At 57.5% G+C, this 47,061-nt stretch carries 62 protein-coding genes and 1 tRNA gene; 55 read left to right on the top strand and 8 right to left on the bottom strand.

Features of this window, described 5'->3' with window-relative positions; translation table 11 throughout:
* The first annotated feature begins 285 nt into the window (after positions 1 to 285).
* On the top strand, positions 286 to 2,190 hold the full coding sequence (locus F7Q90_RS12590) for a protelomerase family protein (protein ID WP_006122363.1): 1,905 nt from the start codon (positions 286 to 288) through the stop codon (positions 2,188 to 2,190).
* 37 nt (positions 2,191 to 2,227) lie between these two features.
* Here F7Q90_RS12590 and F7Q90_RS12585 read toward each other — a convergent pair whose 3' ends face one another.
* Entirely contained in the window at positions 2,228 to 2,608 is a 381-nt protein-coding gene (locus tag F7Q90_RS12585) for a HumD family translesion DNA polymerase (RefSeq protein WP_044243583.1), read from the bottom strand.
* Between the two features lie 879 nt (positions 2,609 to 3,487).
* Here F7Q90_RS12585 and F7Q90_RS27630 point away from each other — a divergent pair.
* On the top strand, positions 3,488 to 3,616 hold the full coding sequence (locus F7Q90_RS27630; protein ID WP_006122365.1) for a hypothetical protein: 129 nt from the start codon (positions 3,488 to 3,490) through the stop codon (positions 3,614 to 3,616).
* A 169-nt stretch (positions 3,617 to 3,785) separates the two neighbouring features.
* On the opposite strand, the gene F7Q90_RS12580 is transcribed toward F7Q90_RS27630, so the two are convergent.
* A complete protein-coding gene (locus tag F7Q90_RS12580; RefSeq protein WP_006122366.1) occupies positions 3,786 to 7,784 on the bottom strand; it encodes a plasmid replication protein, CyRepA1 family in 3,999 nt (1,332 codons plus the stop codon).
* A gap of 278 nt (positions 7,785 to 8,062) precedes the next feature.
* A complete protein-coding gene (locus F7Q90_RS12575) occupies positions 8,063 to 8,707 on the bottom strand; it encodes a helix-turn-helix domain-containing protein (protein ID WP_006122367.1) in 645 nt (214 codons plus the stop codon).
* 129 nt (positions 8,708 to 8,836) lie between these two features.
* Here F7Q90_RS12575 and F7Q90_RS12570 point away from each other — a divergent pair, with 129 nt between their 5' ends.
* The 6 genes from F7Q90_RS12570 to F7Q90_RS12545 all read left to right on the top strand — a co-directional run bounded on the left by F7Q90_RS12570 (position 8,837) and on the right by F7Q90_RS12545 (position 11,824).
* Complete coding sequence (locus F7Q90_RS12570) at positions 8,837 to 9,055, top strand: Cro/CI family transcriptional regulator (RefSeq protein ID WP_006122368.1); 219 nt, start codon at positions 8,837 to 8,839, stop codon at positions 9,053 to 9,055.
* A complete protein-coding gene (locus tag F7Q90_RS12565; protein WP_006122369.1) occupies positions 9,055 to 9,732 on the top strand; it encodes a bacteriophage antitermination protein Q in 678 nt (225 codons plus the stop codon). Before F7Q90_RS12570 ends, F7Q90_RS12565 begins: the two co-directional genes overlap by 1 nt.
* Positions 9,671 to 9,970, top strand: a complete 300-nt coding sequence (locus F7Q90_RS12560) for a hypothetical protein (RefSeq protein WP_044243593.1) — start codon at positions 9,671 to 9,673, stop codon at positions 9,968 to 9,970. Before F7Q90_RS12565 ends, F7Q90_RS12560 begins: the two co-directional genes overlap by 62 nt.
* Positions 9,971 to 10,009: 39 nt before the next feature.
* Positions 10,010 to 10,228: a hypothetical protein gene (locus F7Q90_RS12555; protein WP_141119426.1), complete on the top strand. Its 219-nt coding sequence runs from the start codon at positions 10,010 to 10,012 to the stop codon at positions 10,226 to 10,228.
* A gap of 4 nt (positions 10,229 to 10,232) precedes the next feature.
* Entirely contained in the window at positions 10,233 to 11,174 is a 942-nt protein-coding gene (gene rdgC, locus F7Q90_RS12550; protein ID WP_080577527.1) for a recombination-associated protein RdgC, read from the top strand.
* A gap of 449 nt (positions 11,175 to 11,623) precedes the next feature.
* Positions 11,624 to 11,824, top strand: a complete 201-nt coding sequence (locus F7Q90_RS12545; protein WP_006122372.1) for a hypothetical protein — start codon at positions 11,624 to 11,626, stop codon at positions 11,822 to 11,824.
* Between the two features lie 54 nt (positions 11,825 to 11,878).
* Here F7Q90_RS12545 and F7Q90_RS12540 read toward each other — a convergent pair whose 3' ends face one another.
* Both F7Q90_RS12540 and F7Q90_RS12535 read right to left on the bottom strand, forming a co-directional pair.
* Entirely contained in the window at positions 11,879 to 12,163 is a 285-nt protein-coding gene (locus tag F7Q90_RS12540) for a helix-turn-helix domain-containing protein (RefSeq protein ID WP_006122373.1), read from the bottom strand.
* Positions 12,160 to 12,468, bottom strand: a complete 309-nt coding sequence (locus tag F7Q90_RS12535; RefSeq protein WP_044243597.1) for a type II toxin-antitoxin system RelE/ParE family toxin — start codon at positions 12,466 to 12,468, stop codon at positions 12,160 to 12,162. The genes F7Q90_RS12540 and F7Q90_RS12535 overlap by 4 nt, the downstream gene beginning before the upstream one ends.
* A gap of 170 nt (positions 12,469 to 12,638) precedes the next feature.
* On the opposite strand from F7Q90_RS12535, the gene F7Q90_RS12530 reads away from it, so the two are divergent.
* From F7Q90_RS12530 to F7Q90_RS12305, 47 genes are all read left to right on the top strand, one after another.
* Positions 12,639 to 12,860: a hypothetical protein gene (locus tag F7Q90_RS12530; protein WP_006122375.1), complete on the top strand. Its 222-nt coding sequence runs from the start codon at positions 12,639 to 12,641 to the stop codon at positions 12,858 to 12,860.
* Positions 12,861 to 12,884: 24 nt separating this feature from the next.
* Complete coding sequence (locus F7Q90_RS12525; RefSeq protein ID WP_141119427.1) at positions 12,885 to 13,190, top strand: hypothetical protein; 306 nt, start codon at positions 12,885 to 12,887, stop codon at positions 13,188 to 13,190.
* Between the two features lie 86 nt (positions 13,191 to 13,276).
* The gene (locus tag F7Q90_RS12520) at positions 13,277 to 13,855 is read left to right on the top strand and encodes an LbetaH domain-containing protein (protein WP_044243599.1); all 579 of its coding nucleotides are present in this window, start codon (positions 13,277 to 13,279) and stop codon (positions 13,853 to 13,855) included.
* A gap of 201 nt (positions 13,856 to 14,056) precedes the next feature.
* Positions 14,057 to 14,446: a DUF905 family protein gene (locus tag F7Q90_RS12515; RefSeq protein WP_006122378.1), complete on the top strand. Its 390-nt coding sequence runs from the start codon at positions 14,057 to 14,059 to the stop codon at positions 14,444 to 14,446.
* A 47-nt stretch (positions 14,447 to 14,493) separates the two neighbouring features.
* Positions 14,494 to 14,781 carry a hypothetical protein gene (locus F7Q90_RS12510; RefSeq protein ID WP_006122379.1) on the top strand — a complete coding sequence of 96 codons (288 nt, stop codon included), beginning with the start codon at positions 14,494 to 14,496 and terminating at the stop codon, positions 14,779 to 14,781.
* A 214-nt stretch (positions 14,782 to 14,995) separates the two neighbouring features.
* A complete protein-coding gene (locus F7Q90_RS12505) occupies positions 14,996 to 16,078 on the top strand; it encodes a DNA-methyltransferase (RefSeq protein ID WP_044243601.1) in 1,083 nt (360 codons plus the stop codon).
* 51 nt (positions 16,079 to 16,129) lie between these two features.
* Positions 16,130 to 16,205, top strand: a tRNA-Asn gene (locus tag F7Q90_RS12500).
* A gap of 109 nt (positions 16,206 to 16,314) precedes the next feature.
* Positions 16,315 to 16,539, top strand: coding sequence for a phage holin (locus tag F7Q90_RS12495; protein ID WP_006122382.1), 225 nt, complete (start codon positions 16,315 to 16,317; stop codon positions 16,537 to 16,539).
* 3 nt (positions 16,540 to 16,542) lie between these two features.
* Positions 16,543 to 17,043, top strand: coding sequence for a lysozyme (locus F7Q90_RS12490; protein ID WP_206536943.1), 501 nt, complete (start codon positions 16,543 to 16,545; stop codon positions 17,041 to 17,043).
* Positions 17,040 to 17,585 carry a hypothetical protein gene (locus F7Q90_RS12485; RefSeq protein WP_006122384.1) on the top strand — a complete coding sequence of 182 codons (546 nt, stop codon included), beginning with the start codon at positions 17,040 to 17,042 and terminating at the stop codon, positions 17,583 to 17,585. The genes F7Q90_RS12490 and F7Q90_RS12485 overlap by 4 nt, the downstream gene beginning before the upstream one ends.
* 36 nt (positions 17,586 to 17,621) lie before the next feature.
* Positions 17,622 to 18,179: a hypothetical protein gene (locus F7Q90_RS12480; protein ID WP_006122385.1), complete on the top strand. Its 558-nt coding sequence runs from the start codon at positions 17,622 to 17,624 to the stop codon at positions 18,177 to 18,179.
* A 13-nt stretch (positions 18,180 to 18,192) separates the two neighbouring features.
* Positions 18,193 to 18,615, top strand: a complete 423-nt coding sequence (locus F7Q90_RS26685; RefSeq protein WP_006122386.1) for a hypothetical protein — start codon at positions 18,193 to 18,195, stop codon at positions 18,613 to 18,615.
* 108 nt (positions 18,616 to 18,723) lie between these two features.
* The gene (locus tag F7Q90_RS12470; protein WP_006122387.1) at positions 18,724 to 19,161 is read left to right on the top strand and encodes a hypothetical protein; all 438 of its coding nucleotides are present in this window, start codon (positions 18,724 to 18,726) and stop codon (positions 19,159 to 19,161) included.
* Between the two features lie 57 nt (positions 19,162 to 19,218).
* Positions 19,219 to 19,629 carry a hypothetical protein gene (locus F7Q90_RS12465; RefSeq protein WP_006122388.1) on the top strand — a complete coding sequence of 137 codons (411 nt, stop codon included), beginning with the start codon at positions 19,219 to 19,221 and terminating at the stop codon, positions 19,627 to 19,629.
* 113 nt (positions 19,630 to 19,742) lie between these two features.
* Positions 19,743 to 20,648 (top strand): hypothetical protein, encoded by a 906-nt coding sequence (locus F7Q90_RS12460; protein ID WP_006122389.1) that lies wholly within the window; start codon positions 19,743 to 19,745, stop codon positions 20,646 to 20,648.
* Positions 20,645 to 20,914: a hypothetical protein gene (locus tag F7Q90_RS12455; protein ID WP_006122390.1), complete on the top strand. Its 270-nt coding sequence runs from the start codon at positions 20,645 to 20,647 to the stop codon at positions 20,912 to 20,914. The genes F7Q90_RS12460 and F7Q90_RS12455 overlap by 4 nt, the downstream gene beginning before the upstream one ends.
* An 8-nt stretch (positions 20,915 to 20,922) precedes the next feature.
* Positions 20,923 to 21,174 (top strand): hypothetical protein, encoded by a 252-nt coding sequence (locus F7Q90_RS12450; protein WP_006122392.1) that lies wholly within the window; start codon positions 20,923 to 20,925, stop codon positions 21,172 to 21,174.
* 1 nt (position 21,175) lies between these two features.
* Positions 21,176 to 21,817, top strand: a complete 642-nt coding sequence (locus F7Q90_RS12445; protein WP_006122393.1) for a hypothetical protein — start codon at positions 21,176 to 21,178, stop codon at positions 21,815 to 21,817.
* An 8-nt stretch (positions 21,818 to 21,825) separates the two neighbouring features.
* Complete coding sequence (locus F7Q90_RS12440) at positions 21,826 to 22,122, top strand: hypothetical protein (RefSeq protein WP_006122394.1); 297 nt, start codon at positions 21,826 to 21,828, stop codon at positions 22,120 to 22,122.
* Positions 22,123 to 22,225: 103 nt separating this feature from the next.
* A complete protein-coding gene (locus F7Q90_RS12435) occupies positions 22,226 to 22,432 on the top strand; it encodes a hypothetical protein (RefSeq protein ID WP_006122395.1) in 207 nt (68 codons plus the stop codon).
* Positions 22,433 to 22,462: 30 nt separating this feature from the next.
* Complete coding sequence (locus F7Q90_RS12430; protein WP_006122396.1) at positions 22,463 to 22,792, top strand: hypothetical protein; 330 nt, start codon at positions 22,463 to 22,465, stop codon at positions 22,790 to 22,792.
* 82 nt (positions 22,793 to 22,874) lie between these two features.
* The gene (locus tag F7Q90_RS27210) at positions 22,875 to 23,135 is read left to right on the top strand and encodes a hypothetical protein (protein ID WP_237166178.1); all 261 of its coding nucleotides are present in this window, start codon (positions 22,875 to 22,877) and stop codon (positions 23,133 to 23,135) included.
* A 65-nt stretch (positions 23,136 to 23,200) separates the two neighbouring features.
* A complete protein-coding gene (locus F7Q90_RS27205) occupies positions 23,201 to 23,476 on the top strand; it encodes a hypothetical protein (protein ID WP_006122398.1) in 276 nt (91 codons plus the stop codon).
* A complete protein-coding gene (locus tag F7Q90_RS12420; RefSeq protein ID WP_006122399.1) occupies positions 23,448 to 25,427 on the top strand; it encodes a phage terminase large subunit family protein in 1,980 nt (659 codons plus the stop codon). The genes F7Q90_RS27205 and F7Q90_RS12420 overlap by 29 nt, the downstream gene beginning before the upstream one ends.
* 8 nt (positions 25,428 to 25,435) lie before the next feature.
* A complete protein-coding gene (gpW, locus tag F7Q90_RS12415; RefSeq protein WP_006122401.1) occupies positions 25,436 to 25,693 on the top strand; it encodes a gpW family head-tail joining protein in 258 nt (85 codons plus the stop codon).
* Complete coding sequence (locus F7Q90_RS12410; protein ID WP_006122402.1) at positions 25,693 to 27,333, top strand: phage portal protein; 1,641 nt, start codon at positions 25,693 to 25,695, stop codon at positions 27,331 to 27,333. The genes gpW and F7Q90_RS12410 overlap by 1 nt, the downstream gene beginning before the upstream one ends.
* Positions 27,330 to 28,184 (top strand): S49 family peptidase, encoded by an 855-nt coding sequence (locus F7Q90_RS12405; protein WP_006122403.1) that lies wholly within the window; start codon positions 27,330 to 27,332, stop codon positions 28,182 to 28,184. The genes F7Q90_RS12410 and F7Q90_RS12405 overlap by 4 nt, the downstream gene beginning before the upstream one ends.
* A 1-nt stretch (position 28,185) precedes the next feature.
* On the top strand, positions 28,186 to 28,812 hold the full coding sequence (locus tag F7Q90_RS12400; RefSeq protein ID WP_006122404.1) for a hypothetical protein: 627 nt from the start codon (positions 28,186 to 28,188) through the stop codon (positions 28,810 to 28,812).
* Positions 28,812 to 29,489: a head decoration protein gene (locus F7Q90_RS12395; RefSeq protein ID WP_006122405.1), complete on the top strand. Its 678-nt coding sequence runs from the start codon at positions 28,812 to 28,814 to the stop codon at positions 29,487 to 29,489. Before F7Q90_RS12400 ends, F7Q90_RS12395 begins: the two co-directional genes overlap by 1 nt.
* Before the next feature lie 102 nt (positions 29,490 to 29,591).
* Entirely contained in the window at positions 29,592 to 30,650 is a 1,059-nt protein-coding gene (locus F7Q90_RS12390; RefSeq protein WP_006122406.1) for a major capsid protein, read from the top strand.
* A 3-nt stretch (positions 30,651 to 30,653) separates the two neighbouring features.
* A complete protein-coding gene (locus F7Q90_RS12385) occupies positions 30,654 to 31,019 on the top strand; it encodes a hypothetical protein (protein WP_006122407.1) in 366 nt (121 codons plus the stop codon).
* A gap of 2 nt (positions 31,020 to 31,021) precedes the next feature.
* On the top strand, positions 31,022 to 31,354 hold the full coding sequence (locus F7Q90_RS12380) for a head-tail joining protein (protein ID WP_006122408.1): 333 nt from the start codon (positions 31,022 to 31,024) through the stop codon (positions 31,352 to 31,354).
* A complete protein-coding gene (locus F7Q90_RS12375) occupies positions 31,351 to 31,896 on the top strand; it encodes a hypothetical protein (RefSeq protein ID WP_006122409.1) in 546 nt (181 codons plus the stop codon). Before F7Q90_RS12380 ends, F7Q90_RS12375 begins: the two co-directional genes overlap by 4 nt.
* A gap of 11 nt (positions 31,897 to 31,907) precedes the next feature.
* The gene (locus F7Q90_RS27875) at positions 31,908 to 32,180 is read left to right on the top strand and encodes a DUF2635 domain-containing protein (protein ID WP_006122410.1); all 273 of its coding nucleotides are present in this window, start codon (positions 31,908 to 31,910) and stop codon (positions 32,178 to 32,180) included.
* Positions 32,180 to 33,673, top strand: a complete 1,494-nt coding sequence (locus F7Q90_RS12365) for a phage tail sheath subtilisin-like domain-containing protein (protein ID WP_006122411.1) — start codon at positions 32,180 to 32,182, stop codon at positions 33,671 to 33,673. Before F7Q90_RS27875 ends, F7Q90_RS12365 begins: the two co-directional genes overlap by 1 nt.
* 11 nt (positions 33,674 to 33,684) lie before the next feature.
* A complete protein-coding gene (locus tag F7Q90_RS12360) occupies positions 33,685 to 34,053 on the top strand; it encodes a phage tail tube protein (protein WP_006122412.1) in 369 nt (122 codons plus the stop codon).
* A gap of 3 nt (positions 34,054 to 34,056) precedes the next feature.
* Positions 34,057 to 34,599, top strand: a complete 543-nt coding sequence (locus F7Q90_RS12355; protein WP_006122413.1) for a phage tail assembly protein — start codon at positions 34,057 to 34,059, stop codon at positions 34,597 to 34,599.
* Between the two features lie 120 nt (positions 34,600 to 34,719).
* Entirely contained in the window at positions 34,720 to 36,564 is a 1,845-nt protein-coding gene (locus tag F7Q90_RS12350) for a hypothetical protein (RefSeq protein WP_006122414.1), read from the top strand.
* Between the two features lie 63 nt (positions 36,565 to 36,627).
* Entirely contained in the window at positions 36,628 to 38,034 is a 1,407-nt protein-coding gene (locus tag F7Q90_RS12345; protein WP_006122415.1) for a DNA circularization protein, read from the top strand.
* A complete protein-coding gene (locus F7Q90_RS12340; RefSeq protein WP_006122417.1) occupies positions 38,031 to 39,101 on the top strand; it encodes a phage baseplate assembly protein in 1,071 nt (356 codons plus the stop codon). The genes F7Q90_RS12345 and F7Q90_RS12340 overlap by 4 nt, the downstream gene beginning before the upstream one ends.
* Complete coding sequence (locus F7Q90_RS12335) at positions 39,101 to 39,682, top strand: phage baseplate assembly protein V (RefSeq protein WP_006122418.1); 582 nt, start codon at positions 39,101 to 39,103, stop codon at positions 39,680 to 39,682. Before F7Q90_RS12340 ends, F7Q90_RS12335 begins: the two co-directional genes overlap by 1 nt.
* The gene (locus F7Q90_RS12330; protein WP_006122419.1) at positions 39,679 to 40,113 is read left to right on the top strand and encodes a phage GP46 family protein; all 435 of its coding nucleotides are present in this window, start codon (positions 39,679 to 39,681) and stop codon (positions 40,111 to 40,113) included. The genes F7Q90_RS12335 and F7Q90_RS12330 overlap by 4 nt, the downstream gene beginning before the upstream one ends.
* 3 nt (positions 40,114 to 40,116) lie before the next feature.
* Positions 40,117 to 41,268, top strand: coding sequence for a baseplate J/gp47 family protein (locus tag F7Q90_RS12325; protein ID WP_006122420.1), 1,152 nt, complete (start codon positions 40,117 to 40,119; stop codon positions 41,266 to 41,268).
* Between the two features lie 41 nt (positions 41,269 to 41,309).
* Positions 41,310 to 41,873: a YmfQ family protein gene (locus F7Q90_RS12320; protein ID WP_006122421.1), complete on the top strand. Its 564-nt coding sequence runs from the start codon at positions 41,310 to 41,312 to the stop codon at positions 41,871 to 41,873.
* A 10-nt stretch (positions 41,874 to 41,883) separates the two neighbouring features.
* On the top strand, positions 41,884 to 42,114 hold the full coding sequence (locus F7Q90_RS12315) for a hypothetical protein (protein WP_006122422.1): 231 nt from the start codon (positions 41,884 to 41,886) through the stop codon (positions 42,112 to 42,114).
* A 43-nt stretch (positions 42,115 to 42,157) separates the two neighbouring features.
* Positions 42,158 to 43,084: a phage tail protein gene (locus F7Q90_RS12310; RefSeq protein ID WP_006122423.1), complete on the top strand. Its 927-nt coding sequence runs from the start codon at positions 42,158 to 42,160 to the stop codon at positions 43,082 to 43,084.
* Complete coding sequence (locus F7Q90_RS12305; protein ID WP_006122424.1) at positions 43,084 to 43,686, top strand: tail fiber assembly protein; 603 nt, start codon at positions 43,084 to 43,086, stop codon at positions 43,684 to 43,686. The genes F7Q90_RS12310 and F7Q90_RS12305 overlap by 1 nt, the downstream gene beginning before the upstream one ends.
* A 19-nt stretch (positions 43,687 to 43,705) precedes the next feature.
* Here F7Q90_RS12305 and F7Q90_RS12300 read toward each other — a convergent pair whose 3' ends face one another.
* The 3 genes from F7Q90_RS12300 to F7Q90_RS12290 form a co-directional block, all read right to left on the bottom strand.
* The gene (locus F7Q90_RS12300; protein ID WP_044243610.1) at positions 43,706 to 43,978 is read right to left on the bottom strand and encodes a helix-turn-helix domain-containing protein; all 273 of its coding nucleotides are present in this window, start codon (positions 43,976 to 43,978) and stop codon (positions 43,706 to 43,708) included.
* 429 nt (positions 43,979 to 44,407) lie between these two features.
* Positions 44,408 to 45,436, bottom strand: a complete 1,029-nt coding sequence (locus F7Q90_RS12295) for a ParB/RepB/Spo0J family plasmid partition protein (protein ID WP_006122425.1) — start codon at positions 45,434 to 45,436, stop codon at positions 44,408 to 44,410.
* Entirely contained in the window at positions 45,436 to 46,611 is a 1,176-nt protein-coding gene (locus tag F7Q90_RS12290; RefSeq protein ID WP_006122426.1) for an AAA family ATPase, read from the bottom strand. The genes F7Q90_RS12295 and F7Q90_RS12290 overlap by 1 nt, the downstream gene beginning before the upstream one ends.
* Between the last annotated feature and the right edge of the window lie 450 nt (positions 46,612 to 47,061).

Genomic DNA, 47,061 nt, shown 5'->3' with positions numbered 1-47,061 from the left:
CAGGAATTTAACAGAACACAATAACGGAATCAATCTAATTCTGTTCCATGCTTACGTTTCGAATATTGAAACACAATATGCCATTATACTCGCGTATAATGGCATATTGTGTTTCAATATTCGAAACGTAAGCATGGAACAGAATTAGATTGATTCCGTTATTGTGTTCTGTTAAATTCCTGTTTTGTGTTTCAATAATGATTAGCACGATTATTAAACAGTAATTGATATGTTCTGAAATTGTGTTACGATAATTTAAACGACGTTTCATTCATGGAGGGCCACATGGCTAAGGTTATGGTGGGCGAGCTGATTAACCAGCTCGTCGGCGAAATCGACGAAATCGACGCTTCGGAAATGCCGCAAGGTGAGAAGACAAAGCGCTACAAGGCAGCGGCGTCCCGCTATAAAAACGCGCTGTTTACTGATAAGCGCAAATACCGTGGAAAAGGGCTGGCAAAGCGCATCACGGCTAACACCTATAACGCCTATATGACGCGAGCGCGTAAGCGTTTCGATGAACGGCTACATCATCATTTTGAGAAGAACGTCGCCCGCCTGGCTGACCGGTACCCACTATACGGCGACGAGCTGCGCGAATGGCTGGCACTTCCCGCGGCAGAAATCCGCCAGCGCCATAAGGCGCTAATGGCGCGTCTGAAATCAATCATGCCGCTGGCAGAAGAACTGAGCGGCGTGAAATACGGCACGAAAGCCGGTGACCGCAAGCTTCGCTCGATGGGGAAAAAATACCCTGAATGGAACATCGCACTGGTGATGGCGGCTAGCGAGGACTGGCGCGCAGCGCGCGACAATCTGCACAAAATGTTCCAGCAGGGCATGCAGCTGCTGGAAGAAATGGGCGGCCTTCGCATCAACCACGACGTGCTTTACAGCCTGCAACTGAGCGCCGCCGAGCGCAGTTCTATCCAGCAAAAATGGGGCGAAGTGCTGAGCGAGAAAAAGCGCAACACGGTCCTGATTGACTACCCGGTTTATATGCAGCGCATTACCGAAATCATTGATGCGCCGGTCGACGAAGGGATGAGCCGACGCGTGCATATGGCGCCACTGGCTTTTGCGCTGGCGGCGGTCTCCGGACGGCGTATGATCGAGATTATGTTTCGGGGTGAATTTGAGGTCGTCGGGCCGAATGAGGTGGCGTTCGTAGGCCAGGCGAAAAAGCGCACCGACGACGGCGCGCCGCGTACCATTTACACCCTGTGCGATGCCGAGCTATTCATTAACCGGCTGGAAGCGCTGCGCAGCTGCGCGGCGGCGGCGGATTTTGAACAGGTGATCAAAGGCTACGGTGAGAACGATTCCCGCTCTGAGAACGGGCGCATCAACGCCATTCTGGCCAAAGCGTTTAACCCGTGGGTGAAGCAGTTTTTTAACGACGACCGCCGCGTATACAAAGACAGCCGCGCCATTTATGCGCGTATCGCCTACGAGACGTGGTTCAGGCATGACGCACGCTGGGCCGATAAAGATGAAGACGTCTTCTTTTCGGAAATTTTGGGCCACGATGACGAAAACACCCAGCTGCACTATAAGCAGTTCAAGCTGCATAACTTCTCCCGGACGTGGACGCCGGAAGGCGGAAACGAAAACTCTCGCCTGCAGGCGCTACAGGATCTCGATGACCAGATGCCCGGATTCGCGCGCGGTGACGCGGCGGTGCGAATGCATGAAGAACTGAAAAAAATCATTGAGGAAAAGCCGGACGAGTTGATCACGGTTAACACACTGCGCAAGCTGAAATTTAACCCGACGCTGGTGGGCCGCTATCTGGAGTTCGTCGCACCTGCGCTGCAGCAGGTTGTTGGTGAAAATGGGCAGTACCGGCTGGTGACCGAAACCGAACCGCTGGTGCTGGATAATGCGCAGTACGCCGACGAGCTGGACGACGACGAAGACGACGGCGAGGCTGATGATGCATCGCTGGAAGATGACGAAATTGACAGCGATGAAGCCCCCGAAACCGAGCAAACCGCTGCCGAAGAAAAAAGGCCGGCACGCGAGGATAAAGCCCCGCCAGCCCGACCGCGTTTCGATGCGCCAAAGCATAACGCCGAGGGCGAATGGGTGATCCGCTATGAGTTTGACGGCCAGCGCTATGCGTGGACCGGTGCGGCGGAAAACCTGCGGGAAGCGATGCAGAAAGCATGGGAAACGCACCACGCCTGATCTAGACAAGCAATCGGGACCACGGTCCCGATTTTTTTTACACCCCTTCCAGCTTCACGCGCGCATCGTTAACGATGTGCGTGATTACCCCGAACAAAATCCCCTCGTCACTATCGCCAACCTCTTCTGCAGTGAGTGAAATTTTGCGGTCGGGATTGTTCAGTTCTTCCAGGTGAAGGCGCGGCACCGTGCGGTAACGTACCAGCTTAAACTGACCGCCGATGTTCGCGGCAATTATGCTGCCGTCCAGCGGTTTGTTCGCACTATTGCATACCAGCAAAGCCCCCTTTTTAATTCCGGCCAGCGCTGATTCCGTTTCGGTTTTAAATAAATAAACCGAAGCCGCATTGGTATTACAGAGCATGTCTAAAGACGGGCGGTCTTCTACAAAATCTTGAGCGGGTGATGGGAATCCCATAATTTTATCCTCGGTTTATTACTGTATTTTTATACAGTATAAATCACGATAAAAATAAAGGAAGGCCCGAAGTTGGGATCGGCGTTCAGGCAATTGAAAAGACGCGGGAAAAAATATCACTGCGTGATAATTGCGAAATTATGCGGCGGAGAATGCTTCGTTAGGATGGAAGAAAAAAATTATATGCCAGTAAGAGAGAACTGACTGTTTTACTCATTATAGTGAATCATACAGGCACAAAAAAACCGCCTGGGGAGGCGGCTTAGATGTGCGTGAATGTGGGGGCATTACACGCAACGGTCGGATGCTACGAGACCGGAAGTTGTCAGGGACTATTGTCGGCTACATTGACGGGACCGTCAAGTATGGCTGCTTATTTTATAGGCATTACGTGCTATTCCCGCGCCTTGATTAAGGATTAAAAATGTTTCTATGTTGCCGAACGGCATCGTATACTGCGGCGCATGACGCTGTTGTACTGGTCCGTATGCAGGGGTCTGAGATCTGGTGTTTTAAAAATCGGTGGGAATCGAATTTTGCTACTGGCGTAGCGTGATTCAGGTAACGATCATCGCAGGCATGTTTTAGCGCCCTAACGTAACGTTTCTGCGCTTAGACAAGCCGCGACTGCCTTGTGAAACAAATGATAGCCGCGCGCATCACAGTTTCTTAGTCAGCCGTTTGCGACGCCGACTAAACATCAAATTTGTAAAGACCGTGTTCTGTGGGGGCGATGGGGATCGCTGAAGGTGGGCACTGTTAAGTCAGAGCACATTTATCAACCCTGCTGCGAGACCGGAAGTTGTCATTTCTTGTCGTAAGTGAGTTCCCTGCCTGCTGCAAACGAGCTTCGCAGTCTTAAGAAATTAAGGCTGAAAAATGGATAAAAAAACCTTCGTGTTTCTAGTCCTGTTGGCGGTACTGAAATCTTTTGGAAGCGATACGCCTGCAATTAACGTTCATGCGGATCACTTCTTCTCGGTGACAGTAGTTAAAGACAGCAAGTAAACCCAACAATCGCCGGGCTAGTCCCGGCTTTTGTGATCTTATACCCCGCAAAATTTCCCAGCTGCAGCGCGCGCCGGTTCGCGTGCTTTGACGTGATCCAGATGTTTCGTTATCTCTAAACACTAACAAACGATCTGGATCAGCCATTCACGCCGGTTTTGCCCCTCTGTCAGCTCGCCGTGAGGCGCTTAAGCGCCGCGTGTTCGGCTGGCGTCAGGCTGCCAATGCGTTCAGCCAGATACATGCCCGCAAGCGTTGAGCGCGTCAGGCTGGCTGGCATGGATGCCAGTTCTGCCATTTCCGCCATGCTCAGCTCGCTGCATACCCAGGCGAACGGTACCGGCGTGTTGGCCAGCGCACGTTCTACCGCGCCCGCCGCGCCCCGTTCTGGCAAGTGCTCACTGGCGGTGATTGGGTCACAATCGTGTGATCCAGATCTTTCGTTATCTCTAAACACTAACAAACGATCTGGATCATCATCTTCGGGCATTTCTTCGGCTTCGGTCTTGAGGCTGTAGAACGATTTACCGGCCTTAACGCGGGCCGTGTGCAGGCTTTCCATGAAGTCGAAGGAATCCGCCTCCACGAGCATCACACGCGCCCCACGCGCGCCTAAGCGATCGTTCTCAACATTCCACCCAAGAGCGCCGCAAATGTCCTTAAAAACGACGTCAGGGCGTTTGTTGGCACCATTGCGCCCCAGATAGCCACCAAACCGCAGCGTCGTGTTAAACGAGCGTACGCTTACCATTTCCACCACTGCCTGCAGAGCGTCCTTCTGTGCGTCTCTGGTGGCGTACCCTTCGCCCGTTTCGATGTTGATGCCGCACTTTTCAAAGTACAGTCGCAGCGCGTTGCGATGGTATAGCGCGTTGATACGGTTCGGCACTTCCACCAGACGTTGCCAACGCACTTTCGGACTGATAACCAGCGGCTGCAGGCGCTGGAATTTTTCGTCGGCTTCGGCGCGCGTGTGCGCCAGCACGTTGACGTACTGGACGCGCCCGGCGCGGCGGAAACTGTAGCTGAAGTTTTTCAGCTTCTGGTGCAGGTCAATCGCCGCTGCAGAAGCTTCGTCCATGCGCATCAGCTCCAGCAGGCTGAGTTTCTTGCGCCCGCCATCGAGAAGAAATTCCAGGGACATTGGCGTCACCGGCAGCATCAGCTCGTTTTCGATTTCATAGCGTGCAAGCTGTGCCTGCTGTACCACGTCGAGATATTCCACCTCGAGCAGCGCGTCGCGTTCTTCCTCTGTTGGCGTTTCCGCTTCCATGTGGATCAGGACCGTTTGCTCCCACACGCGGTCGCGGGCTTCGCAGCGCATCGCCTTCCCGGCTTCGCTGGCGCTTTCGTCGCTGGCTAGGCGCTCAACCAGATAGCCGTCGGCCTCCAGAATCAGCAGCAGGTTGTTGCGGAAGTCATTACGCGAGGCAGCTTCCTGCGCAGCCAGGTGGATCTGCATGTCGGCGAAATCAGAGTCATCAAGGCCGAACGATACGCGCCCAGTGCTTTTGTCGAACTGAACGTCCGACACGTTACCCAGCACGTTATCGGTGTAAATAGTGGCGTCGGCATACGCGCCCCGGCGTTCGTCAACGCTGGTTTCCTTTCGGCCCGGCTGTTGCTCAATGCCCAGCATGAAGGTGTGCGCCTTGCGGTCGCGTCGCAGCATCTGGATCGCATCGGACGGCACAATCTGACCGCAGAACAGGCCAAAGTGGCGGGTGAAGTGCTTAACCTCAATTGAAACGCCGGACGAAATCGCCGGGCTGTAAATCAGGCCGTCATAGTGAACCGCCTGATTATTTGGTTTATCGGTGAACGCTTCCACGTCCGGCAGCTGCTTAGTGTCCTGGCTGACGTAAAGGAATTTTTTGTCCGGGAACGTTTCGCGCAGGTGCTCATAAATTCCGCTGCCGAACGCCTTAGAGTCGGTGGCCACCAGAACCTTTTCATCAGCTTTCACGGCGCGCGTGATTTCCAGAAACAGGCGGTCGCGGTCCGTGTGAACTACGCGGCGCTTGTGCGGTGCGCTACCGTCGTCCGGCACAAACAGGTCGTCCGTAGAGAGGTCGATAACGTGAATGTGCGACCAGCCAGGAATGCCGAGCGCCTGTCGGCGCTTCATGACCAGCTCAAGGAAAGTGATCAGCGAATCGTTGGCGTCGGCGTCTGCCATCAGGGCGGTACCGTCTGTACGCGCGAACGCGTCCACCAAGTGGTTGAACACGGCAACCTGTCGTTCCATCGCTTTGCCGACCAGAATGGCGCGCAGGCACTGTGTGGCTTCGTCCAGCCCTACGAAATCGTGGTTGTGGACCAGCGGCTGCCACTTGTCTTTGATGATGGAGTTAATGCAGATCGTCAGCTTGTTGATGGTTTCCGGCGGGATGCCGTTCAGGTCGTCGCGATAGTAGAAAATACCGGCGTCGGCGGTGCTGCTGCTGTCGTCGCTCAGCTGCATGACGTCGTGCATCGAACTCATCAGCGCGACGCGGTTCGCCATGACGAACGCGCGGAAAGCGGCCTGCATCAGCGGGCGCAGCATTTCCTTTGTCTTGCCGCTTCCCATTGGGGCGCGGAGGATGACCGGGCCGGTAACGGCGCGCTTCTGAACCATCGCCAGAATCTTTTTGGAAATTTTCGTGTCCTGCAGGCGCGTATAAGTGACGTGTGCCGGTCGTTTTGCCGGGTCCGTAATGTCGCGGCTGAATGAACGTGGCGACTGCGCTTGCTGTTTCTTGACGCGGTACTTCCAGTCAAGGCGGCTGGCGACGTTAATGCAGGTTTGTTCCGGCGCGTTCAGGCTTGCCAGTTCGCGCTGGATCAGGGTTTTCAGGTGTTCGAATGGGATAACTGCCGGGCAGCTCAGCATGCCGGTATCGACGCACTCAAACGCCAGTTTTTCAAATGAAGGCTGGCGCGTGTCGGCAAAACTCAGTTTCAGCAGCGCGGAGTCGAACAGGTTGCCCGGCATAGCGAGGCGGTTTTCCGTCGCTTTAAGCTGGCGCGCCGTCTCTTTCTTTCCGGCCTGAACAAACAGATCGTTAAAGTCGTTGCCGGTCGGACCATCAAACGTCGGGAACTGGCAGCGGATATTGTGATCCGGGTACGCCTGGAGGATTTCAACGCCGGTGCGCATGCCGGTGTTACCTTCACCGGGTGCTTTGCGGTCGTTGTCCAGCAGGCAGACGATTTCTGCTGCGCTTTCCAGCCCGATAAGCTGGTCGACAATGTGCTTCATGTTGTTAGCGGAAACCGCCATGATCACCGCGTCGAAACGTTCCGGATCGGCAAGGTATGCCGACGCAGCTGATGCGAAGCCTTCCGCCACGCCGATACGTTTGGCATCGACCAGTGTGCCGATGATATGGCACGCGCCGGAAAAGCTGACGCCTTCAATCGCTTCGGTCTGGAATTTCTTACCGTTGGCGAAGATACGCTGCCAGCCTGCCACCTTTCCGGCCAGTGGTCCGTTCAGGTGCGCCAGAGGGATCGCCATAAATTCAGTGGGTTGCGAAGTGGGACCACGGTCCCGCATGGTTACGCGGCGCACATTGCAGTGCGCAAAAACGTCGGCGATCTGCTTTGTTACGGCATACGGATGCGTACCATCTTCCAGCGGTGCGGCGTCAAAAGCAGCCTTAACCGCGTTGTACGCTTCCATCACGCGCACGGCTTCCAGCTTCTGCTGTTCGGCTGCGGCGGCGAGCAGCGTGTCGCGTTCTTCCTTCGCCTTGTCCAGCTTCTGCTGACGTTCAGCGAGGCGACGTTCTTCGGCTACCGGGTCCGGGACCGTGGTCCCGATTCTGGCGCGATAGTCGTTGAAAAGCTGCCAGAGGAAGCTGTAACCGCTCCACTGGCCAGCGCCAGGACCTTTGCGCACGAAGTTGATAAATGGCACGGACAGGCCGTCTTTTTCTTCCAGACGTGAGAAGAAATCGACCTTGCCTTTATCTGATTTATTCAGGGCTTGGGTTTTAGCGCGGGAGTATTTTGAGAAGCGGCTTTCGGGACCGCCTGTCTGGTGCAGAATGACCAGCGACGCCGTGGCGGACCAGTTAATACCGGCCTGCGCGGCGATAGCCTGCAGCTCAAGTTCGCCTGCGCGCATAAGCGCGTAGGGGTCGGAGCCAAATTCCGACTGGTAGAAATCCTTTAATGTCATTTTTTAACCAGTAAAAGTACGCATTAATCTTGCGCACAGGCACCGGTCTTAGCTACAATGACAACTCTTACGAAGTACGTCATTTGCAGGTTCTTTAAGACCGGCATTATGAATCAGAGAGAAAACCCGGTCGGCAAAACCGGGTTTTTTTTCGCCCGGAGATCCGCGTTTCGCTCACTAATCCGCCATTTTAATAGCCAGCCGTGCGCTGTGTTATCACCGGCAAAATGATAACCGCGTTAAGCTGGCTTTACAAATTTTGTTTAAGATCGAGATCCCTACTTCCTAACTGCGAAAGACTTCGCAACGGCTAAAACAGGAAGCATCATGATCACGTCTTTTGAATCTTTAACGATGCGGCGGTGTCCGTCTCTAACTGAGTTAAAAACGTACTGACCGTCTCTTTCGCTAATCAGCAGTAGAAGTTCCGCAACCGTATCACCGTTTGAAAATTTAACCAAATGATCTTCGCCCAAAATATGCGGCAGCTTCGGGTCAAAAATGGCAAATTCGCCGGTGCGGTATGTCGGGCTGCTGGCCTCTTCGTTTATGCGCAGTGCATAGCAGCGGCGACGAATACTGGTCGGCAGATCAACGTACTGGTACTCGCCCGGAAAGCGCAGGCCGTGTTCCAGATAATCGGCGCTGGGTCCGTTCGTTACGTTTCCAACAATCGGGATACCGTTGTCCGCTGCGGTGTCCTTCCCTGTCAGAATCCATTCCACTGATTTCCCATAATCATTCGCCAGCTTCATTGCCAGATCCAGCGTTGGCATAGCGTCGGTGCGTTCAAGATTGCTTAACCCGGCGGCAGAAACACCGACACGTTCAGCTACCCCACGCAGCGAAAAATCGCTGGCGGTCCCTTTGTCTGAGTTCTTAAGCGCTTCACGGCGCGCCTTTAGCCACTGTCCTCTATTCATGCGGATGATGATAAATGATCTTTGTGAAGCCAGCTATACATAGCAGCCAGAAAAATGCAGAAAAATTGAGCACTCATTTTTGTAAATCTGACTTTACAAGATAAGTTAAGCACGGTTAACATTGCGAGCATGAAAACATCGGACGTAATCGCGCACTACGGCAGCATTGCGCGGGCTGCAAAAGCACTGAATCTCTCCCGCCACTCTGTGTATCAGTGGGGCGAAGAAGTGCCGCCTGCGCGGCAGTACGAACTGGAAGTGAAAACCGCCGGTGCGTTGATTTCAGACTACTCACGCGAACAGGCCGCCGGGACGCCATCCGGACGGCGAAAAAGAGGAAAGCGCTAATGCTGGGAGAGTACGTCCGGGAACAGCTGCGCGTTGCCCTTTGCGACCTGCCATTAGGGCAGAAGGGACAGATTGCGATCATGAGTGATATGGCAGGCGGGGATGATTACACCGACCGGCCCACTCGCGAGGTGGAGTCTGGCGAAAGCGTCGTGAAAATCGAAGCCGAACCAGTGCGATATCGGGAAGGGAAGAAATATAAACAGAATAAGCCACTGATTTTAGAGGCTGCATTCAAAACTGGCATCTGGCGTCAGGCGGTAAATAAGCTGCCCGATCTGCATTTAGCCTGGGCGAAATACTGCTACGGCGAGGACCTTAAATTTGATCATCAATTGATCATTTGTAAAGACATATGGGACCGGTTCCTTGTTCGTGAAAGCGAAACGCGTACACGAAAAATGGCGGAAAAAATGCAGCAAAAGCTCCGTTCATTGGTTTTGTTAGCCGTCCAGGTGTCTGTAGGGAAAGTCAGGGGGCCGCAGCTGGAATATACCGGCGCGCACCTGAGCCAGCTTTTAGGAATAAAGCCAAATAACTGGCAGGGCCACTATTTGCCGCGCTGGTCGCTGCTTCTGGCGCTGTGTGAAGAACTGGATAACGAGGTAATTGCGCATGTGGAACGGCAACACAAAGCCGAACGCGACGGGCGGCGACGTACCCGACTGTCTGTGTAAGCAGGTACTGAGGCGCGCACCCTCGCGCCCCATCATGCGTCGCGCAAAGACGCCGGGCGAAGTCTTCATGTTTTGCCCGTCCTGCAAGATTGAGACCTACCCGTCGAGCAATAAGCAAAGCGTGATCGCCGAATGGTGCGGCATGAACAAGTCGGGCGATGTGCATACCGAGCAGCTGTGGATCGAGAAGTTCGATAGCCAGCAAAACCAGCCGCTCCACCTGGCTAAAACGGTTTAACGGATTGGGACCACGGTCCCGATGCAAAGGCAGATAATTATGACTAACGACATTAGCGCGGGAATAGGTCGCAATGCGGCTCCGCAATATGACTACGACTTTACGCAGGAATATTTATTAAAGCTGCGTGGAGCTGACCATATTCCATTGAGAAAAAAATCAGACTATCAAATAAAAGAAAACAATATACATCTGTCTAATTACGTCTCGCCATTAATGCAAAGTTTAAATAAATCACGCAGGCCGGGTAACAAATAAAATCATGAGAAATTTACGAGCAATTTTTCCATTCATGACGACAAGTAATATTCCTGAAAATATCCAGGAATGCTTATCTGATTACGCATTCAGAGAATTAACTGATACTTTGCATATTTCTAAAGGTTTTGGCCTTTTAACGCAAAGTGATCACTTTATACACGCTGATAATCGCTGGTTGTTTAAATACGTTGAAAATAAACGGACAGCCAATAAACACGCCGTAACAAGACTGCACAAGCAAAGGTTACAAAAGGCAACTGACAAGGGCCGAGAAATCACGTCTGAACTGACAGAAGAGATGTGGCAGCAGGCCGAGCGTGAGGTGCTGAAAACCGCCCCGATACGCGAAACGATCGTGTACCTGATTTTTGATGAAAACGTCGGGCGCATCTGGTGCGGTGGCAGCTCCGCCGGGCAGTGTCAGAAGGCGCTTAAACACCTGCGCAGCGCTATTGGCAGCCTGAAAACCACACCGCTGATTTATGACCTTGCCTCACGCCTGCTGGCGCGCCAGCTCTGCAAGGGGTTTAAATATGCCGAAGGCTTCCCAAATAATTTAATTATTCCCGCAAACGGCAAGGTGCAGGCCACTGACGGCGACCAGCGCGTGACGTTCGACGGTGTGGACCTGCGCGACGAGGGCGTCGGGAAAGTGCTGAGCGATATGATGGTTCGCGCCGTGGAAATGCAGCTCGTCAGGCCCGTAGAGAAAGGCGATCCAACGGTTGTGGCCACGTTTACGCTCAACGTCCCGGAGAGCGGCCCCGTACACCTAAAGGGGCTGGATTACGCGGGCGCTGCAGCCAGCAACGAAGGCGACGAGGCGCACCACTACGCCACGGAAATGCTGATCCTCGGCGGGTTCGCATGGGAGATTTTCGACACGCTCCGCGTCTACTTCCACGGCTCAACCGGCACCACGCGCACAGAGTGGGCTGAATAACCCGCCCGGCGCATTACATGCAGTAAACAAACGATACATATTTCATATTGAACCGCCTTATAGATTGTTATAAGGCGAAATCGCTCTATTCATGACCGACCTTGCACACTCTTTACTTACTGTCAGGACGCCAGAGTTAGGAGCTTTCTAGGGTATGCGGGAATTATCCCTCTCGTAATTAACTAAACGGCTCATGCTGGAAAAGTAAATATCTTTCCCCACAGTATTGGCATATTTCAGCGCCGCACAAATCGCGATAACAAAACATTAAAATAATCTGAATTAAGTTCGCGTTTCTGTAGACGGGATTCGTCAGTTGGGATAATGTATCGCCGCTCAGACAACTCTTAAAATCAATTATCGCCTTTTCATTCCCCTGCGAATGATATAAGGCGCTACCGCCTTTCCGGCGGGGCAGTCAGGCCCAAAGTTAATAACGGATTGTAACAATGACAAACAACACTAATTCACTCGCGGACACCGCAAGCCTGCAGGCCGACTTAATCCAGGCGGTTGCGAGTCTCCGCTGTATTCATGAAATTATGATGAATGCCGAAGGCGTATCGGGCGTGCCAAAGCACGCGCGCATAGCGCTGGAAGGTGTGCTTTGCGGTCTGGAAGGTTATACAGACGGTGAAATGCAGGCATAAAAACGCCGGTATGCCCGGCGTCTTGAGTTGGGACCGTGGTCCCAATTGGATGGCTTACTTGTATACGATGCTGAAATCGAAGGTCGCACCGCACGCTTTCGCGTACCGGTTCAGCGTTTTGAGGCTTGCGCCCAGCGGGTTCTTTTCCAGATTCGTGATCGCCGATGGCTGGATGTTCAGGCGTCGCGCCAGCTCCGCCTTCGTGATTTTTGCGTGCTCGCGCATGGAATGCAGCGCCTCCAGCACCGCAAGTTCGCGGTCGGCGTCTTCATACGCCTCCACGGATTCCGGGCTGCTCAGCATGTCTTGTTTCAGTTCACTTACAGATACTGGTTTCATTCAAAATCCTCCAGGCGTTGCCGCGCCAGTTTTATTGCGCTGGCGGGCGTTTTCTCGGTCTTCTTTACGAAGGCATGCAGCAGGTAAATTGTGTGGCCGTCTGAGTAACAGTACAGGGTTCGCGCTATGTCTGTGCCGCCAACGCGTAGCTCAAACAGGCCACCGCCGATCACCTTGCTGTGGGGCATTTTCAGCTGCCCTTCTGTTTCCATCCGTTCAATCAGTCGGAACATACGACCTCGAAGCTGGTCCGGCAGCGATTTCAGCTCCTGCCGCGCCAGCTCATGCGCTAACACCTTGTACATGGCTCCTCCGTTTCAGTGGGGAAAGAATACCTCCGCATTAAATTTAACTCAATGGGTAAAATTCACTTATTAGTGAATATACTACTTTACGTGAAAATGCAGCAGAGCTATATTGCGTCTCGCTGCGGGACGCCACCCGTAGCGAATACCAAAAACGACAGGAGATACAGATGCATAAGACAGTTGAGCCTTTAGAGTTTCGCTTCGGCGGCGGCAACGTGAAAGTGGAGTTTCTGCCCAAACAGGTGATGGTTAACTTTTTCGGCACCCGCTTTGATTTTACCGCTACGCAGGCATCCCTTCGCGAACGCTGCCGGGATGAGGTGCGCAAGGCAGGCCTGACCGCCCTTCTGGAAAAAACGCTTGCCAGAAGCAGAGGAGCTAAAAAGTAAACATTCACTAAAAAGTGAATAACAATGCTGGCCTGCAAAGGCCAGCAGAGTTATCTTTTTTTCAAGGCGGGACGCCACCCGCCGACAATGAAAGCAACGACAGGAGAACGCATGAAAACCATTACCAACCAGCAAGCGTGGGCAGAACTCACCAGCGCGCAGAATCAGATCATGGACGCCGGTGAAAACCTGCAGCAGTTTTTCTGCCAGCTCACGGGCGACAACAGCGCCGAGGGCGCCATGCTGGGTGACCAGATCACAGAAATTCGCCAGCAGCTTGAGGACGTCAAGCGAAAGCTGCGCACGCTGTCTTGCTATTACATGGATTAACCGGGGCCACGACCCCATCCGTTCGGGGCTTTTGCCCCTTTTTCGCGTTCGCATTGCGGCGCACCTTTTAGGTAGTGATAACAACGATGACCGAACAATCGCCATATGAGCATTTGAAAGCGTGCCTCCACCGCGAAGTGGTTGGCCTTGACCATAAATTTACGTGGGACCGCGCCCTTCGCCGCTACCTTCGCAACTATCAGGTGCGCTACGTCTTTAAATGGCGCGTGGCGTCGTATCTGCATGCCCTCGGGGGAAGGCGTCGCGGGAAGTTTGCAGACTGGCTAAATCGCCGCATCAGCCAGCGGCACAACGTTGAAATCCAGTTAGGCGCGGAAATCGGGCCGGGGCTGCGCATCATTCACGAAAACGGGGTCGTCATCAGCCGCCTGTGCCGCATCGGCGAAAACTTCCAGATTCACCAGAACTGCACCATCGGCGCGAAGCTGGATAAGACCGGTGTTATTCGCATCGGGGATAACGTCACTATTGGCGCACACTGCTGCCTGATTGGGCTGGACATGAACATCGGTGACGATGTGACCATCGGCGCGGGTACGCTCGTTAACGTCGATCTGCCGTCTGGCGTTACCTGCTACAGCAAGCGCGAATACACGATGGTCGGTGGCGATCATAAGTGCCGCACGCTTTCAAGCGTCGGCTAAGTTCCGCGCCACACCCCGCCATCGCGCCCCGCTTCGCCGGGGCTTTTTTTTGCCTGAAATATGAAAATAAACCAAAAAAACAAATTTCACTAAAAAGTGAAAATAATACTGGCTGCGGTCCTGCACCAGAGTTAGATTGGTGTTCAAGGCGGGACGCCACCCGCCGAAATCCGACAGAAGAAAAACGACAGGAGAAACACCATGAACGACGTAACACGCGCACTGATTAACGCCTACCTGCTGAAACAGGGTTACACCGCGCAGGAATCTGCCAGCAGCCGCAGCGGCTCGCAGATTGAAGTTCGCCACAACGGGCACCTTGTCTGGCGCGCATGGGAATTTGAGGAAGGCTTCGCCGACTCGCTGGAGCGCTACCTGAAAGAGTTCGCGGTGTCCGGCGACACGCGGGCCGACGTGGTGGAGAAAATCAAAAAGCAGATCGCCATAAACAACGAGGCGTTTGCCGCCAGCCGCGACAGCGCGGAGCAGGAGCGCCTGAGCTATGCCAGCACCGTCCTGGGCGAAATGATACGCCGCATTGAAGGTTTCCCGCCGAACGACCGAATTATGCCTTACAAACGCCACGCCTGATTGTCACCCCGCCCGGCAGTGCGCCGGGCAACCCTACGGAGCATCACATGAAGCACACCAAACGCCGCCTGGTCAGCCCGATGGCGGTCGGCTATGTAAGTCACGTTCTCAGCCAGCGCGTAGGTCTGAAAGTATTCAGGGAGCTGTACCGGCACCATCATTCAGAAGACCGTCACATTACCGCCCTCGCGCTTGTGAAGGCCCGCCGGGCGATACGCGCCGCTGCAGCAGAATGGCAGGTCGTGTTAGACGCTGAAAAGCGGCACGTTACGCAGATCAGGGAATGGAACGCGCCGTCAAATCGGCGTGGCCGGGGCGGCATCGAGAAAGGATAATTTTTGCTCTATTCGCAACAATGAAATTAGACTATTGACTTAAAGTGAATAAATAAGTTAATATTTTTCCAAGCTGGGCAATCTACAATCTGCCCACGAAAAAGCCGCCTCCGGGCGGTTTTTTTTCGCCTGCAATATGCCCCGCCGGGCGCAGTCCAATAACCTGCTCCGGCGCGCCGCAACGGCGACCGAGCCATAATATTCCCCCTATTTTATGACCAACACCGTCCAGACTGGCGCGGCGCAGCTTGTCTGCGCTGATTCGCTTCGCTTTATCAAAACACTGCCAGATAACAGCATCGACCTGATTGCAACCGATCCCCCTTATTTCCGCGTTAAAGACAACGCGTGGGACCGGCAGTGGAAGAACGACGACGCGTATCTCGCGTGGCTTTCCGAAATGGTTTCTGAGTTCTGGCGCGTGCTTAAGCCGACCGGATCGCTTTACATGTTCTGTGGCCACAAGCTTGCCGCTGACACCGAGATTATGGTGCGCGACCGCCTGAACGTGCTGAACCACATCATCTGGGCGAAGCCGTCCGGGACGTGGGGCCGCTCTAACAAAGAGAGCCTCCGCCAGTATTTCCCGACCACCGAGCGCGTTATCTTCGCTGAGCATTACGGCGCGGAAAGCACTGCCTCCGGCGCATCGGGCTACGCCGCCAAATGCGAAGAACTGCGCAAACAAACCTTTAAGCCTCTGATTGATTACTTTGCCACGGCGCGTGCTGCGCTGGGCGTTTCCGCGAAGGAAATCAACCAGGCAACCGGCACGCATATGTGCAGCCACTGGTTCAGCGAATCGCAATGGCAGCTGCCAAAGCGCGACCAGTACGAAAAGCTGCAGGAACTGTTCGCCCGCAAGGCGCAGGAGAAAGGCGAAGCCGCCCGGCTGGAGAAGACTCACGACGGCCTGCAGACCGAATACGACGCGCTCAAGCGCAACTACGACGGGTTACGTCTGGAATACGACGACCTGCGCGCCCGCTACGAAGAACTACGCCGCCCGTTTGCCGTCACCAAAATGGTGCCGTTTACGGACGTGTGGAGTTACCCGCCGGTGCAGTATTACGCCGGTAAACACCCCTGCGAAAAGCCCGCCGCGATGATGGAAGACATCATCAACGCCAGCAGCCGTCCCGGCGATCTGGTAGCGGATTTCTTTATGGGTTCCGGTTCGACCATCAAGGCAGCGCTCAAGCTGGGCCGCCGCGCGATTGGCGTCGAACTGGAGTCCGACACGTTTGAAAATACGGCAGCAAAAGTGGCTGAGCTCCACGCGGCGCTGACCTGTTAAGGGGCATGCCCCAAACCGCATAAGAGGCTGGGACCACGGTCCCGGTCTTATGGGTGGTAAGCACATGTGGATGTGCGAACGGCTGTTAACCGTGCGGTAGCGGGTTCGAGTCCCGCACCACCCGCCAATTTGCCAAACGGGACCACGGTCCCACCGATTCCCGATCATCGATTGGGACCACGGTCCCACCCCCCCTAACCACCGGACATCGCGCCGCGTGGAGGAGACTTTCTCACATGGACAAAATCACTCAGGCCGCGAACGTGACCGCCTATGGCGCGTCTACGGGTTCGTTCGGCTTTTGGTTCTACAAGCTGACCACCTCAATGACGCCTGACCAGTGGGCCGCTATTGGCGTAATCGGCAGCCTGATGTTTGCGGGCCTGACGTGCGTATCTAACGCCGTAATCAAGGTGTGGGCTATCAAGCGTGGCTACAAGATCCCAAGCGATGAGGGCTAACCCATGCGCCTTGTATTCCCGTCTGGACTGATGCGCAAAGTGCTGGCTGCAGGCGGCGCAGGCGCACTGGCTATCGCGATTGCCCTGCTCGGTGGTCACGACGGCGTGGAAGGCCGCCGGTACGATCCCTATCAGGATATTGGTGGCGTGTGGACCGTCTGCGACGGCATCACCGGCCCGGACGTTAAGCAGGGTCACCACTACACCGACGCGCAGTGTGATGTGTTGCTGGAAAAGCACCTGGCCCCGGTAAAACGCGCGGTCGATAGCGCGGTGAAGGTGCCGCTGGATGACTACACCCGCGCCTCCCTTTACTCCTTCGCCTACAACGTTGGCACAGGCGCATTCCAGCGTTCGTCCCTGCTTAGGCATCTGAACAGCGGCGACACACGGCAGGCGTGTAACGACATGCGCCAGTGGGTGTACGTGAACGGGCAGCGCAAGCGCGGTCTGGTTTACCGCCGTTACATCGATCATACGGTTTGCATGATGGGGGCCAAATGAAAGCCGCAATCGTGAGCACCCTTGCAGGCGTACTTTTGCTGGCGTTTGTCGCGCTGGGGTTTCTGGCGTTTCACTACCACGCGAAAGCCGTGGCTGACGCCGGAAAAATCAGCCAGCTGACCAGCGATAACACGCTGCAGGCGAGCACCATCGCCGGGCAGGCGCTGACCTTCCAGACGTTTAACCGGCTGGCAGCCAGTTCGCAGAAACACGCGACGAAGACCGCCAGCGAAAGCGAGGAGAAAACCATTGAATACCGCACGATCCTCAAGAAAGAGGCTGTGCCTGTCTGCAGCCAGCTCGTTCCTGATTCTGTGTCTGGCGGGCTGTACGACTACACGGACCGTTTACGTTCCGGCGCAATGTCCGGCGCTATCGCCGTCGCTGACAGCGCCGGTACTGGTCCCGCTACCGCCCGCACCCTGACCTACTGCCAGGCGGTTTTGTGGATTAACCCGCTTTTGTCTGCACTGGACAAGGCGAACGACCAGCTGGCTGGCATCCGCGCAGAAGACGCGCAGCGAACCGCCACCAGCAAATAACCCTCCCGCCCCGACCGGGCAGCACAGGACTCCCAATTGAAAAAACTTCTCGTTATGGCGGGGCTGATTTTCAGCCTGTCCGCCTTAAGCGGCTGCGATCAGCACCCCGACAAAAGCGCGGTTATTGATGCGGAGGCGCAGCAGATTGCCGTCCTGCAGCAGCAAAACGCAGACCTGCAGCAGAGCTGCGCAGCACCGGCAGGAACGCAGGCAGCGGCACCAGCGGCACAGGCAGCCAGCCCGCCGGTTGTTGTAGGTTCTGCAGCGCCGGTAGTGGTGCAGCAGCCACCAACCGTTATCCATGAACGTGACGGCACCGGCGACCTTGTAACCGGCATGATGCTGGGCCACATGCTTTCCAACAGCGGCGGTGGCGGTGGCGGAGGAGGTTACGCGAGCAACCACACCACCACGCGCATTGTGAACAACTACCACGCGCCAGCGGCAGCCACCCCGGCACCGGCAAAGCGCAGCTGGTTCTCAGGCAGCAACGCCAGCAGTTCGTCCAGCAGCTACCGCCGCACGTCATTCAGTAGCGGCGCGCGTTCCTCTTTCTATTCCAGTCGCAGCAGCTTCCGCAGCGGCAGACGTTAATCAGGGATTAAACATGATTGGATTCCTCAGAGGGCTTCGCGACCGTCGTCGCCAGCGTGAATCATCAGAGCGCCGCGCGCAGCTGCGTCGCAAAGCGGGCATCAGCCCGCAGCCGCTGGAAAGCCTGCTGCCGGGCGAGCCGTACAGCGACGGCGTGGCACAGAACTTTGCCAACGTGTTGATCGCACAGGAGGCGGAGGCTACCCGTCGTGCCGGTTCGTTGGACCGCAGCCATAACTACACCTTCGGCGAAACCCGCGACGGCAGCCACAGCCATAGCCACGGCAGCCACAGCCACAGCCTCGGCAACATCAGCCACGGCAGCCACAGCCACAGCATTAGCGATGGCGCGCACAGCCACAGCTACAGCCACAGCCACGATAGCGGCAGCAGCTTTGACAGCAGCAGCAGCGGCGGCGGCGATTCCAGCTGGTAATGCCATCACCGTGCCAGCCATCCCGGCTGGCACGCTAATGCCATTCCCGGAGGCACCATGAACTTGATCAACTGGCTTGAAGCCAAACTATCCCCAAAGGAGACCAATGTGTCCGAGACCACCGTTACCGCCGCTGCTGACGCAGCCACCGTTGCTACCACCTCTACCGCATCGTCCGCAGCAACCACCAGCGTCGCCGACGCTGCTGTCGTGTCTGATGCTTCCGTATCGACTACCGACGCGGCTGCAACTGATTCTGCCGCCACCGCTGTTAATTCTGGCGTGTCTGTTGATGCTTCCGCATCCACTGCTGCCGCTGCTGTTGCTACTGATGCTCCCGCATCCGTGGCGGTTGATTCAGATCCAGCCGCAGCCGCTGACGTTACCGCAGAAGATGCGGGCAATGGCGAAGTGGATCTGGCCGTCGCGGTGGAAGCTGGCGTCGATGCAGTGGTGGCAAAACTCAAGGAAGCACTGGTTCTCGCCGGTCACGACGTAGAACACGTCTGGGACGTGGCGGTGAGCTTCGCGAAAAAGCTGGCTTAACCACCAGCTGCACAGGCCCGCTCCGGCGGGCCTTTTTAATTCAAAAGGAGACGCAGAATGTTGACGGTTAAATACTGGCGTAATCACGCCTCACTGATTTCAGAGTCGCAGGAAGCCGCAATTGCGCGTCCTAAAAGCCCGCAGTATGCCGAAGCGATGGAGTTCGCCAGCGAACTCGGCCTGGTACGTCCCGACGTGATCCAGACTTTCAAGAGCGACAACAAGCCGCAGGGCGGCGTACTGGCACTGCTTCGCAATAAGCAGCCGGAAAACTACATCACAAGCGTTGAGCGCGGAGACCGCCTGGATTTCCCGATTGCGGTTCTGACCAGCGACGCGGTTGATCCTAATCTGCCAGGCGTCACCGGCACCAATTACCGGTTTATCTATCAGGGCGACGAAGCCTACATCATGAACCGTTTCGGTCAGACGGTTGAGATGATTAAGCCGCCTCGTCCCGTTCAGTAAGCAACACCATAAAGCGCCCGGCAGGGCGTTTTTTAGTGTTTCTTGCCGGTTGGGACCACGGTCCCAATTTGCTCACATACAACAATCGGGACCACGGTCCCACCGGAGCCAGAATGATTACGGCAGATGACGCCGCCACCGTTGGCAACGTTGCCGCCAATACCTTTCTGGCCAGCGCAGGCTGGGTGACGATTGGCGCAGGCACAGACCTTAGCGACATTGACCTGACCGCCGAGACGCTGGATTCCCGCGTGCGGTTTGCGTGTGACAGTTCGCGCCTGTATTGGGCCGCCGATGGCACGCTGAAAACCGCTGCTGCAGGGGAATGGCCACTGGAATACAGCGCTGGCGCGGCAGCAGGTCGCACGCTACCTGAGCCGCAGGCCACCAACTTTCAGCTGGAGAGCCGTGGCGCAAATGTGGTGAAGGCGGGCGGCATCGGCAACTTCTTCTGCGACACCGGCACCACGGTTTCGACCGGCACCGGCCCCGACGGCGGTGCAATAGGCGAGGTCGGCAACGCCGCGTTTTATCTTTACGCGGAGTACAACGCCACGGCATCGGCCTGGCTGATTAACGCCACCGGCAACGCACCCGGCGAAGCATGGGAACGCATCGAAATGGCGTTCACGCTGGCAGCAGCGGCGAACGTGCGCACCTATAACGCGCGCGCCGGTTCCACCTCCTACGTTTACGGTCTGACGGCATCGGCAGTTCCCGCCGGGAACGCGGTGGCGTCATTCTTCCGTCGCCTGGACGGCAGCAACATTCTGTCCGGGCTGGTTCAGGTTGAGTCCGGCAGCTATGCCACCTCGCCGATCATCACCGACGGTAGCGCGGTTACGCGTGCGCAGGCGTTCGCCTATGTGCTGACGCAGACCGCCAAAGGCATGACCGTTACCTACAGCGACGGCACCACCGACAGCTTTACGTTCAGCGGCGAGTATGAATACGCGCTGCCGAATCCCAGCGCTCATTGGGGCGCGCGCTACATCACCCGGATTGCTTACCAGCGATGAGATACCTCCGTTTCCCCGACGAGGCGACCGCAATAGCGGCCTGCCCGAACTGGCGCAGCGGCAACGGCTGGATAGCGCCAAAAGAGCGCACGCAGATTGTCGTGCGCGGCACGATTTACGAACCGGCCACGCAGGATTCCAGCGGCACACTGACCGCAGGCAAAGCGCTGGACGGTTTCCATATTGACGTGATCACCGGCACGGTTCCGGCAGCCGCCACGGCTTACGAACTGACGCCGGTGAATCCACACTTTGATCAGAGCTGAGGCAAGCAATGGCGACTACAGGCATAGAGCCGGACAAGACGTGGCAGAAAATCACCGACGGTACGGAAACGGCAGCGCTGCAGGTTAAGCGCGGAGTGATCGCAATCTGCGACGCTGACGAACAGCCGGGCGACGACGCCGAATATCAGGACCACGCTCGCAACCTGACCATCACGCCGCCTACGATTGCCTGGATTAAAAACATCACGCCGGGCAAAGACGGCGAGCCGGGTTACGCCAAAGTCGTGATCATCAAGTGATATGGCCGGGCTTAATGCGTTATCCGCACAGCTTCGCAGCCTGCAAAAGCAGATCCCTTTTGCCACCGCGCAGGCGCTGACCGCTGTAGCGAGAAAGATTCAGGCCGCTGAGAAAGTGGCGCTGCAGCGCAAGCTGGAAAATCCCACGCCGTTTACCGTGAACTCGGTCGGCTCACAGGGCGCGCGGCGTGACAATCTGACGGCCCGCGTATTCGTGCGGGACATTGCCGCCAGCTATTTAGAGCCGTTTGAATTTGGCGGCTCGCACAAGCTGAACAGCCAGGCATTGCTTAACCCGAAAAACATCAAGCTGAACAAGTACGGCAACCTGACGCGCAATAAGATGGCGCAACTCAAGGCGAAGCCGGACGTGTTCATTGGTGAGATTGACGGCGTAAACGGCGTCTGGCAGCGCAAGAAAGCGAAGGGCCGCAAAGGTGCAAAGCGTCGCAAGCGTTCGCGCAACGGCACGCATCAGGCCGCCGTAAAACAGGGTGCGCCAAAGCTGCTTATCCGGTTCGGTAACGCGCTACCGGTACAGCCGGTGCTGGGCTACATGGACCGCGCCGAAGCAATGGCCACGAACATGATGCCTGGCGAACTGAGGCGGGCAATCGCCGCCGCAATGGCCAGCGCGAAATAGGGGGCACGATGAAACACATAATTCTGCCTCCGCTGCGCGAATACGGCGTCGCAGAGCTGCGCGAAGGGCGAGCCTCCAGCGCGATTGTTTACAACAGCGCACTGCGCGACGCCGCCGAAGCTATCAAGCGTGCGGGCTTCACCTACAGCCACGAAATCGCCGTCCGCTCTATCTATCTGGATGACGCTTTCCGCGTTGATACCTTCGGCTGCGAACGCGTTGGATTGACTGAACGTGTTCAGGCTACAGCGAACAACCGCGAACGGCTACGCCGCGCCGTGTCAGCGCTTAGCCGGACCACCTAACGATATTGGGACCACGGTCCCAACCCCAACATGGCCGTCGCCTCTGTTTACCCCATTAGCGGTGGTACATCACGCGGCGGTCTTCTAAACACACGGATCACCCATGAAAGAACAACGTGCCGCATCGGTCACACTCCAGCTGGTTGCTTATGGCGACGACGGCAAGCCGCTCGGCGGCATTAACAAAGTGGTTGGCATTAATGCAATGCGCGACGCCGGTTTCCCGCTTCTGATGGAAACGGCAGCCGGTGCAGCAAGCGAGCTGGAAGAGGTTATCAATGCGCATTACGGCATCGTGCCGCGCGGCTAATCGGGACCACGGTCCCACACAGGAGAACAAATGAATCTGAGTTATGCAGCGCGAATCGAAATCCCAACCGAGGAAGACGTTCAGCGTATTACTGAGCAAGTGATGAGCGTGTTTCCCGCGACAACCGGCAGCGCAGCCTCGGACGGTATCACTGCGCACGTCATGGCAGGCGAGATTAAGCACCGCCTTAGCAAGCTGATCCGCGTTGAAGTTGATCTGGTTGTGACAGGCAAGACGGATGACAGCAGCACGCCGCTGCAGAGCTGCGCCCCGACGCCAATAGGCTTTCATCAGCACAGCGTCACTCCAGCGCGCCACGTCTTCCCACACTTTTTTGGGTCCTTCCCCGGTCCTATTTAACTCGCGGGCATTGCGCGCCGCGTGTTTTCACTAGTTAAAAATTTTTCGTTTTTTGGGTAACAGGTAACAGGTAACACGACCGATGAATCAGGCCGATTTTGCAAAACTCCACGGCGTTAGCCGGAAGACGGTCACAACGTGGAAGGCGCGCGGCTGGCTGGTTATGGAGGGTGACGAGGTGAACGTCGAGGCGTCGAACGCCAACATCGAGACGCACCGCAAAACTGTTACCCCGCCCGAAAAAAAAAAGAAATCGTCCGTAATCGAGGTAACACTCCGGCTGCGGATAGAGGTAACAGCGGACCAGCCGGTGACGGTGACGGCGATGACGACGAGCACATAGCTGACGTCGCCGAGCGACTCGTAAAAGAGTATGGCGCCAACCTGACGTTCGACGAAGCGCGAACGGTGAAAGCCAACTTCCACGCGAAGCTGGTTCAACTGGATTACGAACAGAAGGCAGGACGCCTTCTCCCCTTTGAAGACATGCTCCGCGCCATTGGCGATGAGTATGGACGCATCCGCACCCGCCTGATTGCCATCGCACCTGAACACGGTCCCCGGTTACGCCTGCTGGCGTTGACCAGCGATGACACAGCATTTACGGCGGCGCTGCAGGAAATCATCCACGAAGCTATGGAGGAGCTGAGTGCTGATGGAATCAAGCCACCAGACAGCGGATAAGCCGACAGCCTGGCAGAATTTCAAAAGCCTGCTGTTAGCCGTTCGCCGGGCATTAAGACCGCCCGAACCGCTTCGCCTCAGTGAGTGGGCGAACAAATACGCGATGCTCTCAAAAGAGACATCATCACAGACAGGCCGCTTTCGCTCGTTTCGCTATCAGGACGGCATCATGGACGCCTTCACCGATCCCACGGTGGAGACCATCAGCGTCATGAAATCGGCCCGCGTGGGTTACACGAAGATTCTCGACCACGTTATCGGCTACTACATCGCCCACGACCCGTCGCCAATCCTCGCAATCCAGCCCCGCGAAACCGACGCCGAAGACTACAGCAAAACCGAAATCGCTCCGATGCTGCGCGACACGCCGGTGCTTGCAGAAGTGACCGGCGGCGCTAAGGCGAAAGACTCCAATCAGACGATCTTAAAGCGCACGTTTTCAAACGGCGCGAACCTGACGCTGGTTGGCGCGAACAGCCCCGGCGGTTTCCGTCGTATCACATGCCGCATCATTCTTTTTGATGAGGTGGACGGTTATCCCGCCAGCGGTGCAGGCAACGAAGGCGACCAGATTGCGCTCGGCAAAAAGCGTTCTGAATCGTTCTGGAACCGCAAGATTGGCATCGGTTCAACGCCGACCGTTAAGGGCATCAGCCGTATCGAAAAGTCGTTCAACGACAGCGACCAGCGTTACTTCTTTGTGCCTTGCCCGCATTGCGGCGAAATGCAGGTGCTGGAATGGGGCGACCGCACGTCGCCCTACGGCATCAAGTGGGACCGCGACGAGGAAGGCAACAGCCTCCCCGAAACGGCCTACTACGCCTGCAGGCATAACGGCTGCGTTATCCAGCACACCAGCCTGCCGCTGATGCTGGAAGGCGGCGAATGGCGCGCCACAAAGCCATTTAAAGGACATGCCGGCTTTCACGTCTGGACCGCATACAGCCTCTTCCCGAACGCAGCCTGGAAAAAGCTGGTCGAGGAGTGGTTGGGCGTGAAAGACGACCCGGTAATGCGCCAGACCTTCATCAACACCACGCTGGGCCTGCCTTATGAGGATTCCGGCGAGAAAGCGCTTAGCGAGAAAAAGCTGGTCGAACGTACCGAAGTGTTTGGCGCGGAAGTGCCGGACGGCGTTGCGCTGCTAACGGCTGGCATCGATACGCAGGACGGGCGTCTGGAAGTTGAGGTGAAAGGCTGGGGCCGAAACGAGGAAAGCTGGTCCATCGCCTACGACGTGATCGAGGGCGATATGGACACGCCAGAGCCGTGGGATCGCCTTGATGCGTACCTGAAACAAGTGTGGCGTCGCGCTGACGGTCGAGGCTTCCCGATTATGGCGGCCTGTATCGACTCAGGCGGGCATCACACGCAAGCGGTGTACACATTTGCAAAAGAGCGCATTGGTCGCCGCATTTGGGCGATTAAGGGCGAATCCGCCCGCAATGGCAAGCGTTCGCCGGTATGGCCTAACCAGAAGCCGTCCAAGCGAAGCAAGTCAGCCTACCGCCCGATCATTATCGGCGTAAACGCCGCGAAAGATGCGATCCGCAACAGGCTGCATCTGGACCCGCCAGCACCGGGCGAACGGCAGGCCGGTTACATGCACTTCCCGACGGACCGCGACCTGCACTATTTCAGCCAGCTGCTGGCTGAACGTTCGGTCGTGAAACGGTCCGGCGGCTACCCGTACCGCGTGTGGGAGCTGCGACCGGGACGCGCTAACGAAGCGCTGGACTGTTCTGTTTACAACTACGCGGCGCTGCACGGCCTGATGCATTCCGGGCTGAAACTGAACGCGCTGGCAGACAGCGTGGAAGCTAACCCGGACAAGCTGATTGCAGCGCCGCCGGTTGTTGAGCCGAAGCCTAGCTTCCAGCTGCCCGGCGTGATTCTGCCAACCGAAACCAAAGAGCCGCGCAAGCGCCGCCACAAACGACTCCCGTCATAAGGCTTTCCATGCAATCACCTAACGCCGACCTTCTGGTCGGGATGAGCCGCGATCAACTGCAGGCGCTGTTAGCGCAGGCACAAAGTGCGCTCATCGAACTACAGATGGGCAAAAAGGGCGTCTCGTTCAGCTATTCACAAGGCGACGGCAACCGCTCGGTGACTTATCAGCCAACCAGCGTGGCCGATGTAACGTCGCTGATTATGCAGCTGCAGCGCGCATTAGGCATCGGCGGACGCCGCCGCCGCTTGAGGTTCCGCTACTGATGAAAACGAACGACGTCCGAATCCTCGGCGTTAACGGGCAACCGTTGCCGCCGTCACGGCCCAAATATGGCGCGCTGAATGGAACCGGGCGCGTTCCGTATGACGCCGCTGACACGTTCAGCGATCAGATGGCTGACTGGCAGCCGCCGCTCTGGTCCTCTGATAACGAAATCAACATCTACCGGGACCGGATGGTATCGCGCATTCGCGATATGACCCGCAACGACGGCTGGGCCAGCGGCACGGTAACGCGCATTCTGGACAACGCCGTTGGCGCGGTATTCCGTCCGATTTTTAAACCTGATTACCGCTACCTCGCGCAGCTGACCGGCAACGACGGTTTTAATGCGGAGTGGGCAGCGGAGTATTCGCGCTACATGGACGCGCAGTGGCGAACGTGGGCAGACGACGAAGGGCGCTGGTGCGACAGGGAGCGAAAGCAGACCGTTTCGCAGATGTTACGCCTTGCCATGCGTCACAAGCTGGTCGACGGCGACAGCCTTGTGCTGATGCATTACGACATGGAGCGTCTCGGCTACGGGAAGGCATCGTTTGCAACCATGATGCAGGTTATCGACCCGGACCGGCTGAGCAACCCCAATCAGGTCTACGACATGCTGGACATTCGCGGTGGCGTGGAAATCGACGCAAACGGCGCGCCGTGTGCGTATCACATCCGCCAGGCGCACGTTGGCGACTGGTTTGCCGGTGACAAAACGATGACGTGGCAGCGCATCCCGCGCGAAACGTCATGGGGCCGCCCTGTTGTGATCCACGACTTTGACCACGACCGCGCTGGCCAGCATCGCGGTATCAGTATCTTCGCGCCCGTTGTTCAGCGCCTGAAAATGCTGATCAAGTACGACCAGACGGAGCTGGAAAGCGCCATTCTGAACGCCATGTTCGGCGCGTTTATTCAGTCGCCGTATGACCCCGCAATGGTTGAGGAAGCGCTCGGCGACGGTGACAGCCTCGGTGCGTATCAGGAAGACCGCATCGACTTCCACAAAGACCGGCGCATCTCGCTGAACGGCGGCGCGGGTATGTCGATTTTGTTCCCCGGCGAAACGGTGAACACGATCAACGCCGCGCGCCCGTACAGCAACTTCTCGGTGTTCCAGGACGCGTTTCTGCGCAACATCGCCGCGCAGACCGGCCTCTCTACGCAGCAAATCACGCAGGACTGGTCGAGCGTTAACTACTCATCAGCCCGCGCCGCAATGCTGGAAGCGTGGAAGACGCTCACCCGTCGCCGCCACGAATTTGCCATCGGCACTTGCCAGCCTATCGCCACCTGTTTCGTTGAGGAAGTTCACTCCCTCGGCGGCGTTCCGCTGCCCGCTGGCGCACCAGAATTTCTGGAAGCGCGAACGGCTTACAGCCACGCCAAATGGATCGGACCGGGGCGCGGATGGGTTGACCCGGTAGCAGAGAAAAAAGGCGCGATCCTCGGTCTGGATGCCGGGATGTCGACGCTGGAAATGGAAACCAACGAAAACGTCGGCGAAGACTACGAACTCCTGCTGGAGCAGCGCGCGGTGGAAATCGCGCAGATGCGCCGCCTCGGCTTACCGCTTCCCGAATGGGCGGCGGTGGCAGAAGACGCCAGCAAAACCGTTAAAGACCCGGAGGAAAAATGAATCTGCCGCTTTTAGCGCAGCGCATGTTTAACACGCCGCTCGCGCTTCACCCGGCGAAAGCCGAAGTGGCGATGGCTGCTCTGTCTGAACGTTTTGGCATTACCCGCATCAGCGGCGCTGGAATGTGGGACGACGATGAGCGGGAATCATTCAGCCGCAAGGGCCGCGACAGCGGTTACGACGTTGTCGGCGGGATCGCCATTGTGCCGGTACACGGCACGCTGGTGCAGAAACTCGGCAGCCTTCGCCCTTACAGCGGTATGACCGGGTATGACGGCATCCGCCAGGCATTTCTTACCGCGCTCACGGACGACGCGGTAAAGGGGATCATGCTGGATATTGACTCGCCCGGCGGCGAGGTTGCCGGTTGTTTCGACCTTGTGGACGAAATTTACCGCGCGCGCGGCACGAAGCCGGTCTGGTCTGTACTGACCGAGAGCGCCTATTCCGCTGCCTACGCCATCGCCAGCGCTGCAGACCGCATTGTGGTGCCGCGCACCGGTGGCGTTGGCTCGGTTGGCGTGATCGTGATGCATTGCGACTGGACGCAAAAGGTTAAGGACGACGGATTGGCGGTCACGATCATCAATTACGGCGACCGCAAAGCCGAATCCAACCCGTACCGAAAGTTAAGCGATCAGGCCCGCGAAGCCATCCAGCACGACGTGGATGCAATGGGCGAGCTGTTCGTTAACACCGTTTCCCGCAACCGCGGACTCTCTTTTAAAACCATCCGCAACACGCAGGCCGCGACGTTCCTCGCCGCCGAAGGCGTAGAGCTGGGGCTTGCTGATGAAGTCGCCTCACCTGACGCCGCGTTCCGCGACTTAATTGCACTGACTGGAGACTGATATGTCATTCCCGCAACGTTTTGCACACCTGCTGGGCATCAAGCCGAAAGGCGCGAAGGCCGAAGACGAAGACGAAAAAGCGCGTGGCCGCGCCGAAGATGACGACCGCGAAGAAGAAGCGGACGACGACGACGACGACAAGCCACAGGGCCGCAAGGCGCGCGGCAGCCGTGCCGCCGATGATGATGACGACGACGAGCGCGCCGAAGACGACGACGACGACGCTGACGCGGAAGAAGACGACGACAAACCGTCTGGCCGCAAAGCGAAAGGCAAAAAGGCCGATGACGACGGTGACGAAGCCGACGCCAAAGCGCGTGGCCGTGCGATTGAGCGCAAGCGCTGCGCGCGCATTTTTGGCAGCAAAGCCGCAGGCATTCGCCCGGACATGGCTGCCTCGCTGGCATTCACGACCAGCCTGAGCGCTTCCGCTGCTATCGCGCAGCTGGAACAGGCCGCCGCGTTCGGCGCACCGGCGCAGGGCGGGCGTATGTCGCTCGATGACCGTATGCGTGCGGAGCAAAAGCACAGCTTAGGTCCGGACGCGAAGAAAACCGAAGCCACCGGCCCTAATGCGCTGGTCGCGCAGATGACCTCACTCTATAACAAATCACAGGGAACCAAATAATGAGCACCGTTAACTCACTTGGCCAGAACCAGTGGCAGCCGGGCGCGCGCTCCGACGCGTTTATTCCCGATCAGCTGATTGCCAGCCATTCCCCGCTGCCGGTTACGGATGACATCACCATCGCCGCCGGTCACGAGTACAAGCGCGGCACCATCCTCGGTCGCCAGTCGCTTAAATCGGTTGCCGCCGTCGCCGCCAGCGGTAACACCGGCAACGGCACGCTAGCCGTATCGCTCGGCACTGCAGCGGAAGTTGGCGCGTACACGCTGACCGCAACCAGCGCGACCAGCTTTACCCTGAAAGACCCGACCGGCACCGCCGTTGGCACCGTGACCGCTGGCACCGCGTTCGACAGCAACCAGCTGGACCTGACCGTGACCGCAGGCGCGACCGCGTTCGTGGCGGGCGACGTGTTCACCATCACCGTATCAGCTGCTGCTGGCACCTACGTGCTGAGCGTGCGCACCGCGACCGACGGCAGCCAGTACCCAAGCGCGGTACTGATCGATGACGTGGATTCAACTGCAGGTGCGGTAAACGCGGGCGGTTACTTCCAGGTGGCGGTGAACGTTAACCGCATCACCTACGACGACAGCTGGACCGTTGACGACCTCAAAGCGGAGCTGCGCGGTAAGGGCATTTTCCTGAAAGACAGCCTGAGCGCCACGCCGGTCTAACCGCCCCCCTGTAATTTCCTGAATGTGAATTTATGCCCTTAACCGGGCAGGGATTCGCACGTCCAAATTTTGCCCGGCGGTTGCCGGGCTTAGCGAGATTCTATGTCCGACGTAAACATCGATATTTTCACCACCGCCACCCTTGCTGGCGTTGTGCCTAACCTCATGACCTCTCAGAACTGGATGCTTGACCGCTTCTTCCCGAACATCGTGGAGAGCCAGTCGGAAGAAGTCGCGATTGACGTTGACGTTGGTAAACGTCGAATGGCCCCGTTCGTTTCGCCGCTGGTGCAGGGCAAGCTGGTTGAGTCGCGCCGCATTCAGACCAACACCTTTAAACCGGCGTATATCAAAGACAAGCGCGCACCTGACCTGCGCAAACCTATCCGCCGCCAGATTGGCGAGCGCATCGGTGGCAGCTTCACCGGCGCAGAGCGCGCGATGCTGAATATCCAGTTCGAAATGGCTGATCAGATCGACATTCTGAACCGCCGCATGGAATGGATGGGCTGCTCGGCGCTGACCAGCGGCACCGTGACCATTAAGGGCGACGGCTTCCCGACCACCGTGATTGATTTTGGTCGCGACCCGGAGCTGACCATCACCCACACCGGCTCGGATAAATGGCCTACCAGCGTGGCATCCGGTGCGAAAAACACGCAGCCAACCGACGACATTGACGAGTGGCAGACGCTGATTCTGAAAAAATCCGGCGCGAAGGTGACGGACATTATCTTCACGACCTCGAGCTGGAAGGCATTCAAGCTTGATACGTCGCTGGAAGGCGCGATTATCTTCCCGAACATGAACCCGTCGGGGAACGTGATTAACCCCGGTCCGCAGATTGAGAACGGTGCGATCTACAAGGGCCGCTGGGGCCAGTACGACCTCTGGTTGTACAACGACTGGTACGTGGACCCGGACACCGACGAAGAGGAACCAATGCTGCCGGACGGCTGCGTGATTATGACCGGCGCGGCGCTGATGGGCACCCGCGCGTTCGGCATGATTCTGGACCCGGCGTTCTCCTACGGTGCGCTGGCTTACGCGCCGAAGACGTGGATTGAGCAAGACCCGGCGCAGCAGATTTTGCTGATGCAGTCGGCTCCGATCGTTATCCCTAGCCGGGTTAACGCCTCACTGTGCGCGACCGTGGTGTAACGCATGGCACCCCGTAAAAATGCAGCGGCTGAAAAGGCCGCTGAAAACGCCACAGACGCGTTAAACGACGAAACCCCGGCAACCACAGACGAAACGGAAGAAAACGCCGCTGTGGTCGATTCAGGGGCCAATCTGACCGAAAACGAAGACGACGGCACTGTTGCCGTTGTCGTTTTGCCGAAAAACACCCTGAAATGTGACGGAAAAACGCACCGCCCACACGCCAGAGTGCGTGTGCCGGCCAGCGATGTTGATCGCCTCGTTAAGCGTCGCGTCGTGGTGACGGCAGAGCAGGCGCTAGCCGATGCGCTGGCGCAGGAAGGCGTCACCATTGCGGTGCAGGACGGCGTTCGGATTGGTACGGCATAACGATGATTGACTGGGACCAGAATCTGCTGGCCCCGCTGGAGGATACGTTTGGCCAGCCGGTGAATTACCGGCCCGCTGGCGCGGCGGCGTATGACATTACCGGCATTTTTGACCGGGCATACACGCAGGACGTTGAACCGCTGGACGACGGCGACCCGACGATCAACACCACCAACCCGGTGCTGGGCGTTCGGGACGCGGCGTTCCGCAATCCTCCGCAGCAGGGCGACCGCCTTTATATTCCGGGCGTGGCACAGCTGTTCGTCGTGAAAGACGTCCAGCCCGACAGCCACGGCGGCTCCAAACTCATTCTGAATCGCGTAAAAACCGCATGAACTCAGCCACCATCCGCACGCTGACTGTGACTGCTCTCAAGGCCGCAGCCACGGACGCGGGCGACCGCGTTTATTCCCCGCGCGACTGGCCTACACGCAGCGCCGACTATCCCGCGCTGCTGGTTCAGACGCCGTTCGATCATAAGCATTCGATGGGGCGAAATGCCCCGCAATTTACCAGCGTGACCACGGTACGGATCACCGGTCGCGTGGAAGCGTTCGACACAGAAGACGCCGAAATCGGCGCAATGCTGGCTGAAGAGGCGTGTGAGCAACTACGCCTGCAGGTTGAGCAGGGCGTTATCAACAGCTACGAGCTGACGCGCTCAACGCAGCAGTACAAGGAAGTGCGATCAACTATCGACGTGGATTCCAGCGGCGAAAGCCACATTGGCCAGCTGCTTTTTGAAATCGACGTTGAATATTTTCAGGGGCCGGAAGACTTCTTCCCGATTGCCACCAACACGCTGGAAGGCATCGACCTTCGCATCAAAGAGCCGGACGGCACGACCGTTCCGGGCTTTAACGCTGACCTGACCTAATCGAGATCCCAATGAAATTGAAACCCGTAGACGGGCGCGCCGTGCGCGATCCCGTTAAAGGCACGCTTTTGCCCGCAGAAGGGGCCGAGGTGGAGATGAGCACGTTCTGGCGTCGCCGTTTTCGCGATGGCGACGTGGAGGAAGTGACGCTGGACCAGAGCGGCACCGGCGCAACCACCGCAACCACCGCCAGCGCGGCAACCGTAACAGCCAGCACCAGCCCGGCTGCCTCAACCACCACCGCCAGCACCGACGCTGATACCGCTACCGGGGAAGCCAGCTAATGACCGTATCGTTTTCAAATGTCCCAAGTAACCTGCGCGTCCCGCTGTTTTACGCCGAAATGGACAACTCGCAGGCCAACACAGCCACCGCGACGCAGCGCACGCTGATTATCGGGCAGCAGCTGGATAGCGCCACGCTGAGCACGCCAAATATCCCGGCACTGGAAGCCTCCGCCTCCACCGTGGGCGGCCTGTGCGGCTATGGCTCAATCCTGCACAACATGATGGCGGCTTATCTGGCGAACGACACTGCAGGAGAGATTTACATCCTGCCTATCGCTGACGGCGACGATCTGGTCGCCGCGTCCGGCACCATTGCGATTACCACGCCACCAACTGCTGCAGGCACCGTTGCGCTCTACATCGGTGGCACGCGTATTCAGATCTCCGTGACCAGCACCGACACCGTTTCGGTCATTGCAAGCGATCTGGCCACCGCGATTAATGCGGCGACGGCGCTCCCGTTGACCGCATCTGCCAGCGCCGGGGTTATCACCCTGACCGCCAAAAACAAAGGCGCGCTGGGCAATGACATCGATATCCGCCTGAACTACCTCGGCTCTGCAGGTGGCGAAAAAACGCCGTCCGGGCTGGGCGTGACCATCACCGCGATGAGCGGCGGCACCGGCTCACCGTCGCTTGATGACGCGCTGGCGAACCTCGGTGACAAAACGTTTGATTTCATTATCAACCCGTACACCGACACCACGTCGCTTAACGCCGTGAAATCGCTGCTTTCGGATAACACCGGTCGCTGGAGCTATTCATCGCAGCTTTACGGGCATTCGCTGGGTGTGCTGTTCGGCACCTACGGCGAACTGACCGCAGCGGGCGAAGCGCGCAACAACCAGCACGAATCAATCATCGGCGTGTACGACTCACCGTCGACGCCGTGGGTTTGGGCGGCAGCGTGCTACGGCGCGATGGCAACCAGCCTGCGAAACGATCCGGGCCGTCCGGTTCAGACGCTGACGGTTTCCGGCGTACTTGCGCCACCGCTGGCGTCGCGCTTTGAAATGACGGAGCGAAATAACCTGCTCTACAGCGGCATTTCAACCACCACCGTTTCGGATGACGGCACGGTGACGCTGGAAAACGTGATCACCACGTACCAGACCAACAGCTACGGCGACGCGGACGACTCCTATCTGGAGATCGAAACGATGTTCCTGCTCATGTACGTGACGCGCTATCTGCGCAGCGTGGTGACCTCGAAATATGCCCGCATGAAGCTTGCCGCCAGTGGCACCAAGTTTGCCAGCGGCGCGGCAATCGTCACACCAAACATCATCCGCGCGGAGCTTATCGCGCAGTACAGCACGCTGGAGACCAACGGGTTTGTCCAGGACTCCACCGGCTTCGCGTCCGGGCTGATTGTTGAACAAAACAGCAGCAACCCGAACCGCGTCGATGTGCTCTGGCCGGGCGTGCTGATCAACCAGATGCGCGTGTTTGCGTTGCTCAACCAATTCCGCCTGCAGGCGTCGTCATAAGGGATTATTAAATGACAGATACAACCAACCGCCTGGCGGGGACCGCGACCGTCACCGTTGACGGCCTGAGCATCATGGTTGCGGGGAACTTTAAGTACGCCGTCGCCAAAAACAAGCGTGAAACCCTCACCGGCATGGACCGCGTACACGGTTACAAGGAGAAGCCCACGGCGGGCTTCATTTCATGCCAGGTGCGTGACAGCGGCGGGACCACGGTCTCAGATTTTAACGACCAGACCAACGTGACGGTAACGGCAGAGCTGGCGAACGGCAAAACCATCATCGGCAGCGGGATGTGGACCGTTGAAGCGCAGGAAGTCGATAGCGAAGACGCGGTGTTCGACGTGCGCTGGGAAAGTGACAGCGTGCAGGAGAGCTAAGCCGTGGATGACGTGATTTTCGTTGATAATTTCGGCCCGCAAGGGCCATATCCGCTGCGCGAACCGTTTTACCATGAGGTCGAACTCTTCTACGCGGAGGCAAAGAAAACCAACGCGCACGAAGCAATGGGCGTGCTGATTGGCAAGATTACCGGCAAAGCACCCGCCAGCCTGGACAATTTGCCGCTGCGCGTCGTGCGTCGCGGGCAGGCGTTCCTGCTTCACTTCATCAACTATGAGGCGAAAGGCAGCGACGCGGCAGAAATTGAGATCCCGCTGGACAAGCAGATCACCAGCCTGAACGGGCAGGAAGCGTGGGAGAGCGTGCCGCTGCGCGAACCAAGCTTTGCAGAGTTCAAAGCCTACTACGCCGAACTGGAAGCCAAAGACGCCGCCACGGCTTTGCTGTCGCTGATGTCTGCGCTGTCTGGCGTAAACCGGCAGGCGCTGCGCAAATTGCCGATCACCAAGTTCAGGGAGGCGGAGAAATATCTGGTGGGTTTTTTGCGCTACTTCCCGGACGCGACGAATGGGAAGACCGCATAGCGGAAATCACCTATTACTGGCGGTTTAGTGAAACCGCCGGTGACCAGATGACGTGGAGCCGCGTCCAATACTGGCTGCGGCAGGGCCACCGGATCAACAAACTGAAAAAGGCAGCGGCAGATGGCTAATTCTTTTGATTTTACCCTGACCGCTGATGACCAGGTATCTGATGCGCTCAAGCGCATCAACGACGAGGTGCGCAACCTCCAGCCGGGGCTGGATAAAACCACGGACGGGTTGAAACTCGGCGGGCAGGAAACGAACGACGGCCTGTCTCAGATTAACCGGATGTTTGAGCAGCTGGGCCGCTACGCAAAGGATAATGTCCAGTTCATCGGCGATATGGTTCCACCACTGCGAAACTTTACCGGCTTTACCGGTCGCATGGGCGGTATCGTCGGCAAAATGGGGCTTGCAGGTGGCGCAGCCTACCTTGCCGGGAAGGGAATGAAGGCGCTCGGCAGCGGTATCAGTGACGCCGCCGATGATGCTTACGGCTTGCAGGTGGCAGCGGAAAACGCCGGGATGTCAGTTAAGGATTTCTCGCAGCTATCCGGCGCGATGCGCATGCTGGGTACGGACTCCGAAACCGCGCGCGGCGAAGTGCAGGGATTCTACAAGACGTTTAACGACGCGCTGCAGGGCCGCAACAACGAAGTGCTGGCCGTGATGAATCAGGTTCACGCGCAGATCGTGAAGAACGCCGACGGCACCGCTAACGTGCTGGAAACGGTGAAGCAGCTGGCTGACGTGTTCCCGAAACTCTCACCGCAGAACCAGAAAACGGTCGCGGATGCGCTGGGGCTGGACGCTGACGGGCTGCAATTGCTGCGTGAAGGCAAGCGGCTCAAAGACAACCTGACGAAATCGGATTCTGTGGGGCTGACCATTGACCCGAAGGTTAACGCCGAACTGGTTGGTCTGAACCGCACGCTGACCGAACTGAGCGCATCGTGGGACGGCCTTAAGACGCGAACGGAGCAGGGGATCGCACATAAACTCCTGTCAGACGGTACGGTCACCGATGGGCTAAAAGGTGCCTCGAAAGTGATGCAAAATCCCCGTGATCCGATGGCATGGAGCCAGGCGGCAGGATTCATCAGCGATCAGGAGAGCGGTTGGCTCAAACGCGCGCAGAAAGACGACGCTTTTCTCAAGTCGCTACCGGCTGGCGAAGCGGTGGACATTATGTCCGGCATGGTAAATACGTCGTCAGAGCATAACCACCTGCGCCAGCAATACGGCTTGCGCGATCAGGCTTCGCAGCTGATGGAGGATATGAAGGCCGCGCAGGCCGCCGCTGCAGGCGCTGGTAATCCGGTGCAGGCTGGCGGTGGCGTGAACGCTGGCGCGCTTTCCGTGGTGAATAACAACCCGTGGAACATCCGCTACGCCAGCCAGGCGAACGCCGAACCGGGCGCGAAAGGCTTTGCGAAGTTTGACTCGCTCAATAACGGCGTGCTGGCAGCCGACCGCCAGCTGCAGCTGTACTATTCCGGCAAGTCTGCCAACACGGATCACCCGCTGCGCACCTTGCAGGAAATCATCAGCACCGCGTCGCCGGTCCGGGACCACAATAACACCCCGCAGATGATTAAGGACGCCAGCCGCGAACTCGGCATCGCGCCGGATGCGCAGATGGATCTGAGTAGTCCGGGGATGCGTTCGCGCGTACTTGCCGCCCTGTTTAACCGGGAAGGAAACAACTCCCTCAGTTCAGGGCAGATTCAGAACATCATCCAGCAATCACCGCAGCAGCCGCTGACGCCGCCGCCACTTTTGCCTGGCACCGGCGCGACCGGCGCGCAGGCATCGGACCCGGCGCAGCTGGCTAATGCCCTGAGCGCCGTCCTGGCAGAAAAGGGCATCAAGGTTGAACTCACGATGGTCAACGAGAAAACCGGGCAGCGGCAAACCGTCACCGGCACCGGCTCGCGAATCTCCACCGCCATGCAGTTCCCCTGATACCACCATCACACCTATCCAACCCGGCCCCGCGCCGGGTTTTTTGTTTCTGGAGTCTGCTAAATGACGATTGTATCTGCTGCTATTTCCGGCGTGCTCGGCACGTCTGGCGATACGTGGAGCTGGCAGGACAACCTGCACGCCGCGTCATTCCGTGGCGTTCCGTTCGCCGTTGAAAGCGGCGAGGGAACGTTCGGGCGTCGCCAGGCTGTTCATGAATACCCGTATCGGGACTCGGTATGGGTGGAAGATATGGGCCGCGCCACGCGGCGAATTACGCTGACCGGCTTCATTATCCAGAGCAGCCGGGTATACACCGCAGGCGACGTGATGACGCAGCGCGACTCGCTGGTCGCCGCCGCTGAAACCTCGGGTTCCGGCACGCTGGTACATCCGACGCTCGGCGAACTGACGGTGAGCATCCCGGAAAACGGGCTGCGCGTGTCTGAAAGCATGGAAGAGGGACGCGTTTTTCGCTTCACGTTGACCGCGATTGAGTCCGGTTTGAAAGTATTCGCGATCACCAGCGCCACCGACGCCGCCTCCACCGTAAAAACGTCATGGTTTGCCACCCTGTCAAAGAACGCGGCCTCCTTCATCGCCACCGTAAAGGGCGAAATGCGCTCTGTAACGGGCGCGATCCAGACGCTGAAAGCCACGGCGGCATTCTGGACCACGATGGTAACGGACACGGTCTCGCAGGCCACCAACCTCGCGAACGTGCTGAAAAGCACGTTTGGCACGACAACTTACGGGCGCTACAACACCGGCAGCGTGGGCGGAAACGCCAGCGGAGCGACAACCAGCACCGACAACACCGCAGACACGGACGACTACGCCGCGCTGGTAGACAGCAAAATTGCCGCTTCCATTCAGAACAAAGCTGCCATCGATACCGCGCTGGATGCCGTCGCCGCCACAGGGACCGTGGAAGACTTTTCTGTCGCAATTGAAGCCGTTTATACGGAGCTGCTCGACCTGACGGCGGGCGGGATGGACCTGATAAACCTGCTGGAAGCGCTAGCAGAATTTGACGACACCACTGTTTACGCCGACACCGTGGCAACCAGCATCCAGCTGGCGGCCCGCATCTATCTGAAAGCCCTAAGCGCGGGCGCGATGGCCTATGTCGCCTCGCAATACACCCCGGCGAATTACGACGACGCAATGGACCTGACGCGCCGCGTTGTCACCGTGCTCGATGCCGCCGCATTGCTGGCAGCGGATAACGCCTACGACGACCTTTACCGCCAGCTGCAGACGCTGCGCGGCAACATCGTGGACACGCTTTCCAACCTCGGTGCGGATCTCGCAACCGTTAAGACCGTGACCTACGCCATGCCGCTACCGGCGCTGAATATTGCTAACCGGCTTTATCAGGACGCCAGCCGCACGGAAGCGGTTGTGAAGATGGCTGATCCCATTCACCCGGCATTCATGCCGACCAGTTTTAAGGCGCTGACCTCATGAGCGACGAATTAACCCTGACGCTCAACGGCAAGGTGCTGTCCGGCTGGGATGCGGTGCGCGTTACGCGCAGCATTGAGCACTTACCCTCTGATTTTGAGCTGTCACTGATGGACGAATTTCCCGGCAGCGATGGAAAGCAGCTGGTTAAACCCGGCGACGCCTGCGTGGTGAAAATCGGCAGCGACACCGTGCTGACCGGCTACATCGACCGCTGGTCGCCGATGATTTCCCGCGCGCGTCACCGCGTACAGGCGGTCGGGCGCAGCAAATGTGCGGACCTTGTCGATTGCTCGGCCTACTGGAAAAACAACGTTATCAGCGGGGCATCGCCGCTGCAGATTGCGCAAAAGCTGGCTGCGCCATACGGCATCACGGTTGCCAGCGACGTGGATGTCGGGACCACGGTCCCGCAGTTCACGCTTAATTGGGGTGAATCGTCTCAGGAGGTAATCGACCGCATCACCCGCTGGGCCGCGCTGCTTTATTACGACAAGCCGGACGGCAGCCTGTTCCTGACGCGCGTCGGCACGAAGCAGGCCGCCAGCGGCGTGAAGCAGGGCCAGAACATTCAGGAAGCCGCCTACGAAAGCACGATGGACGAGCGCTTTTCCGTCTACACCGGCGTTTCTATGGCGGTCACACCGATTAACGAAGAAAGCGGCGACGACGCTTATGAAGCGGTCGCTCTGGCAACTGCTACCGACCCGGAAGCGGCAGCCATGCGCTACCGAAACCGCACGGTCATTATCGAAAGCACGATGACCGCAAACCAGCAGGCACAGCAGTGCATTGATTGGGAAATGAACCGGCGCTATGGGCGTTCAAAGAGCCTGCTGGTTACGGTAGACAGCTGGCGAGACAGCGCCGGGAACCTGTGGGAACCCAATACGCTAATCCCGATCTCGCTGCCCGTTTTCGGGCTGGAAGATGAGCTCTGGCTGCTCGGTGAGGTGACGTTCCGCAAAGACGATCAAGGCACCGCAGCCGACATGGTTCTCATGCCGCCCGCCGCATTCAGCGTCGAGCCGTACCAGTTTTATTCGAATATTCGCGAGCTAACTTACTGATGGATTATCGCCGTATTTACCGGCAGCTAAAAATGCTGCTGGGGATTGGTCGCGTCACTGGAATGACCGACACCGGCCTCACACAGACGCTGCAGTTCCGCACCCCGCTCGACGTAATGAGCGCACACCGCCTGGCTGAGTTTGGTTTTTCCTCCGCGCCGCCGATTGGCAGCGACGTATTGGTTGCCAGCCTCGGCGGCGACCGTTCAAGCCCTATCGTGATTGCCACCAACCATCGCGGTTCACGCCTGACCGGCTTAAAGGCAGGTGAAACCGCGATTTACAACCAGACCGGCATGTACGTGAAGCTGACGGCCAGCGGCATTGAGGTAGAAGCCAAAGGCCAGTCGGTCACCGTTTCGGACGCCACCACTGTGACGATAAACGCGAGCACCGGCGTTGTGATGAATACGCCGAGCCTCAAAGTTTCCGGTGACGTTATCGACAATACCGGCAGCGGCAACGCCTCAACCCTTAAGCAACTGCGCGACGCGTACAACGACCACACCCACGCCGTTAAAGGCGTGCAAACCGGTAGCTCTCAGGTGACGAGCGAAGCACCCGGCACGGAGGTTGGATGACGGATATTAAAACCATCTGGTACCCGGAGAGCGGTGGCGGTGACTGGCAGGAAGCGGTCGGCGATCTGGACTCCGGCAGCGATGTTGATACGGCGGTTTATATCAGCCTTTTCAGCGACCGGCAGGCCCGCTCGGATGACAGCATTGACGGCGACGACCGCAAAGGTTGGTGGGGCGATCTGGATGCAGATTATCAAATTGGCTCCCGTATCTGGCTGCTTCGCCGCCAGCGCCTGACCACCACCGTTGCCAACTCAGCTGCCAGCTACGCCAAAGAGGCGCTGCAGTGGCTGATTGATGACGGCGTTCTGGATAGCGTTTCCGTATCCACGCAAATCGTATACCCCCGCAGCCTTTTCATGACCATCACATGCCAGAAGCCGGACGGCACCAGCACGTCCGCGAAATATGGCTGGGTTTGGGAGACCTGATTCATGCCGTTTAACAGGCCAACGCTTACGGACCTGCGCTCGCAGTGCAAGTCCTACCTGCTCACGCAGCTAAAGAAAGTCGGCGCACTTTTGCGCTTCTCTAACCTCGGCATTATCGGCGACGTGGTTGCCGGGATGTCGCACCTGCATTTTGGCTATCTCGACTGGATCGCGAAGCAAAGCAACCCGTACACGGCCACAGATGAATATTTGGCGGCGTGGGCGGCCCTGAAAGACATTTACCGCAAGGCAGCCACCGCTGCGACGGGGAAGACAATCACCCTCACCGGCACCGCCGGGAGCGTAATCCCGGCAGGCACCTTGCTGAACCGCTCGGACGGCTACCAGTACACGGTCAACGCCGAGCTGACCATTGGCAGCGCGGGCAACATTACCGGCGCAGTTACCGCCGTTCTGCCCGACACCAGTACCGACTCAACCGGCGGCGGTGAAGATGGCAACGCCGATGCCGGTACCGTGCTGACGCTCAATGTTGCGATTGATGGCGTGGACACCACCGCGACGGCGACCGCCGCCATTACCGGTGGCGCTGATATTGAGGACGAGGAGGTTTTCCGTTCTCGCATGTTGCTGGCCTATCAGGAGCCGCCGCAGGGCGGCAGTGATGCCGACTACAAAGAGTGGGCGCTGGCGGTTCCCGGCGTTACGCGAGCCTGGGTTACACCCCGCCTGCTGGGCGCGGGAACGGTCGGCGTGTATTTCATGATGGACCCGGACGGAGCCACCACGAACGACAACAGCTTCCCTAGCGGCACCGACGGCTATGCCACCAAAGAGACGCAGTATTCCGGGCAGGTTGCGACCGGCGACCAGCTGACCGTTGCGGATTACATCTACTCCGAGCGCCCGGTAACGGCGACCGTTTACGTTGCCTCGCCTATCAAAACCGCGATTAATTTTGAAATCAGCGGCATTGCAACCGCGACCAGCACCACGAAATCGGCGCTGCAGACGGCTATCAGTAACATCCTTTTCGATGACGGCGAACCGGGCGGCACCATCTACCTGACGGACATTATCGCAGCCATTGCCGCCGTGGATAACACCGCCGGTTTCCTGATGACTTCGCCAACTGAAAACATCGTGATGGCCACCGGCGGGTTGCCGGTACTGGGATCGGTAACTTACGCATGAAATTTTCTGTTTCAGAGTATCTATCGGCCCTGTGGGGCTTAATGCCTACCGGCAAAATCTGGCGGCGTGACGCATCCAGCACGCAGACCGCCGTTCTTACTGGCATCGCCAATGCGTTCTATGAGTCCGGAAGCGAGGCTTATGGTCTGATCGCCGGCTCTTTTCCGGCGACGGCCACCACCATGCTTTCTGAATGGGAAAGCACGATGGCGCTCCCGGATGACTGCACCATCGGCGAAACCTACAGCACCTCGGCGCGCCAGCTGGCTGTCTCAACAAAGCTGGCCACCGCTGGCGGGCAATCGGTCGCGCACTTCACCACCGCTGCAAAAGCGCTCGGTTACGACATCACGATCACCGAATACCGTCCCGCGCGTGCGGGGCTTTCCCGCTGCGGGGCCAGCATCAACGGGAACGACTGGCGATGGGTTTGGAAAGTGACCGCGCCGGACACGACGATCACATGGGCGCACGCGGGCGAGGCTTACGCCAACGACCCCATAGATTCATGGGGGAACAAGCTGCTCGAATGCCGCCTGAAAGATATGTCCCCGTCACACACCATTCTCCTGTTCACCTATGAAACCGCCGAAAGCACGGCGTAACGGACTACACATGCAAAAAATTGGAAGCGTTACCGATACCGCCGACCAGAACGGCGAATTTACCGACGGCAGCGGAGCCAGCGCGGTGGAATCCACGCTGCTACCGGCGGCATGGTTCAACACCATTCAGCGCGAACTGATTGCCATTGTGACCGCCGCCGGGCTGACACCGGACCCGACGAACGACGCGCAGCTGCTAGCCGCACTGAAGATCCTCTTCACCGCTAAAACCACCTCGTAATCCCCCGTAAAAGTTTAAGCGCCTTAACTGGCGAGGATTTCCCATGCAAAAAATCAGTGCCTACACCACCACGGCTGACGATGACAACGAATTTACAGACGGCAGCGTGACCGGCGGGCAGTCGCCGACCAACCTTGTCGCGGCGTGGTTCAATATGGTGCAGCGGGAGCTGATCGCCATTCCCGCTGCTGCCAGTATCAGCCTGGACACATCCAACGATAAGCAGCTGCTTGCGGCGCTGCGGGCGATGTTTTTACAGACAGGAAACTGTTTCTCAGAAATTAAGGCGGCGGGAACCACGGCGGTCGCAACGGCGCTGGCGAATCTTGGCCTGACATCAACGGTCTCCGGCTCTTATCCGATTGGCGCACCTATCCCGTGGCCATCCGATACGTTGCCGACCACGGGAACGTGGGCGTTTTTGCAGGGGCAGTCATTCGACAAAACGGTATACACCCAAACGGCGGTGGCATACCCGACCGGCGTTCTGCCTGATATGCGCGGCTATACCGTGAAGGGCAAGCCCGCCAGCGGGCGCGCCGTACTGTCGGTCGAAGCCGACGGCGTAATTTCACACACGCATACCGCCAGCGTATCAACCACGAACCTCGGCACGGTGACGTCGACCACTGCAGCTGCTTACACGGTGACAACCTCAAGCGCCGGTGGCCACTATCACAACGTCTACGCGGATAACGGCAGCAGCAGCGGCGGCGACCCGTACTCACTGAACCGCACTGGCGTGGGCGTGACCGGCGCAAGCCGAAGCGCAGGCTACCTCGGTGCAACCGGCAGTGGCGCGCAAATTCTTGATACGCAGGGCGCGCACACGCACACGGCGACCGTAGCGGCGCACAGCCATACCACCACGCTTGGTTCGCACACCCACACGGTGACGATCGGTTCTACCGGCAACACCGAAAACACCGTCAAAAACGTAGCATTTAACTACATTGTGAGGCTTGCCTGATGAGCTTTCAGTTCTCCGACGAACAGCAGACGCTGACCGTTTACCACTACGACGCCAGCACCGGCGAATACCTCTCATCTTCGGATGAGGTTATCCCGCCGCACACCGGCTTACCGGCTGACTGCACGGAAACCGCCCCGCCGGAAGCGGTAACGGGCTACGCATGGATTTATACAAGTGGTGCATGGTTGCAGGTGGAAGACCATCGCGGCACCACGGTTTACGTGAAGGCATCGCGCGTAGGCGTGCTGGTAACAACGCTGGGCGCTTTGCTTGATACGGTGACCACGATTGCACCTGCCACCGAATACGACGCGTGGAATGCCACAACGGGCGCGTGGGAGGTGGACACCGCCGCGAAGCTGGCAGCAGAGAGTGAGGCAGCCGTCGAACAGGTGAACACGCTGATGGGCACCGCTAACCAGCAGGTCGACATTTACACCGACGCCGTATCGCTTCCAACCGCGACGGATGAAGATACGCTGATGTTTACCGCATGGAAGACTTATCGCGTCGCGCTGAACAAGGTAGACACCACCGACCCGGAAAACATCGTGTGGCCAACCGTACCGACGCTGGCCAGCGTGACAGCAGCCGCATAAAAAAAGCCGCTTATGCGGCTTATTCTGTGGTTTCTGGCGCGCCACCAGTGATGCCTGTAAATCGGGGCTTAATGACGCTAAGCAGCGACGTAACAGGGATGTCGAGTATCTCGCAAAGGTGCAATAACTCCGCTATATCGAGGCGGCGTTCGCAGCGTTCGACTTTCGAAATAAACGACTGCGGTACGCGCATCGCCGTGGCCAGTTGCTTTTGGGTAATTTTCCGGGCTTTGCGAAGGCGCACCAACGTTGCGATCACAGTGCGATAATCGTTCGGGTAAATTGAAGGCATTAATCCGGCCCTGAAATAATCAGAGTCGGACTATGTTGCAGAATGCGAAAATAAGCCAAAACGGGATATATTGTTAAAATCACGTCGTTAAGCTGGTTAAATTTTGGCAATACGGGCCGCCTGTTTACAGAAAAATATTCAAGCCCGAACGCTTTCTCAACCCTTATTACAACCCGCCGTCGGAGCGCGATAAAATAACCTAATTTGGAATAATCTGTTAATTTCTGGCGCTATCATTAAGATTAATAAATGATCACCCGGCGGGAATAATCGACTGCCGAAATAATGCAGAAAAAGAAAAAAGCCGCTGGCGCGGCTTTCTTCTTTTGTACGGGGCGCACCGATGTTAAATTACGCCCATCGACGTGTTCTCCTGTCGTAGAAGACCCGTTGATCGCCCTTGCGGCTGGCGTGCTGCAAGGGCACCTCCTATTTACTGCGCAGTTTCTCCTCCAGTTCTGAAATCAATTTATCCACCGCCGCTCCACCGTTTTGCTTGCCTGCAGCTTCCAGTACAACCTCAATCCGGCGTAACAGTTCCGGCGCAACACCGCGCAGCGAAATGTTCACGTTGTCGCCGTCATATTTAGCCGTGACACCTTCCCCGAATTTACGCACCGTTGGTTTCGTTTTTTCCGTCTCTTTAGGCGTCTGGCCAGCCTGTTTCAGTGCCTCAACAATCACCTCAGTTTTGAGCGGTTCGCCGCTGCCTTGCTGGGCAAGTAACTCGTCAACCACCTGCATCATTTCTTCCGTGTGGTTCGCGTAAATCCCGGATAACTCATGCCCGGCGCGCGCTGACAGTTCGCTTGGATTGGCGAAAAGTTTGATCACCTCAATTGGCAGGTTAGCGGTCGCCAGGCAGCGCGTGATGATTTTGCGATCTACCTTTTCGGCGCTAGCCAGCGCGGTGACGTTCATTTCAAACTTACCCTCAAGCAAGCGGCGATAGCGGCGGCCACGCTCGTATGCGCTGGTCTGGCGGTAGTTGTTCCCCGTCTGCGAAAGGGCTGCCATTTGTTCGTCGTCCAGATCGCCCACCAGCACGCGGTAATCGCTGCCGGTAATAATGGCGGTCTTGCGGCGGCGGCTACCGTCGGCGACCTCAATAATGCCGGTTACTTCGCGCGCAAAGGCTGGAATAAGCTGGCCTCCGGACACGAACGACGGGATCAAATCGTCTAGCGCTGCTTCGGTCAACAACTCCTGCAGGCGTTCGTTTTCATTCCAGACCATCGTGCTCTTTTCAACCCTTGCTGCAGGGATGGTTCGCAGCGTAAACGCGACCTCCCGCCCGCACACCGGTATCGAGACGGTGTTGCCGGGTTTCATGCCGCCCACCAGCTTACTTAACTCATTAACCACCGGCGCTGCAGCCTGAGCGTCGTTGTCGCGCGGCTGGCTGGCTCTTACCTTGCTCAAATCGAATTGTGGTGCGTTACGCATACCCTTTGCCATTACGCGGCCTCCTCTGTGTTCCAGCGTGGTTTAATCAAACGTTCATAAATTTCATTGCAAACCGGCTCCCAAATCCCCACCGCGTTATCCCATGCTTTTCTGGTCGAACGCTGGTTCGCGGCCTGTTCAAACACCGTGCGCATACGCACCTGGCCTTTGCCTACTTCATCCGTTACGCGAACAACTGACTGCATCACCATGTTGCCGAACGCTTCACGCATGCACTCTTCCATGTACGCCGACTGGCTGCCGGGCGCGTTGCTGTATTTAGTGACCAGCACGCGGACATCCGGCTCAAATCCGTGTAGATCAATCGTTGCCAGCAGGTCGCGCATAGTGACAAAGAACTGCTGCGCTGAGCTGTAGTCATACATCTCTGCAGGCGTTGGCGTAATGAGCACGTCGGACGCGCACACCACGTTCATGGTGCCGACGCCTAAGTTCGGCGCGCTATCAATAACCACGATGTCGTAGTCATCGGAAACCGTAGCGATCGCTGCGCGGAGTAACTCATGCGGGGCGGTTGGAAGCAGGCCCGCTTTTGCCAGTGGCATGACTTCGCTCTCAATACGGTGAATAGCCAGGCATGACGGGATAATGTCGAGGCTAGGCCAGCATGTTGGCTTTATCGCGTAGTGTACGTCGGTGCGTTCGCCTAAATAGAAAGGCAGCAGGGTATCGTCGGCGTGAATATGCAGATCCGGTACATAGCCGTGGTAAAGCGAGGCGGTCGCTTGCGGATCAGTTGCATCGATTAGCAGCACGCGCCAGCCCTGCATACTCAGCCACTGCGCCAGATGGACCGACGAAGAGGTTTTGTATGCGCCACCTTTATGCGCGGCAACGCCGACCGTTATACATGGCTGGCCGGGCAGGCGGCGTGGAGCCGTGCCAAACACCTCGCGCATATGCTGAATTTGATAAATCGTATAGCCTTCGCGCATTTCCGAAAAACCGCGCTGAACCATATCAGGCACCGGCAAGCGCCCGTCATCCTCTGCTGCGCGAATGGTTGGCTGACTGATGCCTATCATCTTTGCCACTTCTTGAATGCCCCAGCGGCGCGTAATGGTGCGTGCAGATGGTGAATCATCACCGAACTGATACTCCGCGATCTGCTTTGTCATCATAGCGGCGCGTGCAATGCACTCGTCCAGTCTTACTAAAAGGCTCATTTGTTTCTCCTGTCGTTTTGCGTGAAATCATTAAAACAGCGTAAAACACGCAAAGCAACCATTTTCACACAAAGTTATATGCATAAACCCGTCGTCGGTGGCGTCATACGGCACGTCGTCCGCGCGCACGTTAGCTCCTCTATTTTCCGTAAACTTACCGGGTAACACCCCTAAATCATTGACACGCCTATATTCTGCATCGACGTGAACCGGGTAACACCGCCCGGAGAACACACCGAAAAACACCTACCTTTAACGAAAAAATGCACCGCACAAATTGCACCTTCCATATCGAAACACAAACACAGAACATACAAACACAATCGCGGATCTACCTTGTCACAGGACTGGCACCCATCGGAACACGAACGCGGAACAATCATCGAAACATATTCTCGGATCATTATCGAAACACATTTCGCCATTATACGCGAGTATAATGGCGAAATG

The organism is Pantoea stewartii subsp. stewartii, assembly GCF_008801695.1.
In the GTDB taxonomy this organism is placed as follows: Bacteria; Pseudomonadota; Gammaproteobacteria; order Enterobacterales; family Enterobacteriaceae; genus Pantoea; species Pantoea stewartii.
This window is presented reverse-complemented; position numbering and strand designations above follow the sequence as displayed.

Bases quoted from the DNA above. Each gene is read 5' to 3' on its own strand.
- F7Q90_RS12590 (WP_006122363.1), top strand. From the start codon at position 286: ATGGCTAAGGTTATGGTGGGCGAGCTGATTAACCAGCTCGTCGGCGAA.
- F7Q90_RS12585 (WP_044243583.1), bottom strand. From the start codon at position 2,608: ATGGGATTCCCATCACCCGCTCAAGATTTTGTAGAAGACCGCCCGTCT.
- F7Q90_RS27630 (WP_006122365.1), top strand. From the start codon at position 3,488: ATGGATAAAAAAACCTTCGTGTTTCTAGTCCTGTTGGCGGTACTGAAA.
- F7Q90_RS12580 (WP_006122366.1), bottom strand. From the start codon at position 7,784: ATGACATTAAAGGATTTCTACCAGTCGGAATTTGGCTCCGACCCCTAC.
- F7Q90_RS12575 (WP_006122367.1), bottom strand. From the start codon at position 8,707: ATGAATAGAGGACAGTGGCTAAAGGCGCGCCGTGAAGCGCTTAAGAAC.
- F7Q90_RS12570 (WP_006122368.1), top strand. From the start codon at position 8,837: ATGAAAACATCGGACGTAATCGCGCACTACGGCAGCATTGCGCGGGCT.
- F7Q90_RS12565 (WP_006122369.1), top strand. From the start codon at position 9,055: ATGCTGGGAGAGTACGTCCGGGAACAGCTGCGCGTTGCCCTTTGCGAC.
- F7Q90_RS12560 (WP_044243593.1), top strand. From the start codon at position 9,671: ATGTGGAACGGCAACACAAAGCCGAACGCGACGGGCGGCGACGTACCC.
- F7Q90_RS12555 (WP_141119426.1), top strand. From the start codon at position 10,010: ATGACTAACGACATTAGCGCGGGAATAGGTCGCAATGCGGCTCCGCAA.
- rdgC (WP_080577527.1), top strand. From the start codon at position 10,233: ATGAGAAATTTACGAGCAATTTTTCCATTCATGACGACAAGTAATATT.
- F7Q90_RS12545 (WP_006122372.1), top strand. From the start codon at position 11,624: ATGACAAACAACACTAATTCACTCGCGGACACCGCAAGCCTGCAGGCC.
- F7Q90_RS12540 (WP_006122373.1), bottom strand. From the start codon at position 12,163: ATGAAACCAGTATCTGTAAGTGAACTGAAACAAGACATGCTGAGCAGC.
- F7Q90_RS12535 (WP_044243597.1), bottom strand. From the start codon at position 12,468: ATGTACAAGGTGTTAGCGCATGAGCTGGCGCGGCAGGAGCTGAAATCG.
- F7Q90_RS12530 (WP_006122375.1), top strand. From the start codon at position 12,639: ATGCATAAGACAGTTGAGCCTTTAGAGTTTCGCTTCGGCGGCGGCAAC.
- F7Q90_RS12525 (WP_141119427.1), top strand. From the start codon at position 12,885: ATGCTGGCCTGCAAAGGCCAGCAGAGTTATCTTTTTTTCAAGGCGGGA.
- F7Q90_RS12520 (WP_044243599.1), top strand. From the start codon at position 13,277: ATGACCGAACAATCGCCATATGAGCATTTGAAAGCGTGCCTCCACCGC.
- F7Q90_RS12515 (WP_006122378.1), top strand. From the start codon at position 14,057: ATGAACGACGTAACACGCGCACTGATTAACGCCTACCTGCTGAAACAG.
- F7Q90_RS12510 (WP_006122379.1), top strand. From the start codon at position 14,494: ATGAAGCACACCAAACGCCGCCTGGTCAGCCCGATGGCGGTCGGCTAT.
- F7Q90_RS12505 (WP_044243601.1), top strand. From the start codon at position 14,996: ATGACCAACACCGTCCAGACTGGCGCGGCGCAGCTTGTCTGCGCTGAT.
- F7Q90_RS12495 (WP_006122382.1), top strand. From the start codon at position 16,315: ATGGACAAAATCACTCAGGCCGCGAACGTGACCGCCTATGGCGCGTCT.
- F7Q90_RS12490 (WP_206536943.1), top strand. From the start codon at position 16,543: ATGCGCCTTGTATTCCCGTCTGGACTGATGCGCAAAGTGCTGGCTGCA.
- F7Q90_RS12485 (WP_006122384.1), top strand. From the start codon at position 17,040: ATGAAAGCCGCAATCGTGAGCACCCTTGCAGGCGTACTTTTGCTGGCG.
- F7Q90_RS26685 (WP_006122386.1), top strand. From the start codon at position 18,193: ATGATTGGATTCCTCAGAGGGCTTCGCGACCGTCGTCGCCAGCGTGAA.
- F7Q90_RS12465 (WP_006122388.1), top strand. From the start codon at position 19,219: ATGTTGACGGTTAAATACTGGCGTAATCACGCCTCACTGATTTCAGAG.
- F7Q90_RS12460 (WP_006122389.1), top strand. From the start codon at position 19,743: ATGATTACGGCAGATGACGCCGCCACCGTTGGCAACGTTGCCGCCAAT.
- F7Q90_RS12455 (WP_006122390.1), top strand. From the start codon at position 20,645: ATGAGATACCTCCGTTTCCCCGACGAGGCGACCGCAATAGCGGCCTGC.
- F7Q90_RS12450 (WP_006122392.1), top strand. From the start codon at position 20,923: ATGGCGACTACAGGCATAGAGCCGGACAAGACGTGGCAGAAAATCACC.
- F7Q90_RS12445 (WP_006122393.1), top strand. From the start codon at position 21,176: ATGGCCGGGCTTAATGCGTTATCCGCACAGCTTCGCAGCCTGCAAAAG.
- F7Q90_RS12440 (WP_006122394.1), top strand. From the start codon at position 21,826: ATGAAACACATAATTCTGCCTCCGCTGCGCGAATACGGCGTCGCAGAG.
- F7Q90_RS12435 (WP_006122395.1), top strand. From the start codon at position 22,226: ATGAAAGAACAACGTGCCGCATCGGTCACACTCCAGCTGGTTGCTTAT.
- F7Q90_RS12430 (WP_006122396.1), top strand. From the start codon at position 22,463: ATGAATCTGAGTTATGCAGCGCGAATCGAAATCCCAACCGAGGAAGAC.
- F7Q90_RS27210 (WP_237166178.1), top strand. From the start codon at position 22,875: ATGAATCAGGCCGATTTTGCAAAACTCCACGGCGTTAGCCGGAAGACG.
- F7Q90_RS12420 (WP_006122399.1), top strand. From the start codon at position 23,448: ATGGAATCAAGCCACCAGACAGCGGATAAGCCGACAGCCTGGCAGAAT.
- gpW (WP_006122401.1), top strand. From the start codon at position 25,436: ATGCAATCACCTAACGCCGACCTTCTGGTCGGGATGAGCCGCGATCAA.
- F7Q90_RS12410 (WP_006122402.1), top strand. From the start codon at position 25,693: ATGAAAACGAACGACGTCCGAATCCTCGGCGTTAACGGGCAACCGTTG.
- F7Q90_RS12405 (WP_006122403.1), top strand. From the start codon at position 27,330: ATGAATCTGCCGCTTTTAGCGCAGCGCATGTTTAACACGCCGCTCGCG.
- F7Q90_RS12400 (WP_006122404.1), top strand. From the start codon at position 28,186: ATGTCATTCCCGCAACGTTTTGCACACCTGCTGGGCATCAAGCCGAAA.
- F7Q90_RS12395 (WP_006122405.1), top strand. From the start codon at position 28,812: ATGAGCACCGTTAACTCACTTGGCCAGAACCAGTGGCAGCCGGGCGCG.
- F7Q90_RS12390 (WP_006122406.1), top strand. From the start codon at position 29,592: ATGTCCGACGTAAACATCGATATTTTCACCACCGCCACCCTTGCTGGC.
- F7Q90_RS12385 (WP_006122407.1), top strand. From the start codon at position 30,654: ATGGCACCCCGTAAAAATGCAGCGGCTGAAAAGGCCGCTGAAAACGCC.
- F7Q90_RS12380 (WP_006122408.1), top strand. From the start codon at position 31,022: ATGATTGACTGGGACCAGAATCTGCTGGCCCCGCTGGAGGATACGTTT.
- F7Q90_RS12375 (WP_006122409.1), top strand. From the start codon at position 31,351: ATGAACTCAGCCACCATCCGCACGCTGACTGTGACTGCTCTCAAGGCC.
- F7Q90_RS27875 (WP_006122410.1), top strand. From the start codon at position 31,908: ATGAAATTGAAACCCGTAGACGGGCGCGCCGTGCGCGATCCCGTTAAA.
- F7Q90_RS12365 (WP_006122411.1), top strand. From the start codon at position 32,180: ATGACCGTATCGTTTTCAAATGTCCCAAGTAACCTGCGCGTCCCGCTG.
- F7Q90_RS12360 (WP_006122412.1), top strand. From the start codon at position 33,685: ATGACAGATACAACCAACCGCCTGGCGGGGACCGCGACCGTCACCGTT.
- F7Q90_RS12350 (WP_006122414.1), top strand. From the start codon at position 34,720: ATGGCTAATTCTTTTGATTTTACCCTGACCGCTGATGACCAGGTATCT.
- F7Q90_RS12345 (WP_006122415.1), top strand. From the start codon at position 36,628: ATGACGATTGTATCTGCTGCTATTTCCGGCGTGCTCGGCACGTCTGGC.
- F7Q90_RS12340 (WP_006122417.1), top strand. From the start codon at position 38,031: ATGAGCGACGAATTAACCCTGACGCTCAACGGCAAGGTGCTGTCCGGC.
- F7Q90_RS12335 (WP_006122418.1), top strand. From the start codon at position 39,101: ATGGATTATCGCCGTATTTACCGGCAGCTAAAAATGCTGCTGGGGATT.
- F7Q90_RS12330 (WP_006122419.1), top strand. From the start codon at position 39,679: ATGACGGATATTAAAACCATCTGGTACCCGGAGAGCGGTGGCGGTGAC.
- F7Q90_RS12325 (WP_006122420.1), top strand. From the start codon at position 40,117: ATGCCGTTTAACAGGCCAACGCTTACGGACCTGCGCTCGCAGTGCAAG.
- F7Q90_RS12320 (WP_006122421.1), top strand. From the start codon at position 41,310: ATGCCTACCGGCAAAATCTGGCGGCGTGACGCATCCAGCACGCAGACC.
- F7Q90_RS12315 (WP_006122422.1), top strand. From the start codon at position 41,884: ATGCAAAAAATTGGAAGCGTTACCGATACCGCCGACCAGAACGGCGAA.
- F7Q90_RS12310 (WP_006122423.1), top strand. From the start codon at position 42,158: ATGCAAAAAATCAGTGCCTACACCACCACGGCTGACGATGACAACGAA.
- F7Q90_RS12305 (WP_006122424.1), top strand. From the start codon at position 43,084: ATGAGCTTTCAGTTCTCCGACGAACAGCAGACGCTGACCGTTTACCAC.
- F7Q90_RS12300 (WP_044243610.1), bottom strand. From the start codon at position 43,978: ATGCCTTCAATTTACCCGAACGATTATCGCACTGTGATCGCAACGTTG.
- F7Q90_RS12295 (WP_006122425.1), bottom strand. From the start codon at position 45,436: ATGGCAAAGGGTATGCGTAACGCACCACAATTCGATTTGAGCAAGGTA.
- F7Q90_RS12290 (WP_006122426.1), bottom strand. From the start codon at position 46,611: ATGAGCCTTTTAGTAAGACTGGACGAGTGCATTGCACGCGCCGCTATG.